At 31.1% G+C, this 57671-nt stretch carries 55 protein-coding genes, 2 tRNA genes, 2 riboswitches and 1 other annotated feature (1 of these 60 cut by a window edge); of the genes, 9 read left to right on the top strand and 48 right to left on the bottom strand.

Annotation, left to right across the window (positions count from 1 at the left end; all coding sequences use genetic code 11):
* From minD to BR66_RS0121915, 18 genes are all read right to left on the bottom strand, one after another.
* Window positions 1–275: the 5' portion of a septum site-determining protein MinD gene (gene minD, locus BR66_RS0122000; RefSeq protein WP_026884845.1), read on the bottom strand. Its footprint begins 526 nt before the window's first position; only the first 275 of its 801 coding nucleotides appear in the window; it begins with the start codon at window positions 273–275; the stop codon falls past the left edge of the window.
* A gap of 137 nt (window positions 276–412) precedes the next feature.
* Complete coding sequence (minC, locus tag BR66_RS0121995) at window positions 413–1045, bottom strand: septum site-determining protein MinC (RefSeq protein ID WP_026884844.1); 633 nt, start codon at window positions 1043–1045, stop codon at window positions 413–415.
* 99 nt (window positions 1046–1144) lie between these two features.
* A complete protein-coding gene (locus tag BR66_RS0121990; RefSeq protein WP_026884843.1) occupies window positions 1145–1711 on the bottom strand; it encodes a GNAT family N-acetyltransferase in 567 nt (188 codons plus the stop codon).
* A 140-nt stretch (window positions 1712–1851) separates the two neighbouring features.
* The gene (locus BR66_RS0121985; protein ID WP_026884842.1) at window positions 1852–4785 is read right to left on the bottom strand and encodes a penicillin-binding transpeptidase domain-containing protein; all 2934 of its coding nucleotides are present in this window, start codon (window positions 4783–4785) and stop codon (window positions 1852–1854) included.
* A 189-nt stretch (window positions 4786–4974) separates the two neighbouring features.
* Entirely contained in the window at window positions 4975–7701 is a 2727-nt protein-coding gene (locus BR66_RS24535; protein ID WP_035796862.1) for a penicillin-binding transpeptidase domain-containing protein, read from the bottom strand.
* A 12-nt stretch (window positions 7702–7713) separates the two neighbouring features.
* On the bottom strand, window positions 7714–8205 hold the full coding sequence (gene mreD / locus BR66_RS0121975) for a rod shape-determining protein MreD (protein WP_026884841.1): 492 nt from the start codon (window positions 8203–8205) through the stop codon (window positions 7714–7716).
* A 10-nt stretch (window positions 8206–8215) separates the two neighbouring features.
* Window positions 8216–9061 (bottom strand): rod shape-determining protein MreC, encoded by an 846-nt coding sequence (gene mreC, locus BR66_RS0121970; RefSeq protein WP_026884840.1) that lies wholly within the window; start codon window positions 9059–9061, stop codon window positions 8216–8218.
* Between the two features lie 2 nt (window positions 9062–9063).
* Window positions 9064–10080: a rod shape-determining protein gene (locus BR66_RS0121965; RefSeq protein WP_026884839.1), complete on the bottom strand. Its 1017-nt coding sequence runs from the start codon at window positions 10078–10080 to the stop codon at window positions 9064–9066.
* Between the two features lie 20 nt (window positions 10081–10100).
* Window positions 10101–10790 carry a RadC family protein gene (radC, locus tag BR66_RS0121960; protein ID WP_207641278.1) on the bottom strand — a complete coding sequence of 230 codons (690 nt, stop codon included), beginning with the start codon at window positions 10788–10790 and terminating at the stop codon, window positions 10101–10103.
* Window positions 10791–10800: 10 nt separating this feature from the next.
* On the bottom strand, window positions 10801–11388 hold the full coding sequence (locus tag BR66_RS0121955; RefSeq protein ID WP_026884837.1) for a Maf-like protein: 588 nt from the start codon (window positions 11386–11388) through the stop codon (window positions 10801–10803).
* Window positions 11389–11399: 11 nt separating this feature from the next.
* On the bottom strand, window positions 11400–11654 hold the full coding sequence (locus tag BR66_RS0121950; RefSeq protein ID WP_026884836.1) for a DUF4321 domain-containing protein: 255 nt from the start codon (window positions 11652–11654) through the stop codon (window positions 11400–11402).
* Window positions 11655–11760: 106 nt separating this feature from the next.
* Window positions 11761–12453 carry an SPOR domain-containing protein gene (locus BR66_RS0121945; RefSeq protein ID WP_026884835.1) on the bottom strand — a complete coding sequence of 231 codons (693 nt, stop codon included), beginning with the start codon at window positions 12451–12453 and terminating at the stop codon, window positions 11761–11763.
* Between the two features lie 93 nt (window positions 12454–12546).
* Window positions 12547–13062: a GNAT family N-acetyltransferase gene (locus BR66_RS0121940; RefSeq protein WP_026884834.1), complete on the bottom strand. Its 516-nt coding sequence runs from the start codon at window positions 13060–13062 to the stop codon at window positions 12547–12549.
* 211 nt (window positions 13063–13273) lie between these two features.
* Window positions 13274–13783, bottom strand: coding sequence for a tryptophan transporter (locus BR66_RS0121935; protein ID WP_026884833.1), 510 nt, complete (start codon window positions 13781–13783; stop codon window positions 13274–13276).
* Window positions 13784–13898: 115 nt separating this feature from the next.
* Window positions 13899–14142 (bottom strand) — a binding site (T-box leader).
* A gap of 68 nt (window positions 14143–14210) precedes the next feature.
* Complete coding sequence (locus BR66_RS0121930; protein ID WP_026884832.1) at window positions 14211–14549, bottom strand: arsenate reductase family protein; 339 nt, start codon at window positions 14547–14549, stop codon at window positions 14211–14213.
* 118 nt (window positions 14550–14667) lie between these two features.
* Window positions 14668–15687 carry a glycosyltransferase family 2 protein gene (locus BR66_RS0121925; protein WP_026884831.1) on the bottom strand — a complete coding sequence of 340 codons (1020 nt, stop codon included), beginning with the start codon at window positions 15685–15687 and terminating at the stop codon, window positions 14668–14670.
* Window positions 15687–16862, bottom strand: a complete 1176-nt coding sequence (gene glf, locus BR66_RS0121920) for a UDP-galactopyranose mutase (protein ID WP_026884830.1) — start codon at window positions 16860–16862, stop codon at window positions 15687–15689. The genes BR66_RS0121925 and glf overlap by 1 nt, the downstream gene beginning before the upstream one ends.
* Before the next feature lie 161 nt (window positions 16863–17023).
* Entirely contained in the window at window positions 17024–18007 is a 984-nt protein-coding gene (locus BR66_RS0121915) for a D-isomer specific 2-hydroxyacid dehydrogenase family protein (RefSeq protein ID WP_026884829.1), read from the bottom strand.
* Between the two features lie 230 nt (window positions 18008–18237).
* Here BR66_RS0121915 and BR66_RS0121910 point away from each other — a divergent pair, with 230 nt between their 5' ends.
* On the top strand, window positions 18238–19041 hold the full coding sequence (locus tag BR66_RS0121910; protein ID WP_035796858.1) for a pirin family protein: 804 nt from the start codon (window positions 18238–18240) through the stop codon (window positions 19039–19041).
* A 164-nt stretch (window positions 19042–19205) separates the two neighbouring features.
* Here the strand turns inward: BR66_RS0121910 and truA are convergent, their stop codons facing one another.
* From truA to BR66_RS0121835, 14 genes are all read right to left on the bottom strand, one after another.
* Window positions 19206–19943: a tRNA pseudouridine(38-40) synthase TruA gene (truA, locus tag BR66_RS0121905; RefSeq protein WP_026884827.1), complete on the bottom strand. Its 738-nt coding sequence runs from the start codon at window positions 19941–19943 to the stop codon at window positions 19206–19208.
* A gap of 129 nt (window positions 19944–20072) precedes the next feature.
* Window positions 20073–20825, bottom strand: a complete 753-nt coding sequence (locus tag BR66_RS0121900; protein WP_026884826.1) for an aminotransferase class IV — start codon at window positions 20823–20825, stop codon at window positions 20073–20075.
* On the bottom strand, window positions 20826–22196 hold the full coding sequence (gene pabB / locus BR66_RS0121895; RefSeq protein WP_026884825.1) for an aminodeoxychorismate synthase component I: 1371 nt from the start codon (window positions 22194–22196) through the stop codon (window positions 20826–20828). It abuts the gene before it with no gap.
* 53 nt (window positions 22197–22249) lie between these two features.
* A complete protein-coding gene (locus BR66_RS0121890) occupies window positions 22250–22864 on the bottom strand; it encodes an anthranilate synthase component II (protein ID WP_026884824.1) in 615 nt (204 codons plus the stop codon).
* Window positions 22865–22909: 45 nt separating this feature from the next.
* Window positions 22910–23332, bottom strand: a complete 423-nt coding sequence (locus tag BR66_RS0121885) for a flavodoxin family protein (RefSeq protein ID WP_026884823.1) — start codon at window positions 23330–23332, stop codon at window positions 22910–22912.
* Window positions 23333–23638: 306 nt separating this feature from the next.
* Window positions 23639–23791, bottom strand: a complete 153-nt coding sequence (locus BR66_RS0121880; protein WP_242841204.1) for a hypothetical protein — start codon at window positions 23789–23791, stop codon at window positions 23639–23641.
* 35 nt (window positions 23792–23826) lie between these two features.
* The gene (locus BR66_RS0121875) at window positions 23827–24666 is read right to left on the bottom strand and encodes a HAMP domain-containing protein (protein ID WP_026884821.1); all 840 of its coding nucleotides are present in this window, start codon (window positions 24664–24666) and stop codon (window positions 23827–23829) included.
* Between the two features lie 345 nt (window positions 24667–25011).
* A complete protein-coding gene (locus tag BR66_RS0121865; protein WP_026884820.1) occupies window positions 25012–25653 on the bottom strand; it encodes an NAD(P)-dependent oxidoreductase in 642 nt (213 codons plus the stop codon).
* A gap of 191 nt (window positions 25654–25844) precedes the next feature.
* Complete coding sequence (locus BR66_RS0121860) at window positions 25845–27563, bottom strand: methyl-accepting chemotaxis protein (protein ID WP_026884819.1); 1719 nt, start codon at window positions 27561–27563, stop codon at window positions 25845–25847.
* 264 nt (window positions 27564–27827) lie between these two features.
* Window positions 27828–28556 (bottom strand): hypothetical protein, encoded by a 729-nt coding sequence (locus tag BR66_RS0121855; protein ID WP_026884818.1) that lies wholly within the window; start codon window positions 28554–28556, stop codon window positions 27828–27830.
* Window positions 28557–28861: 305 nt separating this feature from the next.
* Window positions 28862–29008, bottom strand: coding sequence for a hypothetical protein (locus BR66_RS25930; protein ID WP_156946352.1), 147 nt, complete (start codon window positions 29006–29008; stop codon window positions 28862–28864).
* 15 nt (window positions 29009–29023) lie between these two features.
* The gene (locus BR66_RS0121845) at window positions 29024–30301 is read right to left on the bottom strand and encodes a helix-turn-helix transcriptional regulator (protein WP_026884817.1); all 1278 of its coding nucleotides are present in this window, start codon (window positions 30299–30301) and stop codon (window positions 29024–29026) included.
* A gap of 187 nt (window positions 30302–30488) precedes the next feature.
* Window positions 30489–30641, bottom strand: coding sequence for a hypothetical protein (locus BR66_RS25925; RefSeq protein WP_156946351.1), 153 nt, complete (start codon window positions 30639–30641; stop codon window positions 30489–30491).
* Window positions 30642–30969: 328 nt separating this feature from the next.
* A tRNA-Leu gene (locus BR66_RS0121835) sits at window positions 30970–31053 on the bottom strand.
* 192 nt (window positions 31054–31245) lie between these two features.
* Between BR66_RS0121835 and BR66_RS25005 the strand changes: the two genes are divergently transcribed.
* Complete coding sequence (locus BR66_RS25005; RefSeq protein ID WP_051624348.1) at window positions 31246–33141, top strand: sensor histidine kinase; 1896 nt, start codon at window positions 31246–31248, stop codon at window positions 33139–33141.
* 54 nt (window positions 33142–33195) lie between these two features.
* Here the strand turns inward: BR66_RS25005 and BR66_RS0121825 are convergent, their stop codons facing one another.
* Genes BR66_RS0121825 through polA form a run of 3 tightly spaced genes read right to left on the bottom strand, consistent with a single transcriptional unit; the run spans window position 33196 to window position 36993 of the window.
* A complete protein-coding gene (locus BR66_RS0121825; protein WP_026884816.1) occupies window positions 33196–33747 on the bottom strand; it encodes a lytic transglycosylase domain-containing protein in 552 nt (183 codons plus the stop codon).
* Between the two features lie 9 nt (window positions 33748–33756).
* A complete protein-coding gene (coaE, locus tag BR66_RS0121820; protein ID WP_026884815.1) occupies window positions 33757–34353 on the bottom strand; it encodes a dephospho-CoA kinase in 597 nt (198 codons plus the stop codon).
* 24 nt (window positions 34354–34377) lie between these two features.
* Window positions 34378–36993, bottom strand: coding sequence for a DNA polymerase I (gene polA / locus BR66_RS0121815; protein WP_026884814.1), 2616 nt, complete (start codon window positions 36991–36993; stop codon window positions 34378–34380).
* Window positions 36994–37183: 190 nt separating this feature from the next.
* Between polA and BR66_RS0121810 the strand changes: the two genes are divergently transcribed.
* Window positions 37184–37822, top strand: a complete 639-nt coding sequence (locus BR66_RS0121810) for a DUF6483 family protein (RefSeq protein ID WP_026884813.1) — start codon at window positions 37184–37186, stop codon at window positions 37820–37822.
* A 54-nt stretch (window positions 37823–37876) separates the two neighbouring features.
* On the opposite strand, the gene BR66_RS0121805 is transcribed toward BR66_RS0121810, so the two are convergent.
* From BR66_RS0121805 to trhA, 4 genes are all read right to left on the bottom strand, one after another.
* Window positions 37877–38581: a M48 family metallopeptidase gene (locus BR66_RS0121805; RefSeq protein WP_026884812.1), complete on the bottom strand. Its 705-nt coding sequence runs from the start codon at window positions 38579–38581 to the stop codon at window positions 37877–37879.
* Window positions 38582–38584: 3 nt separating this feature from the next.
* The gene (gene crcB, locus BR66_RS0121800; protein ID WP_026884811.1) at window positions 38585–38941 is read right to left on the bottom strand and encodes a fluoride efflux transporter CrcB; all 357 of its coding nucleotides are present in this window, start codon (window positions 38939–38941) and stop codon (window positions 38585–38587) included.
* 9 nt (window positions 38942–38950) lie between these two features.
* Window positions 38951–39364 (bottom strand): fluoride efflux transporter FluC, encoded by a 414-nt coding sequence (locus tag BR66_RS0121795; protein ID WP_026884810.1) that lies wholly within the window; start codon window positions 39362–39364, stop codon window positions 38951–38953.
* A gap of 50 nt (window positions 39365–39414) precedes the next feature.
* Window positions 39415–39525: riboswitch (Fluoride riboswitch) on the bottom strand.
* A 70-nt stretch (window positions 39526–39595) separates the two neighbouring features.
* A complete protein-coding gene (trhA, locus tag BR66_RS0121790) occupies window positions 39596–40246 on the bottom strand; it encodes a PAQR family membrane homeostasis protein TrhA (RefSeq protein WP_026884809.1) in 651 nt (216 codons plus the stop codon).
* A gap of 247 nt (window positions 40247–40493) precedes the next feature.
* On the opposite strand from trhA, the gene BR66_RS0121785 reads away from it, so the two are divergent.
* On the top strand, window positions 40494–41096 hold the full coding sequence (locus BR66_RS0121785; protein ID WP_026884808.1) for a DUF1836 domain-containing protein: 603 nt from the start codon (window positions 40494–40496) through the stop codon (window positions 41094–41096).
* Window positions 41097–41185: 89 nt separating this feature from the next.
* Complete coding sequence (locus BR66_RS0121780; RefSeq protein ID WP_026884807.1) at window positions 41186–42517, top strand: methyl-accepting chemotaxis protein; 1332 nt, start codon at window positions 41186–41188, stop codon at window positions 42515–42517.
* A gap of 83 nt (window positions 42518–42600) precedes the next feature.
* Here the strand turns inward: BR66_RS0121780 and purD are convergent, their stop codons facing one another.
* From purD to purE, 7 genes are all read right to left on the bottom strand, one after another.
* On the bottom strand, window positions 42601–43851 hold the full coding sequence (gene purD, locus BR66_RS0121775; RefSeq protein ID WP_026884806.1) for a phosphoribosylamine--glycine ligase: 1251 nt from the start codon (window positions 43849–43851) through the stop codon (window positions 42601–42603).
* A gap of 109 nt (window positions 43852–43960) precedes the next feature.
* The gene (gene purH / locus BR66_RS0121770) at window positions 43961–45463 is read right to left on the bottom strand and encodes a bifunctional phosphoribosylaminoimidazolecarboxamide formyltransferase/IMP cyclohydrolase (protein WP_026884805.1); all 1503 of its coding nucleotides are present in this window, start codon (window positions 45461–45463) and stop codon (window positions 43961–43963) included.
* Window positions 45464–45524: 61 nt separating this feature from the next.
* Window positions 45525–46139 (bottom strand): phosphoribosylglycinamide formyltransferase, encoded by a 615-nt coding sequence (purN, locus tag BR66_RS0121765; protein WP_026884804.1) that lies wholly within the window; start codon window positions 46137–46139, stop codon window positions 45525–45527.
* Complete coding sequence (gene purM / locus BR66_RS0121760; RefSeq protein ID WP_026884803.1) at window positions 46127–47122, bottom strand: phosphoribosylformylglycinamidine cyclo-ligase; 996 nt, start codon at window positions 47120–47122, stop codon at window positions 46127–46129. The genes purN and purM overlap by 13 nt, the downstream gene beginning before the upstream one ends.
* A 20-nt stretch (window positions 47123–47142) precedes the next feature.
* Window positions 47143–48549, bottom strand: a complete 1407-nt coding sequence (purF, locus tag BR66_RS0121755) for an amidophosphoribosyltransferase (protein WP_026884802.1) — start codon at window positions 48547–48549, stop codon at window positions 47143–47145.
* Between the two features lie 22 nt (window positions 48550–48571).
* Window positions 48572–49279, bottom strand: a complete 708-nt coding sequence (purC, locus tag BR66_RS0121750; protein ID WP_026884801.1) for a phosphoribosylaminoimidazolesuccinocarboxamide synthase — start codon at window positions 49277–49279, stop codon at window positions 48572–48574.
* The gene (gene purE / locus BR66_RS0121745) at window positions 49279–49758 is read right to left on the bottom strand and encodes a 5-(carboxyamino)imidazole ribonucleotide mutase (RefSeq protein ID WP_026884800.1); all 480 of its coding nucleotides are present in this window, start codon (window positions 49756–49758) and stop codon (window positions 49279–49281) included. Before purE ends, purC begins: the two co-directional genes overlap by 1 nt.
* Before the next feature lie 98 nt (window positions 49759–49856).
* Window positions 49857–49955: riboswitch (purine riboswitch) on the bottom strand.
* Window positions 49956–50237: 282 nt separating this feature from the next.
* Here purE and BR66_RS24525 point away from each other — a divergent pair.
* On the top strand, window positions 50238–51401 hold the full coding sequence (locus BR66_RS24525; protein ID WP_051624347.1) for a S53 family peptidase: 1164 nt from the start codon (window positions 50238–50240) through the stop codon (window positions 51399–51401).
* A gap of 188 nt (window positions 51402–51589) precedes the next feature.
* Here the strand turns inward: BR66_RS24525 and BR66_RS0121735 are convergent, their stop codons facing one another.
* Window positions 51590–55354 (bottom strand): phosphoribosylformylglycinamidine synthase, encoded by a 3765-nt coding sequence (locus BR66_RS0121735; protein WP_026884799.1) that lies wholly within the window; start codon window positions 55352–55354, stop codon window positions 51590–51592.
* A 245-nt stretch (window positions 55355–55599) separates the two neighbouring features.
* Here BR66_RS0121735 and BR66_RS0121730 point away from each other — a divergent pair, with 245 nt between their 5' ends.
* Window positions 55600–56256, top strand: a complete 657-nt coding sequence (locus tag BR66_RS0121730; protein WP_026884798.1) for a DUF4397 domain-containing protein — start codon at window positions 55600–55602, stop codon at window positions 56254–56256.
* A 91-nt stretch (window positions 56257–56347) separates the two neighbouring features.
* Window positions 56348–56821 (top strand): hypothetical protein, encoded by a 474-nt coding sequence (locus BR66_RS0121725; RefSeq protein ID WP_026884797.1) that lies wholly within the window; start codon window positions 56348–56350, stop codon window positions 56819–56821.
* Between the two features lie 143 nt (window positions 56822–56964).
* Here the strand turns inward: BR66_RS0121725 and rpiB are convergent, their stop codons facing one another.
* Complete coding sequence (rpiB, locus tag BR66_RS0121720; RefSeq protein ID WP_026884796.1) at window positions 56965–57432, bottom strand: ribose 5-phosphate isomerase B; 468 nt, start codon at window positions 57430–57432, stop codon at window positions 56965–56967.
* A 151-nt stretch (window positions 57433–57583) separates the two neighbouring features.
* Here rpiB and BR66_RS0121715 point away from each other — a divergent pair.
* Window positions 57584–57659, top strand: a tRNA-Met gene (locus BR66_RS0121715).
* The last annotated feature ends 12 nt before the right edge of the window (window positions 57660–57671 follow it).

The raw sequence follows: 57671 nt of genomic DNA, 5'->3' as shown, positions 1-57671 counted from the left end.
CTTGTCTGTGCTGTTGGAAGTAAAAATAAAGTTTCATACCTCTTATCCTTTATAAGAGCTTGCTTAAGTCTACAATTCTCTTCAATCACATCCAAAAGTGTAAAAACTATTCTGTTTTCAAGACCCATAAGTACATCTAAATTTCTAAGCCCTGTATCTCCGTCAACCACAACAACCTTTTTTCCCATAGCTGCAAGTGCAGTACCAATGTTTGCCGTAGTTGTAGTCTTTCCAACTCCACCTTTTCCAGATGTTATTACAATAGCTTCTCCCATGAAATATACCTCCATTAATAAAATTTGTCCGAATCAGTACTATATACGAAGATATATAAAATATCTTTAACAATCAAGTAAAATCAACGTCTACCTACCATTATACTAAATATACCACTAAGAAGCTAGTACAAAAATCAATAAAACTTATTAGGTGAATATGGTTCTACAATTATAGTATTATCTTTTATCTTAGCTACCTCTGGATAATTAGGTTTTTCATCGGTTTCTGGTGCTTTTGTAATTGTACTCGCTATTTGCAAAACATTAGGTTCGAGTCTAAATGCGGCAATTATAGCCCTATCATTACCATTGGTTCCTGCATGGGCATCACCTTTAAGAATACCAAGAACAATTATATTTCCCGTTGCAAAAACTTCAGATCCAGGATTAACATCACCAATTATAACTACATTTCCCGGGTAATTAACAATCTGTCCACTTCTTACAGTTTTTTTTATAAATTTGGTTTTCCCCTCATATATTCCTGAAAATACTTTGCTTGGTTTCTCCTCAGTATCTTCAAATATACAATCTTTTACAAGAAAATCTTCAAATAAAACATCACTTAAACTTTTAAGCTCTCTATCTCTTACAAGTTTAAGTTGTGTGCTAATCTTCAATGTACAGCCTTTGTAGAACCTTTTACCTCTAGAAAGTTTTTCTCTCAATATCTCTAGCATTTCATTGAAATCTTTGAACCTATTCATATCAATTACTACATTTAATCCATCTTTATTACCTTTTAATAGAATCTTGTCCTCACTCATATTAACCTCCAAAGGCTCTAACGTTCATTATGTATAATTCAACATATATAATAAAAGTCCTTCTTTTTCATATGTATTTTATATTGTATAATAGTTCCACTACTTTATATATCGTGGTATTATTCTACTTCTAAACTCTTCTGCTAAAATATCCATTACAATTGAGTCATATTTTATTTGTCCTATGATTTTAGCTTGCCTTAATCGTCCAACTTCTTTAAAACCAACACTTTTATAACACTTTACTGCATTCTCATTAAAAGAAAATACACTAAGCCTTACGCTGTTTAAATTAATCAGATTAAAAGCATAATCAATAAGTAGTGTAATTGCCTCTTTTCCAAATCCTTTATTCCAAAGATTTTTATCTCCAATGAGAATGCTAAGCATTGAAGTTCTATTTATAAAATCAATATTAAACAATGCGCATCTGCCAATGCATTTATTACTTTCATTATGGAAAATAGAAAATACATGTTGATTGCTATTAATAATTCCGCTGACTTCATTTCTAATCCTTTCAGCTGAAGTAGGTGTATACGCCTCATAGCCTAAAGGCAAAGACACATTAAAATCATTTAACCAGTTAGCTAAATTATCTGCATCCCCCATGCTTATATACGCAAGGGAAACTTTTTCTCCTATTATTTTTTTATTTACTAGCATATTCTGCTTCCTTTCAAATCAGATATCTAATTTAATTTTATCAATTTACGTTAAAGTTTCGCTTTGTTTTTTTTATATATCTTCATTATACACTATAAAAGTTCATCTTATAAAATTCTCACTACTTGATGCATCGTGATTTAATTTATTGGCTTAAGGCTCATGTCAAAGTCGTCTGCATAATTTGCCATTCGTGGATCGTTTTTAAAATAGCTCTCATACATACCCTTAGCAACGTAGGCAGCATCCTTACCATAACCTCCATCAAATATAACTACAGCTATTGCAATTTTAGGATCGTCAGCTGGTGCATAACCAACAAACCAGGCATAATCTGATCTACCCTGCTTAGCCTGTATAGATGGATCGGCTTTCTCTGAAGTACCAGTCTTACCTCCTGTTTTTATAGGAAAATCCCCAAGAGCTGCCTGTGCAGTACCATCCATCTTACCCCCTATGCCCGAAGTAACTGCATTCATTCCATTCATGACTGCACTCCTAGTTGCCGAACTCATATCTGCTTTATCTAATACCTCAGTTTTAGTAGCAGACACGACTTTACCATCAGCATCTTTTATATTGTCAATTAAATGAAGTTTATTTCTTGTGCCACCATTGGCAATAGTTGCAATATAATCTGCCATCTGTAGAGGTGTGAAGTTATCCATACCCTGACCAATAGACGCTTCATATATATTGTATGGAAGACTTATAGAATCATATCCTGACTGTATTGCCTGATAGTTTATGTCATTAACAATTGATTGCAAATCTCCATCAGTGAAATTTTTTTCTTTATACTTAGGATCTGTTGCTATAAGCTGTTTAAATAAATCTTCATAATTGCTCTTAGAAAAAGTTCCATTTCTCACAGAGTTTTGTACATCATTTTTAATTTCCGTTTTTACTTCCAAAAGACTTTTTCCATTGTGCTTAATATTAGCATCGCCATCTCTATTTTCCAAATCTATGCTTGGAAACCTTCCTCCAGTTGCACCAACCCCGCTAGTTAAATCTTGCTCAATATTTATAATATCTTCCTTTGCTAATATATTTTTCTGAGATTTAATATTATAAACCTGACCAAAATTTTCACTTATTTCAATTCCTGTCCCAGGGCTAGCTGAATTTGGATCAGCTCCTAATCCAAAACCCCATGCATATTTTGCTAAAATATCATCTCCAGCTTTGGCCTTTAATTGTTTGCCCACATTCATAAAATATGGATTACTGGATAATTCTAATGCACTTAACAGATTTACGTTACCAAGTGGCCCATCTGAGTAAAAATGGTTAATGTTTCCTCCTCCCATATCAAAAAAACCCTGATCTGGGTAAATTGTGTTAACGTTTATTGCTCCCGTTTCAAGTCCTGCTATTGCTGTCATTGGTTTAAAAGTAGAACCCGGAGGTACAAGTGACATAGTTGCATAATTATACAATGGTTTAGGAAAATAATCAAAACTATCTTTTCTAATTGTAGTATTTCCACTTATACTTGTGTCTATTGGGAATCTATAGTCAATATCACTTTGTGACATCCCCTTAGCTTTTGCCATTTTTTCATAATCCGGAGTAAAATATTTTTCAATTTGAGATTCCGTTAATCCTTGGGAGGTTGAAAAATCATTGGGATTAAACCCTGGATCACTTGCAAGTGCTAGTATTCCACCAGTATTAATATCAATGGCCACAGCGGCTCCCCTTGTGGCATTTGATACATCTACATCACCACCTGATAGCTTTGTTTGTGCTTGTAATTGCTTCATTTTATTGTTAAGCGCTTCTTCTGTTGCATACTGAAGATTTGCATCAAGTGTAAGCTGAACATTATTTCCAGGAGAAGCCTCTCGACTTGCAAGTTCATTTTTCACTCTGCCTTGCTTATCAACCTGCACCACATCTGTACCGTTCTCTCCCCTAAGCTCACTTTCCATTACAGATTCAATTCCTGAAGATCCAACATAATCAGAACTTGTATCATAACCCTTTTCAGAATACTTTTCTTCATCATCGGGGTTAATTTTGTTTATATATCCTAAAACCGATGAAGCAAGTTCATCATATGGATATTTTCTCATGGTCTGATTTTCTACATTTATTCCCGGTAGTTCCGAAAGGCTTTGGTCGAATATAAGTGATGTATTTTTCTTTATGTTACTTGCTATATTAACGGATTTATATCCAGAAAAGCTATTCATTTTTATAGCATCATTTACAATCAAATAACGTCTTATTTCTTCTGGCGTTGCCTTTATATTGGAATTTATAGCTCCCATTTTAGTAAGATATTCATCAAGGTATTCATTATAAACATCTTCTGGCGTTATTTTTAATAGTTCATCATTCAACTCTGTAGTTTCTTCTGAAGTTAATTCTTTTTCCCTCTTATTGCCAAATTTATTCCTCAATATCTTATTTTGAAAACCGGCTTTTTTTAAAAATTTCAGCTTACCAGTTTTTATCTCATTATTGTCAATTGAACTAAGTTGAAAAATATACTGCTGAAGAAGTTCTTTATAAACCTCTTCAGGTTTTAGCTTTAACAGTTGATTATTTAGCTTATTTTTTTGATCAGGCGTTAATTCTGCTTCCTTTTTATTATCAAATTGTTTTATTAATATGTCATCTTGAAAGCCTCTATCTTTTAAAAATCGTAACTGCATAGTATGTACTTCATTAGGATTACTTGTATTAAATTCAAATCTATATGGTTCTATCTTTAAAGGGAAACTATCGGTTTGCACCTCTTTATTATCATCTAAAATTTTGAATACCTTTTGTAGTGTTGTAAATAAATTTTTACTAGCATCAACAGTATCAGTATATGTAAGATTATAACTTTGCACGTCAGTAGCAAGATTAATTCCATTTTTGTCTGTTATTAAACCTCTTGGTGCCGTTATTGTTATAAACTTATGCGATTTTGTATTTGACTGATCACTATAATACTGTCCATTTGTTACTTGTAAATTATACAGTCTTACCACTAGCACTAAAAATAAAACTAACATTATTATAGCTAAGGCAGTATACCTATTGAGTATTTTTTTTAACATCTTCTTTCTTTCCATTTTATCACCACTTTCAACTTTCCATTAGAATGCAATACAGGATTTTTAGTGTTACATATACATAATTCAACATATATTCTAAAAATCCTTTTTTTTGCATATATTTCATGAATTTGGCGGTAATAAAAAAGAAGCTGCGTTAAAATAAAATCTAAATTCTATTTTAGCGCAACTTCTTGATGGAATTCTTTAATTTACAGGTTTCAATTGTGTATCAATATCATAGCTGTAATTTGCCATTCGAGGGTCATTTTTAAAATAGCCCTCGTACATACCTCTAGCAACATTGGCAACATCACTACCATAACCACCATCAAATATTACTACAGCTATGGCAATTTGAGGATTATCAGCCGGTGCATATCCTACATAATACCCATAATCTCCTCTACCAACTTTGCCTTGGATTTCAGGTGTACTAAACTCCGCCGTACCTGTTTTACCGCCTGAAGGAATGGGGAATTTCCCAAGTGCTGGATAAGCTGTACCCGCTTGACCGCCTGCACCTTGAGCCGTAACACCATTCATGCCTTGCATAACTAATGCCCTAGTGGTAGCACTCATATCTGCTTTGTCTATAACCTCTGGTTTTGTAGTAGAAACTATCTTTCCGCTAGAATCTTTTACATTATCAACCAAATGAAGTTTATATCTTGTGCCACCATTTGCAATAGTTGCTACATAATTTGCAAGTTGAAGCGGTGTGAAATTGTTCATTCCTTGCCCAATAGAAGCCTCATAAATATTATATGGAAGACTTAAAGAACCGTGGCCTGTTTGTACTGCCTCGTAGTATACATCATTCACCACTGCTTGCACGTCACTATCAGTGATATTTTTACCTTTATACTTAGGATCCGTATCAACTAATTGCTTAAACAAATCCGTGTAGTTGGTCTTTGAAAAAGTTCCATTTTTTACAGAGTCCGTTATATCCTTTTTAATTTCAGTTTTTATTTCTGAAAGTTTTTTACCATTAGCACTAATATTAATATCATTATCTCTGTCATATAAATCTAGTTGGGGAAGTTTTCCTCCCGTTCCTGCAACAACTCCATTAGTTAAATCCTCTTCAATATTTAAAAGAAATTGGATTGCTGAGTTGTTTTTCTGAGAAACAGTATTATATACCTGCCCAAAATTTTCATTTATCTCTATTCCTGTGCCCGGATTTTTAAAACTCGGATCAGCTCCTAGTCCAAACTGCCATGCATACTTAGCTAAAGTATCATCTCCAGATTTTGTTGCTCTTAATAATCCTCCCACACTCATAAAAAATGGGTTACTTGATAACTGTATTGCGCTTACTACATTTACCCGCCCATGTGGCCCATCTGATTTAAATGGAAGCAAATGCCCTCCACCTATATCAAACACAGCTTCATCATCATAAGTGTACCCGGCATTTATAGCACCTGTTTCAAGTCCTGCTATAGCCGTCATTGGCTTGAAAGTAGACCCTGAAGGTATCAAAGACATAGTTGCATAATTATACAAGTATTTTGGGTAATAATCAAATTTATCTTTTCTAATTGTGGTATTTCCCTTTATACTAGTGTCTATTGGAAACATATAATCAATTAAACTTTGTGGTTTATTTTGAGCCTTTGCCATTTTTTCATAGTCTGGTGTAAAGTATTTTTCTATTTGAGCTTCTGTCAATCCTTGGGAAGTAGCAAAATCGTTTGGATTAAATCCTGGTAGACTTGCAAGTGCCAATATTCCCCCGGTATGAATGTCTATTGCTACAGCTGCTCCTCTTGTAGCATTTGATACATCTAGATCGCCGCCTGATGTTTTTGCAGCTTGTAATGTTTTCATTTCAGTGCTCAAAGCATTTTCTGTGGCATATTGCACATTTGCATCTATTGTAAGCTGAACATTATTTCCTGGAGATGCCTGACGACTTGCAAGTTCATTCTTAACTCTTCCTTGCTTATCAACCTGAACTACATCCCCTCCATTATCGCCTTTAAGCTGACTTTCCATTGCTGATTCAATTCCCGCTGCCCCAACATAATCAGAACTTGTATCATACCCTTTTTCCGAATACTTTTCCTGTTCATCTGGGTTTATTTTGCTTATATATCCTAGAACTGATGAACCCAACTGATCATAAGGATATTGCCTCATAGGTTGATTTTCTACATTAATTCCAGGTAGTTCTGAAAGGCTTTGCTTAAATATAAGTGAAGTATCTTTCTTTATATTACTTGCTATATTAACTGATTTGTATCCGGAAAAGCTATTCATTTTTATACTATCTTTTACAATTAGGTACTTTCTTATTACATCTGGAGTTGCTTGAATTTTTAAACTTGAAATTCCTTTTATCACACCATATTGCTTAAGAAGACTATTGTAAATTGTCTCAGGTGTTAATTTTAAAAGTTCATCATTAAGTTCAGTAGTTTCAGAAGATGTTAAATCAGCTTCTTTTTTATTGCTGAATTTGTGTTTTAATATACTATCTTGAAAACCTCGATCTTTTAAAAATCTTAACTGCATAGTTTCTATTTCTGCAGATGTGGTTGCCGTAAATTCAAATCTGTAAGGTCCGACCTTTAACGGAAAACTATCAGTCTGTGATTCCCCATTATCATCTAAGATTTTAAATGCTTTTTGTAGTGTTGCAAATAGCTTTGTTCCAGCTTCATCTGTATCTGTATATGTAAGGTTGTAACTTTGTACTTCAGTTGCAAGTGCTATTCCATTTTTATCTGTTATTAACCCTCTTGGAGCTGCTATTGTTATAAGCTTATGAGCTTTAGTATTTGCTGTATCACTATAATATTGTCCATTTGCAACTTGCAAATTATATAACTGTGCACCTATTATTGCAAATAAAACAACCATTATTACGATTAGAGCAGTATACCTGTTAAATATTTTTTTGAATTTCTTTTTTCTTTCCATTTTATCACCACTTTAAAATTTCCATTTTTTTATCATGTAAGGTTTCTGACATAATCTATAAATAGGCTTATACACAAATATAGCTAATACAAAACTATATATGGCAACAAAAACACTTGAATATAGCATTACCTTTATACCAATAAAATATAAAATTATATAAACAAGAATGCCCTTAAAAAAAGTCAGTCCTAAAATTGTCAAAATTGGTATTAACCTTTTTTCCTTAAATAAATTTCGTCCAATTTCACCTGCCAAAACACAAAGTAACATATTTACAAGCATATTTACGCCAAACCCATTTATAAAAAATAAGTCTTGCAATGCACCTGAAATTAAACCAACTTTAAGTGCTGACCACCTATCATTAATTATTGAATAAGAAATCACAAATAAGAATAACAAGCTAGGGTAGTATCCATACACTGAAAAGAATGGAACCATGGAATTATCCAACACTTCCAAAGCAAAAATTAAAATCGTTAAAATTACAACTTTTTTCATATAAATCACCCTAGTACTTTATTTCGTTTAAATCAATGTTTTTAGGTATAACAACAGAAACCTCTTCTAATTTTGTAAAGTCAACATATGGCTTTATTATGGCAGTTGTACTAACTGTAGTTGGATCCTTTCCCACGCTAATAACTTCACCTATTGGAATACCCTTTGGATACAGAGAACCAAACGTTATTATCCGATCACCTTTTTTTATATCAGCATTTTGTGGTAGATTACTCAGTATTCCTAGCTTATTATTATTATCATCCTCATAACCAGCTACTATACCACTATTGTCTCTAGATTTTTCATCCATTGCGCCAACTCCAATATTTGCATTGTTTAGTGTACCAACAACACTTGAAGTCTTACCAACAGAGATTACTTTTCCAACAAGTCCCTGTTCTGTTATTACTGCAAAATCAATCTTTATACCGTCATTTGAACCTTTATCAATCAGGAAACTGTCCTCTGCATCGCTGCTTCCTTTACCAGTTACATTACAATTTTCATAATCATATGCAGCTCCCGGAGCTAATAATTTTGCCATTGCCGAAACTCTTGTTAATTTATTATTTAAAGCATCATATTCTGCTACCTTATTCTTCATACTTATATTCTCTGCTTTTAAACTTTCGTTTTCCTGTTTTATCTGTGAAAAATGAGTTACAAAACTGAACCAATCTGCTAACCCATTTGTACTTTTATAAACTACTCCTTGAACTGAAGTAAAAACACCACCAACACCACTTTCTAAAAATGTCGCATTTTGTCTCTTAACGCTGAACCCAATTAGAAACAAAAAGCTAACTGACAGAACAATTATTGTTACCGCCAGCTTATTCTTTATGAATTTCATTTTTATCCTCTATTACTCTTACTTATTTTATCAAAATGTTCAAGAGCTTTTCCTGCTCCAAGGGCTACGCAGTCAAGTGGTGCTTCTGCAATATGTACTGGCATATGAGTTTCACTATTAATCAAACTATCAAGTCCTCTTAAAAGTGCTCCTCCTCCTGTAAGCATAATTCCCTTATCCATAATATCTGAAGCAAGTTCTGGTGGTGTTTTTTCAAGCGTAAGTTTAATTGCATCAATTATTAAAGCAACTGGTTCTCTTAATGCTTCTCTAACTTCAGCTTCACTAATTTCAATATTTTTTGGTAATCCTGATATTAAATCTCTTCCTTTTATTTCCATAGTTTCTTCAACATCATTTGTCTTAAATGCTGAACCAAGTTGCAGTTTAACATTTTCTGCGGTTCTTTCACCAATCATCAAATTGTACTCTTTTTTTATGTATGTTATTATTGCTTGGTCTAGTTCATCTCCAGCAACTCTAAGTGACTTGCTAGTAACAATACCACCAAGTGAAATAACTGCAACTTCTGTAGTACCACCACCTATATCAACAACCAAACTTCCTGTTGGTTCCTCTACAGGTAAACCAGCTCCAATAGCTGCTGCCATTGGTTCTTCCATAAGTTGAACTTCTCTAGCTCCAGCCCTCTTTGTTGCCTCATCTATGGCTCTTCTTTCTACTTCTGTCACTCCTGAAGGAAAGCAAACTATTATTCTAGGACTTGCAAAAGAACTTTTTGAAGTTACTTTAGATATAAATCTTTTAAGCATACTTTCAGTAACGTCAAAATCTGCAATAACTCCATCTCTTAGTGGTCTTATTGCCACTATATTTCCTGGTGTCCTACCTATCATCTGTTTTGCTTCTTCTCCCACAGCAAGAACTGTCTTAGTATTTGTATTAATTGCTACCACCGACGGTTCCCTTAGAACAATACCTTTACCTTTTACATATACTAATGTATTTGCCGTGCCCAAATCTATACCCATATCTCTAGATATACCAAAAAACGCCATTAAAATTTCTCCTTTCAAAATCAACAAATTCCTTTTTCTTTTAAACTGACATAAACACCATTGCCAATGATAATATGGTCTAAAACATCTATACCAATTATCTTACCACATTCTTTAAGCCTATTAGTAACACTAATGTCTTCTGAACTCGGTGTTGGATCTCCTGATGGATGATTATGACATATAATAACTGAAGCACTATGACCTAAAATAGCTTCACTAAATACCTCTCTTGGATGAACAATGGAAGAATTCAAACTTCCCACAGAAATATCACATACACGAATGACTATATTCTTAGTATTAAGCAAAATAATTTTCAAAATTTCCTTATTGTAACTTTTCATTTCTTCCATTACTAAATTTGCCGCATCCCTAGAACTAGTGATTTTGTATGTATCACCTGAACCATATGTTTTTGATCTTTTGGTTATTTCACTCAAAGCAATTATTTGCATGGCTTTGGCAATTCCAATTCCATGGATTTCAACTAGTTCATTATAACTTAATTTTAATAAACCATTAAGTCCATTTCCATGTTTTAATAAATCATTACATAAATTCAAAACATTATTTTTTGACGTTCCTGTCCTCAAAATAACTGCCAAAAGCTCACAATTTGACAAAGCCTTAGCACCATACCTTTTTAGCCGCTCTCTTGGTCGTTCATTTTCCGGGAAATCAAAAAGTTTAAGCGAATTGTCCAACAATACACCTTCTCTATAGATTTATTCCCATCTCCCCAAACATTTTATTTAGCTTATTAAGTGGCAATCCTACAACATTATAAAAACACCCTTCTATAGCTTCAACAAATACCCCAGCATAACCTTGTATTCCATAGGCCCCCGCTTTATCTTCGTATTCTTCCAAACATAAGTATTTTTCTATGTCCTGATTTGATAAGTTTGAAAACTTAACTTTCGTGCAGGCATAGTCACATTTAATTATATCAAAATTTACATTAATAATCGTAATACCCGTATATACACTATGCACTTTTCCACTTAACATCTTGATCATCCTAAAAGCATCTTGTTTATCTTTTGGTTTTCCTAATATAAGGTTATCTATTGATACAATCGTATCGCAACCAATAACAGTAACATCAGATTCACTAAATGCGTAGGTGGCGCTTGAAACTGCCTCTGCTTTTGCCTTAGAAAGTTTCATAACATATTCTGGTACACTACCATTAAATTTAATTGTTTGTTCATCAAAATCGCTTGGAATCACCTTGAAATCTTTGATAACTCTACTAAGGAGCTCTATCCTTCTTTCAGAAGCTGATGCTAGAATAAATTTCATTCTTCCACTTCCTAATGTTTTCTATATAATAGTATTGCCAATACTATACCAATTATAGTCATTATATTGATATTAAAACTTACTCCAAGGGTTAAACTCATAATTTTTAAATCTAAAATAAGAGGTTTACTTGTACCTATGGTATATGCACTCTTTAAAAAAACAAAGTTTGAAAAACGTGTGCCAATTAAGTCACCTAAAATAGTTCCACATATTCCTCCTAATAAAATAACAAATATGAAATACTTTGAGTTTTTCGCTAACATATCCCCATATCCCCCAAATTGTTTATACATCTAATACAGTTTATCATTTAATGTATCGTTAAACAAGTATTTCACAAGTTATTAACAATTTTTTTTGTGTTTATTCTCATTTAGCCATTTTTTTAAATTCAGTATACATAAATTGAATACTATCATTTGTATTGTTTTTACTATAGCTTTCTGGAAGCTTATCAATATACTTTTCTAATTCCAGTAGCACCTTCTTATTTTTATAATCACCTTCAACTTTTTTTAAATTGTTTTTCCACTTTTTTAACGCTTGCAATTGTACGGATTTGACATCCTTATCATTTAATTTACTAATTATTTGTAAATTAGCATCTATAATTTCTACTATTTCCGAGTTACATATATCACCAATATTTATGTCATAACTTATTTCACTACTATCAAACTTATTATCAGTTAATAATTTCACTGCACTTGTATATGATTCTCCCCTCTTGTACATTCCGAAAATAACCCTTATTTTTCCACCATCATTAATTTCAATTGGATTTCCAATGGCCCCTAACGACTTCGTAAGCTCGTCGGCATATTCTTTTTTGGAAAAAATCCCACCTTGCAAAAAAACATATTCAGAGTTCTTTGATGTATTACTAGACACACTGGTTGTTTTGCTACTAACTGTTCCATTTAGATATTTACTATTTTTTAGCAATAGCTTGGACACTACAGTACCAATAGACAATGCCACTAATAATATAATTATTAATATTATTATAAAATATTTATTGCCACCTTGTTTCTTTTTTAAATCGTATCGTGTATATCTCATTCTCTCATCTCCCAATACATTACTACTATTAATCATATTTTTCATGAGAGAAATTATTCTAAAAAAAAATCGACATTAATTTGAGTTTTAACATCATATATTTCTTTTCATTATCATAGCATTTGAACTAGACTGGCTATTTATGAAAAAATCATTACTTATCCTAACTAATTTAAATCCATTACTCATTAATAGGTTTAATGTTTTTTTTTCTTTCACAGAAATACCTATGAGAAACTCCTTTATACCATAATTATGTAAAAAAAATTTCAATATTTTATCCAATATGATATTGCCTTCATTGTTATCTAAATAAAAGCAATCTAAAACAAAACATGAAATCCATATAATATTTTCATCCTTGAATTCAATTCTTCCTTTAAATATGCCAATCAAAGCGTTGTCTTTAAGAATTTTAAGAAAAATTTCAGATTCACTTATATAATATTCTAAAAATATTTCATTAATTTCATTAATTTCTAAATAGTCATCATTTCCATAGTATACAAGATTATTTTTTTTATTAAACCATTTTTGTATACAATTTAAATCATCCATTACAACATTAGATATATTTATGTCTTTATAATTTATAGAAACCTCAAACATATACACACCTCTTCTCTAATATTTTAATTCTACATAGGATTAAAATTTCCTCCGTTGATTTTAATATATTTTGCAGCGTAAATATAAAAATGCTCCAAGTAAGTTTGATGGAAATCAAACTTACTTGGAGCATCACCAAATTTGGTGTATTAACTATGAAGATTTATAGTTAATTTTGTGTTTGTATTATCATAGCTAAACACAAGGTTTACTATATGCCTATTTTTCTTTTGGAAGCTATGTTTATTGCATTAAATAAAATACCTGATACAACTGTATTTATTACACAAGCAGGAATCACAATGGATAAAAATAATAGTCTAAAGCTTGTTGGAAGCCCAACTATAAAAAACGCTGAAGTTAAAAATATAGTTCCACTAACAATTGTCCCCACCGCAGTAACTATAAGTATTTTTATTTGATTATTCAGTACATTTCTTATTGGCATTAAAAATAAGAACATAATATTGGTAGTTATTATTTTGTCAATTATGTTAGGTAATTGACCTCCTGGAAAAGTTGTTGTAAGTGCAGCTAATAACCCTGCAACAATTCCTGTACATAAGCAAGTCTTGTAATCATTATTCAAAAGTATTATTATAAATAATAATGCTAAAGAGAAGTCTGGTTTCATACCCAAAACAAGTGGTGGCGTCATCTGGCTTAATATTGCACCTATTGCTAAAAGTAAAGAATTTATAACCAATTTTTTTATATTCATAATGTTTTTCTCCCCGTCTCTTTATTTGATTTATTTTTGATAAATATATAAATTACTCTTGTTTAAATAAAATATTATTATAAATTTGCATAAAAAAACTCCGTCCTAAATTATACATTAGGACGGAGATACTTCCGCGGTACCACCTAAATTGTGTTAAACACCTCTTATTCGAATACTAAAATATTCTATCCGTTATAACGTACGGCAAACGATAACCACTACTCTTCTCTAAGTTAAGAGAATTTCGGTTTACTCCTCGAAGGTCCATTCATCAATCGTTGTCGTACTGAGATTCCACCACCCTCAGCTCTCTTTGACTAAACAGAATGACTACTCTTCCTTGTCAATGGATTTATTACATTGATTTCTTGTATACATAATAACATATTAAAAACCATTGTCAATACCTTTAAAGTCATTTTTATTATTCCCATTTATCCCAAACTAGAGGTTCATATCCAACAGTAGCTAGTTTCCCATTTCTAACAATGGGGGTTATATAAAGTTTTGGATTGTTTAAAAGTATTTCTTCTTTTATGTCACTACTTCTAATTGACTCAATATTTAATTTCTTATATTCTTTAGATTTGCTATTTATCAAATTATTGATACCTATTTCAGATTTAATACTTTGTAATTCGCCTTTGCTTATTTCCTTAAGTTTTAAATCTATGAATTGATACTTGATTTTTCTTTCCTTAAAATATCGTTCAGCTTTCTGTGTATCAAAAGATTTTTTAATGCCAAAAATTTGAATATTCATCCCTTTGCTCCCCTTAGGCATTTTTGACCCAACTATATTATGCTTTTAATAAGGCATCTTCAAAAAAATAGCTACCAGTGTGGGCTAGCTATTTCCTTTCAGATGCCATATCAATGATTTAATTAAATTTGTACCTCTTACTCGTTAAACGATAAGCATGTTTAGTTAGTTTTCTTCCTGCAGTGCCAGGAAGATTTGATACTGTACCAAGCAAGCGGTATCTCATCCGGCGATATAATTTTTCATCGCTGTTCTTTAAATATAACCACAAATCTGTTTTCTTTTTAAGATTTTCTTTAGTTCCAGAAACCAGAAGCAGTACAGATGAAATTGTCATCATCACCGATAGATATTTTTTCATATAGCTGTCTAAACGTTTATTAGGTCTTTCCTTCATATTACAGTAAAAATCAATCATAAGTTTGTTTACGCGAAGCTGCTGGTCGATACGTTTTATCATAACATTCTCATTTACAGACTGATCTGATCTGCCGATAAAATATCTATAAAGGTCAATATCCATATAATAAAGTGTTTTAACATATGGCAATGGCTGATAAACAAAAAGATTGTCCACATAAAAAGTATGTTTAGGTAGCACAAGTCCGCATTCATGCAAAAGTGCTGTCCTATAAATCACAGAATGCATAAGAATGTACTGTGACACCCTAAACCTGCCCACATCATTCCATCCAAACAAGCAGTTCTGTGGCAACACGTTTTTATAATTAACCGTATGGCTAGTATTATCCTCTGAATGCTCATATACATAATTACAAATCATCATGTCTAATTGTTTTTCATGCCCTTGAAGCTCCTTTAGAACGGATATAGTTTTTAACATTCCAGGAACATCTAGCCAATCATCAGAATCTACAACTTTGAAGTATAAACCTTTTGCATTTTTAATGCCAGTATTTACAGCCTCCCCATGTCCTCCATTTTCTTGATGTATAACCTTTATTATGCTAGGGTAATTGCTAGCGTAATAATCAGCAATTTTAGCTGTATCGTCAGAAGAACCATCATCCACAAGTATTATCTCTACATCTTCTCCACCTTGAATTAGTGTCTTTATACAATGATCCATGTACGCTGCTGAATTATAGCAGGGTACTGTAAATGTTATTATCTTCATCAATCTTTTCCTTTCTCTACGCCAATCATATGGTCCGCTAGTTTTAACGCACATTCAATGATTGCATCCATGTTATAGTATTTATATTCTGCTAGCCTACCAAGTAAATGAAAATCAGAGCATCCCTCTGTAAGCTTTTTATATTTTCTGTAAAGCTCAAAATTTTCGTCGTTAAGTATAGCATAATATGGTATTTCACCTTCATTGCCTGTGTATTCCCTTGGATATTCCTTCATAGTAGTAGTTTTTCCCTGAATATTCTGGCCCGTTAAATGCTTGAATTCAGTAATTCTAGTAAATGGCTTATCCACTGTGTAATTAATAGTGCCTTTTGACTGATACCAAGTCATATCATGTGTTTCAAATAAAAAATCTAACGTTCTATAAGGTAACCTACCAAAACGACAGTCAAAAAACTCATCCAAGGCACCTGTGTATACCACTGTTCCTTTAAATGGTTTTTCATTAAAAAGTATATCATTACCAATCATCTTTAAAACCATATTTGCATCTGTATCAAGTTGTAAATCTATATTAGGATGCTTCAGTAACTTCTCAAAAAGTGAAGTATACCCATTAGACGGAATTCCTTGATATTTATCCTGAAAATATCTATTGTCACGTGAAATTAGTATAGGAACTCTTGCTATAACTGATGGATCTATATGGTCAGGAGTAACACCCCACTGTTTTTCAGTATAGTGGAGGAATACATTGTTGTAAACAAAGTCAGCAAGTTCAACTAGTTCACTGTCTGTCTGATCCCGCAATTGTGAAATTGTCAGTCGCTTATCCGTGCCATAAGTAGCAACTAGCTTTTTCTCAAGTCTACTTGCCTTTTCAGAATCAAATGCCATATAAAGAGAATTTAGATTAAATGGAACTGGCATAAGTGTCCCATGAATATCCGCAAGAACCTCATGAGAGTAATCTCTCCACTGAGTGAAGCGGGAAATATAATCAAATACTCGCTTGCTCCCGCTGTGGAATATATGAGGTCCATATTTATGAACTAGTATACCATCTTCATTTAAAAAATCGTATGTATTGCCTCCAATATGACTTCTTTTTTCAATTATCAATACCTTTTTTCCTTGTGTCTCTGCAAGTTCTCTAGATATCACCGCACCTGCAAGTCCACAGCCTATTACTAGACAATCATATGTGTTATTCATCTGCTAGTGTTTCCTCCATTCATTGCTTATTATGTATTATGTTGAAAATTATATACTTGATTTAATTATGCATTATCACTGTACATCAAATAAAAAAATAAACACTTACTTATTTTTTATCATAATCTTTGTTTATGTTATTGTCAATAAAATCCCTAATTTTAAATAGTAACTTTCCAAGGATTTTCTTTTCCTTCCATAAATAAAATACAGCTTAAAATAGAATGCTCTACCATATCGCTTACAGCTTGGTCAGTGTAAAATGCTGTGTGGGGCGTCAATATTACATTGGGAAAAGATCTTAAAATTGCTAGCTCTCTATTTGCTAATATTTGACCTTTCAAATCTTTATAATAAATATCTCCTTCATGTTCAATGACATCTAATGCCGCTCCACCAATTTTTTTCTCTTCGATACCTTCAATTAAATCATCAGTATTAATAAGAGATCCACGAGCTGTATTAATAATAAATACGCCATCTTTCATAAGCTTTATAGCTTTTTTATTAATTAAATGGTAATTATCATTTGTTGCAGGTACATGCATGGTAATAATATCACTGCTTGTAAAAAGTTTTTCTAATGATACATACTCTGCATATTTCTTAGTCTCTTCATTTTCATATAAATCGTAAGCCAACATCTTTGTATCAAAACCACTTAAATGCTTAATTACCATTTTCCCAATTTTTCCGGTACCAATAATACCTACTGTTAAGTTATGCAATTCCTTACCTTGAACACCTTTTAACGAATAATCTTGAACATTGCTACTTTCAATAATAGCTTTCATTTTTCGTGTTGCCATAAGAATCATCATAATTGTATAATCAGCCACACTATTTGTGGAATAGGTCACATTCCCCACCCCAATGCCTATTTCTTTAGCTTTTTTTATGTCTATATGATCATATCCTATTGTTCTAGTAGATATAAATTTCACTCCAATTTCATGAAATTTATCTATCAATTCAGAATTAATTTCAGTAGTTATAATACTTATACACTGAAATCCTTTTGCCAAATTTACATTGTCCATTGTTGGTTCATCATCACATAACACAACTTCGATTTTGTATTTTTTCATGAACTCTTCAAAGTATATAGTTTCATCTTTTCTATGACTATACGCTAATATTCTCATTTTTTTCTGCTTCCTTTCTTACTATTGATTACATATAAAAAATTATATATATACTTGTATTATAACATAAAACAACATTCTTACCTTTTAAAAAATATGGACTTTTGAAAATTTTTCCTTCTAGTTTTATATCGCTACTTTATTGAATTTCCTTGACATTTATAAACACTTATTGTAATATACTAATATAAAGTAACTTAATAATATTAAATAATAAGGAAGTGTTCAAAATGGTAAAAGTAGTTTATGGTGAAAATGTTACCGATGGTGCAGGTGTACATCTAAATCGTGTAATTGGAACTAAGAAGTTAGAAGATATTGACCCCTTCCTATTACTAGATGAGTTCAGAAGTGAGGACAAAAATGATTATATTGCTGGATTTCCTATGCATCCCCATAGAGGTTTTGATACTATAACCTATATGGTAGAAGGAAGCTTTACACATAAGGATTCCAAAGGACACCATGGAAGTTTAAATGCTGGTGAAGTTCAATGGATGACAGCTGGCAAAGGTATTATTCATGAAGAGATGCCTGCCATGGAAAATGGCCAGCTTTGGGGATATCAGCTTTGGATAAACCTGCCTGCAAAAGATAAAATGATGGCTCCCAAATACAGGCATTTAACCAATGCAACTATGCCTTTAGTTAAAGAAGATGGTGTTACTGTAAAAATTATTTCTGGTGATTATAATGGTACCGTCGGCCCTATTGAATTAATTTTTCCAGTAAATTATTTTGATGTGAGATTAACCCATGGCACTTTTGAAAAAGAGCTTCGCATAACTAATTTAATTTATGTGCATACTGGAAAAGTTAAAATTATTGCAGATAAAGAAATAGAAGTTACTGCTGGAAATATGGCTATTATTTCTGATTTTGACAAAGTACGCGTTCAAGGAAAAGACGCAGGTTTCTTATTTATGAGTGCTGATCCAATAAATGAGCCAATCGTTCGTTATGGTCCCTTTGTTATGAATACTATGGATGAAATAATTCAAGCCGTGGATGATGCAAATGATGGAACCCTATGAGTTACAATACAAGAAGTAAATTCATGCATTATCACAAATTTCAATAAAATAGGGATGTAAGTAGATTTGTGTGAACAAATCTACTTACATCCCTAACCATTTACAATAATTACAAATAGTTTTACATTACAAATGCCAAATTGTGTACCTTATCACTGATTTTTTTAGTATTCAACACTCTTAAGGCATAGTCCTTTAGCCTTAGCAATTGGCCCAAATTCTTCTCTTTTCTTTTCATTTAATACCTTTTCAACATCAGAGATTTTAATCTTGCCACTACCTATTGCTATTAGCGTACCAGCAATAATTCTTTCCATATTAAGTAAAAATCCATCTCCATTAAATTCTATCTCTATTATGCCATCTGTTTGTGTTATATTTATGTAATTTATAGTTCTAATAGTAGTTTTAGTGTCGGTTTTTAAGTTTGTGAACCCCTTAAAATCATGTTCCCCAATTAATACTTCTGCTGCTTTTTTCATTTCATTTGAATTTAATTTTTCTTCAATTTGATAAACATACCTTCTAGTAAACACATCTCTAAATTTATTATTATTTATTGTGTAAACATAAGTTTTTGATTTCACATTATATCCTGCATGAAATCTTTCCCCAACATCTTCTAGAGATTTCACTACTATATCTTCAGGTAAAAACTCATATAAATAGTCAAGCATAGTATCAATAGTAAACTTACAATTAGTATGAAAATTCGCTACATAATTTTCAGCATGAACTCCTACATCAGTTCTTCCACATCCTACTACCATAACCTTTTCTTCTGCCATTTTAGTTAATACGGCTTCTATTTTAAATTGAATGGTTGATTCTCCTTGCTTTTGTTTTTGCCACCCATTGTATCTACTTCCATCATACTGAACTGTCATTTTAATATTTCTCATTTTGTACCACCCTTAATCTATTTTCTTTTCCCTTACTTTTGATCTTTTAAAATCAAGTATAAATTATTATTCACAAAGCTTATTATAACACTTTCTTTGAAAAACAACAGTATAACCTAAGACAAATTACTATTTTTCAAAGTCTTCATAAAAATTCCTTATTTCTTCATAAATCTTGGTCTTCATAAGGTTTATTTCATTAAAAGAATTTATCCACATTATTCCCATCAAACTATTAGTAATAAACATACCCTTACATTTTTTTATTTTTTCTAACGAAAACTTACCTTCTATGATATTATACTTTATCCCTAATTTTCTAATAATAAAATTTCTCACTGTTCCGTTCAAAATTCCGCACTCAATTGATGGCGTTAATATAGAATCCTCCATGATTACAAAAACATTAGAAATGCTACCTTCACCTAATAGATTTTCAGTATTCATAAATAAGACCTCATCATAGCCTTCTTTTATTGCTAGCTCTCTTTCAATGATATTATCCATATAGTTAAAACTTTTTAAGTAAACCATATGACTCTGTGGATCCCTTTTTAACTTACTTAGTTTAACTTTAAACCCCATATCATATTGATTTTTTGTATATGATAAATCTCTTCTTGTAAAAACTATATTTTTATCTGATACCATTATCTTCACAGCACAATTTTCCACTCCATGAAGTTCTTCCAGCACCATTTCTTTAGAAACTATATTTTTAATTCCTAATTTTATTAATCCTTGATTTAGTCTATTTAAATGTTCATCTAAAAAAGCCGGATTCTTCAAAACTAAAATCGTCTCAAATAATCCTTTTCCAAAATAAAATCCACTATCAAATTCTACTTTCTTCTTATCACAATTTATTAAGTTAATTACCATTTAATCCTCTCCATTACTAAGTACTCTCATCAATGCAATTCCCTTTTGTAATGTCTCTTCATACTCAAATTCACGTTCTGATTCATAAGTAATACCTCCACCTACTCCAAAATAAGCTTTACCTTGCTTTAAATGAATAGTTCTTATTACTATGTTTAAATCTGTGCTCTCATCAAAACCAAGATACCCAATGCATCCTGTATAAAGATTTCTTCGAACATCCTCCAATTCTTCAATAATCTCCATGGATCGTATTTTAGGTGCTCCAGTAATTGATCCTCCTGGAAAACAAGCCTTAATACAATCAATAACATTATACTGATCTTTTAGTCTACCCGTTATATTTGCCACTAAATGATGTACTGTGGAATATGTTTCAATTTTATAAAGCTCAGTTACTTTAACTGAATTAGGCTGGCATACCTTGCTTAAGTCATTTCTTTCTAAATCCACTATCATAAGAAGTTCCGACTTTTCTTTTTCACTATTTTTAAGTTCTTGAATCAATAAATCATCCTGCTCTGGGTCTGTTCCTCTTGGCCTTGTACCTTTAATTGGTCTAGTATTAGCTATTTTGTTAGCCACATTTAAAAATCTTTCTGGTGAAGAACACGCTATCTCAAAACCTTCTAATTTCATATACGCAGAAAAAGGAGCTGGGCTTATATTCCTTAAGTCTTTGTAAAGTTCATAAGAATCACCTATATAATCGCAATGAAATCTTTGAGTTAAATTCATCACGTATATATCTCCATTTTTTATATAGTTTATAACCTTATCAACTGCTTCTAAATACTTTTCTTTAGTAAAATTAGATTTAAAATTTTCCTTTTTTATAATTTTTGTTACCGATTTATATTCAACTTCTTTACCGTTTCGAATTTTTATTCTTATATCTTCAATACTTTCCATAGCTCCATTTAAAATACCAAGTGCCGATACGAACGTTTGTTTTTTTAAATTATCTATAATAATCAAATTGTCATAAAAATTATAATACACCTGTGGAATTATAACATCATCTAATGCATTGCTAGGTAAAACTTCAATTTCTCTCCCCAAATCATATGCTAAATATCCAATTCCCCCAGCTATAAAAGGGATTTCGGTGTAATTCTCGATCTTATATTTTTGTAGTATTTTTTGCAAATTATAAAATATGTCCCCTTTAACCTCTACTCCATCTATCCATACAATACCAGCTTTTTCTTTGATTGTAATAAAAGGATTAACCCCAATAAAAGAATATCTACCTATAATCTCATAATCTCTTCCACTATCCAAAAACACTGTATTGATTTCTTCTTTAAATACAGAATATAGTTCAAATGGTTCTAATTTCGTAACTATTTTCTCTAAAATTACTTTCAAATTGCTTGTCTCCAATCTATTTCTTAGAATTAGACATGTAAAAACAAAATAAACTAGTCATTATATACTAGTTTATTTTGTTCAAGTACATTGTTATATATTCTTGCCTCATTCACAAAGTTCTCAAGGATTTCATGCCCGAATTCAGTTAACTCTGCCTCTGGATGAAACTGAACACCTTCTAAACAATATTTATTATGTTTTATTCCCATAATAACCCCATCCTTAGTTTCAGCCGTGACATATAATGTACTCGGCAAAGTACAAGTCTTAACAATCAACGAATGATATCTTGTTGCTTTAAAAGGGTTTTTAATACCTTTAAAAACACCCTGTCCATTGTGGAACACTTCACTTATCTTTCCATGGGCAGGTTTTATTCCTTTAATTATCTCACAACCAAAACACTGAGCAATTGCTTGATGACCAAGGCATATTCCTAGTATGGGTATTTTTTCTTTAAATTGCTCAATAATTTCAAGACAACTTCCTGCCTCTTTTGGACTTTTGGGTCCTGGTGAAATTATTATTCCTTCAGGATTTATATCTTTAATTTTCTCAACTGAAATTTTATCATTTCTATAAATAAGTACTTTCTCATTTATTTCCTCAAAATACCTTGCCAAGTTATATACAAAAGAATCATAATTATCAATTATTAAAAACATATATTACTCCATTCCAACTATATATACTACTTGCAAAAAATTAATTTATACTAAACTTTTTATAAGATTATCAATGACAGCATCTTCATCATTGTTCTTCTTAACAACATCGCTAACTGATTTAAAACCTTCCCGTTCTTTTACTTTACTTCCTGTAGAAGTTACAACTAAATGCACCTTATCTAGTTTGGTAGTTTCTAAGAAGCTTTTAATTGCAGGTGCTACGCCGCTAGCCCATAATGGAGAAACTACAATAATTTCATCGGCATCAGTTGATTTCTTATTGATTTTTATTTCAACATTCTTTTTTGTCATAGCATAATATCCGCCTTTTAAAAATCCTAAAACACCCTTCCAATCTTGGTTATCTGTAATTTCTGTAACCTCACAAGAAAGCTTATCACCTATCTTTTCTGCAACCCTTTTGCTGTTCCCAGTTTTTGAAAAATACACAACTTTATAATTCATAATGCCATCTCCTAAAATTTTATTTTACAACTCGTTTTAAATGCCCAATTACAAAGATACCTATACAATTTTTTTCTCATGGCATAAGAGAATGGTTCATTACGCCTTCACAATTTTTTTCACCTTTGATAATTATATCATTGTTGCATTATTATTTAAATGAATTTACTTTAAATTTAATCATAACAAAAGCACCTAACTAAATAGATGCTTTTGTTCTATCTGAATCTTTAAATAGTAATTTTCCCTATTTAAAACTAATGATATTCACCTGCTGTTCATCATAAAATGTGTAGCTATTTTTTTCTATAGCTTTTCTACCTGTAAGAAATAATATTTTTTTTCCACCATCTCTAAAATATCTACAATTACGTGATTAAGTTTATTAGATTGCCTTTTTATCTTAGACGCAGCACTAATAATAAGTTTTTCATCGGCGTTACATTCATCTAAAATCATCTGGGCATATCCATCTATTATTGTTAATGGAGTTTTCATTTCGCGAGTGGCATTATCAAAAACACCTTTCTATGTCCCCCTAGTTTAATTAAACCATCCCTGTCTTTTTTTATAGTTTCTATTTGTTCTTTTATTTTCCCCTTCATTATTTTAAAACTTTGCCCTAATTCTCCAATTTCATCATTGGATTCTATAAATACATCAATATTAAAATTACCATTACTGATCTCTTTTGCACTTTTGTTTAATTTAATGATTGGAATAATGATTTTGGTAGAAAGAAGTATGGAAAATATAAAAAACATGAATAGCATAAAAACCTTTAGTTTAATCACAAGATTATTACCATTCTGAAACAATTCTGTATAATCTACTGTATACCTTAAAACTCCCAATGTAGTTTTATCTATATACAAAGGCTCTGAAAAAATAACTTTATAGGTCTTATCTAACTTTACAATCTTATATGCAGATTGTCCCTTTACTGCGGACTTTAAATCCATAAAACTATCTGTTATTAACTTTCCAGAATCTGAAAACATATTTCCATTACTATTATCCGTGTCTAAAAGTAAACTTCCATCTTTTTTATATAATACAATTCTAGTGTTTAGCTTGGAAGATAACGCAGCCCCTATATCGCTAGATTTTTTTTCAAATTCACCTGAATTAGATTTTATACTATTTATCATAAGAAACTGTTTAAGATATGTATTTATGTCTGTTTGTGAACTTAGTAGCTCATTACTTATTACTTTCTCATTATTTACTATAACTATATTATTTATGAATATGGTGATGAATGTAAAACACAGACAAAAAATAAGAAGAAATCCTATGGTGAATTTATATCTAATTGAAAATTTCATCCTCATATTCGCACCTTCTATCATAATCAATAATTTCATATCATTTTATATCCAACACCAAAAACCGTCTTTATTATTGACTCTCCATTTTAATATAATGGATTATTATATCACTTATATCTTCTTCATCTTCAATAACAAGTATAGTTTTATCCATAACGCAAACCACCCTAAATTTAGAAATCATATATTCCATAATATTATAATAGAAATATTGCCAAACTGTAAACAAAGGTAAAAAAATAATTAGTTTATCCAGTATTATTTATGATACCTTACCATACAAAAAAAAATGACACAAACCACTGAAATTCCTCAATAGTTTATGTCATATTGTTAGAGTGTTTATTACTACTCTGCTTCTGAAACAACTGTAAATCTCTCATTTATATGGTCTTGACTATCTATTTCATCTACAACAGCAATAGCATAATCTGCATAACTTACATAACTTTTTCCTTTTGAATTCAGAATCATATTGTCCTTACCTGTTTTATAAGTACCTGTCCTTTTTCCTATTGGGTCAAAAAATGCAGCTGGACTAATAAATGTCCATTTAATGAACCTAGTAGCTTGTAAATCCTCAAGATTTTTTCCTTGGTTAAATGCTGTGGCAAAAAATTCTTTAGGAAATTCTGGTGTTTCTAGTAACCGAGTTGTTTGTTCTTCATCCACAAACAAACTTCCTGCACCACCTACAACTATTAATGTTGTATTAGGCGCTCCTTTCATTGCATCTATTAAAGTTCTTCCTGCTAATACATGAAGTCCTTCTTCTCCAACAGGTGCACCAAATGCATTTACTACAATGTCAAATAGTTTTAAATCATCTGATTTTAATTCAAATACGTCTTTTTCTAATATAGTAAGATTTTTATCAATAAGTTTTGATGCATTTCTTACTATGGCTGTTACATTATGTCCTCTGTCTTTTGCTTCTTTTAATATAAGGCTACCTACTTTTCCACTTGCTCCTATAATTCCAATTTTCATAATTAATTCCCTCCTTGTATTTTTTATTTATGTAGTGTACTTATAGTCTTTAAATAGAGCCTATGCAAAATGCATAGGCTCTGAAAATGCATATGCTTCCCTTCCTTGTACTAAAGGGAGTTATGTGTTCCATCACAATAAGTGCCGTTAAATATAGTATAGTCCTAATTTAGCAAAAGTAATATAAAAAATTATAATTTAAACTTCTGTACCAATTCATTAAGTTTTTGCGAAAGCTCTTCTTGCGTTTTTGAAGTTTCTCCCACTCTCACAATAGCATTTGATGTTTCATCAATACTATTTTGAATGTCTCCAGTACTTTCTGCAGAAAGCTGTGCATTTTCTGCCAAAGTTTGAATGGCCATACTAACTTGACTCACTGTTGCCTCTATCTCCTCTGACATAGATGAGATTTCCTCTGACATTGAGCTTACAAATTCACCATCAGCGCCATATTGCTTACCTGATTTTGCATATTCTTGTAGCACAGGATTAATATTTTCACTAATGAATTTAAGTATATCATTGCTATCTACTGATAAATTTTTAAATGCGTCTTGAACTTTTATTATAGTGCCCTGAATAGTATTTACAGTTTGTGAGGATTGCTCTGCAAGCTTCCTTACTTCATCTGCAACTACTGCAAACCCCTTGCCCTGTTCGCCTGCTCTAGCTGCCTCGATTGCAGCATTTAAAGCAAGTAAATTGGTCTGTTCCGCAATGGATGCAATTCCATCTGCCATGATTTTTATTTCACTAACAATTTTTCCATCTTCTATAGCTGTCAATATATTTTTTTCTTTTTCTTGATAAATACCTCCACTTTTTTCCAAAACATCTTTAGCATATATCTGAACTTGTTTTGCTTTTTCTTTGATTTTAGATGCATTATTACTGCCTTCCATAGCCTTAGAAGCTAATTCTTCCATGCTTGAACTGACCTCTTCAACTGATGCGTTTATCTCTTCTGATGTAGAACTAGTTTCTTGAACAGAATTATTTATTTCCACTGTTGAAACGTATATAATTTCTATTTTAGATGTTATTTCCTGAACTATTGCTGAAAGTTCTTCAGAAGATTCATTTATATTACTAGAATTATGTATTATTTCCATTACTAATTCTTTAATATTTTGCTGTGCTGTATTTAAATTTTCCCCTGTTTGCCCAAACTCATCTTTTCTTGTAATAGTAATTGGGGTGGAAAAATCATAAGAAGACAATCTGGTTGCAAAACTTTTTATCTTGATTAATGGATTTATTATATTTTTACTTAATATATAGGCCATAAAAATTACAATTAGAAACGACACTAATGTGCATACTAAAATCGTTTTCTTAGCAGAGTTAAATGCATTTATATTATTTGAATTTGCATTCTCAGCTAATTTCTGATTTATGCTAATACATTGTTTTAAATTTTCTACCATGGATGTTCTTATTACTTCAAGCTGTGAATTATAAACATTAACTGCCTCATCATAATTATTAGCTTGAACTAGTTCAATAATTTTTGTTCTTGCATCTCTATATTTTATTAAATCATTCTTAAAATTATTATAGGCCTTATCCTCTTCTGTTGATGTGGATGGTATACTTTCATATTCATTTTGAGATTTTACATCCAAACTTGTTAAATTATTTACATTATTTATTTGGTCATTTAATTTTGTTTTATCTCTTTCAAAAACAGTTCTAAGCATATCAGCTCTAATCTCATTTAGATTTCCTTTAATTTCCTCTAAATCCTTAATTGATATCAAACTATCACTGTAAATAGATTTTGATCCTTTATTAATTTTCGATGAACTTAATATTCCCTCTACTCCTATTAAGCCAATAAAAATACAAATCACTAAAAATACTAATATAAGCTTTTTCTTTACGCCTAAATTCACAAAAAATTTCATTTTAACGCTCCTTATCTTCTAAATGAATTGTAATAATTTTATTTAGCTAAGTTATCCCAGGCTCCTCCTATGATGACAATTTTTACTTTTATAACTTAATTCGATTATACCATATTTCAATATTTTATATGTTTTTCCCATAATTTTTTTGTTGAAATTTTTATTATTTATATAATTCCTATTAAAATGGAAATACTGTACTACAATTAGCACAGTATTTTTATTCGTATTTATAATTTTTTTATTTTAGTAACATAGTTTACCTCATATTTCATCAATACTACAAAAAGGATTAAAGCTTTCTGATAAAGCATATAAATGTGGATATTCTGATTTTAAATGTTTACTATAATTCAGCCATTCTTTACTTATTAAAACATATGCTCTTTCCGTATCCACCGCAAGATGTTCATAATCTTTTGTAGACAAATTTGCTGCGTCACGATATTTAAATTCTTCACACATATGAAATATTGCCAGTAGAAGATCCGTAAATGTATCATGTTCAACTAAGTTATTATTCTCTAACAAACCGATTAAACAACTACGTCTATTTAGCAAAAATTCACTGAGGATACTAACATCATCCTTGTACATATCAATACAAAATTGAAAATTATTAATAAACTTATACGCCTTTGAATACTGATAGTTTTCCCACTGAGCATTTATTCTGAAATTTGTTGAATAATCATTAAATTTAGTATCATATTTGGAGCATATTTTTATAAAATCATTTCCGAATTCACTAAAGAATACGCCTATTGTCATATTTATACTTTTCTTTAACTTTGTTTTGTCCCTGCTAACCATAATATTATCAATTATTATGGTTGAAAAAATATAATAAATTGGCAAAAATGCCAATTGTGACAAAAATTCTTTTAGTAGATACATTGAGTCTCTAAAAATATAATAGTGCATTACGTATATCATTAGTGAAGGGATTATAAGTAATGACAAAAGCAATATGCTTAAATTTATTTTTTTCATAAATGCAGCCCCCCTTAAATACAAGATTTTATATACTACCTATAATATAAAAAAATAGTAATATGTTTTAATTATTGTTACAAATTAAAACATATTACTATTTACACGTATTAATATTTTAAATGTATATAATCTTAGCACGTTCAAAATTCAACCTTTGTTTTGGTGCAGGTGATGGGACTTAAACCCACACGTCCTTAAACTTCATAGTCGTATAAAAACCTTGAATTCATTATATCCCAGAGGTTATATAAAATCAATTAAATTTTACCTATGCTATATTTTCTACAATAGATATATCATATTCAACCATTTGGTGCATCCTGATCAACATGTACAACATGAGTATTTGTATTTGTTGTATTATTATTTAATACCCCCGTTGATATTGTTAGTGTCAGCATTAAACATCCTAGTGCCATAGCCAAAGTTTTAATTAGTTTGTTTTTCATAGTAAAAACCTCCAATTAATTTAATTTTTTTGATAATGACAAATATTTTTTACACATGTCTATCTTATTTTGATTTAAATACATAATGGCTAACTCATTGTAAATTGTTTTGAGCTTGTCATTATTTTCAGTATTCTTTACTAACTCAATAATCTCAAGATAAACCTTTTCTAAATTTTCATTATCTTTTATTTTATCGTAGATTTTCCCTAATAAATAATCGCCTTTTAGTAAATATTCTAAATATTTATATTCTTTTGCATATTTAATACCCAATTCAATAGACTTAATTGCTTCGTCTATTAAGTTTTGCTTTAATAAAACTTCTGATTTTTCTATAAGTGTCGCCGCTAAGTTTGCTTTATCAATGTCATTCCTAAATTTTTCTGCCATTTCAAAATATTTTATACTTTCCTTAAAATCGTTTTTACCAGCATATGCTCTCGCTAAATTATTGTAAGCGTAACCTAAAAAAATATTTTTATCATCTGAAACTTTTAAAAGTGCTTCTTTATATATATCTATTACCTTGTCATAATCTTTTTTCACCTCATAGCAGGTTGCTTTAATAACATATGCAAAGATATATAATCTAAAATCTTCTTCTTCATTACAAACTGATAAAAACTCATCAACAGTTTCTAGAGCTAGATTTATTTGATTTGATTTCTTATAACTGTTTGCTAAAGAATATAAACATAATTTTTTTGTTTTAGAATCCTTATATTCCAAGCAGTAATATAGACTTATTTGATAATATTCAATGGCTGCATCGTATTTTAGCGCTTCTGCCTTGCAAAATCCCAACTTCCAATAAACATAACCTAGCTGTTCATTTTTATTAATGCCTATGTATATTTCCCTGGCTTTTTTATAAATATCGCAAGCTATTTCAAATTCCTTTTCTTTGAAATAAATCTCACCAAGACTACAATATGCCTTAGCCCTCACTTCTATCAATTCATATTCATTGGCTATCTGAAAAATTTCATCTATTCTACTCCTTTCTATTTCAGTATTCATTAACTTATTTAAACAATAAACCTCTGCATCTTCTTTTGGTGAACGCATTAAGTAAGCCTCATCAATATTTGAAATAATATCAAGTTCCTCTGCCTTTTCATTAAACTTTTCAACCAATTTAACAGCAGTCTTATACGTTACATCACGCCTCCCTGTCTCAATCATACTTATAAGCCCTCTCGTAACATTTTCTGTTTGTAAATCTTCTTGATTTAATTTTAATTGAGTTCTCAATCTTCTAACCTTTTCACCTGTAGTTAAAAATTTCATAATACCACCTTATTTCTTATTAATATACTTTAAATACATTATATTACATCGTCTTGATGACCGCAACATTTTTTATTGTTTGAAGTTATTGTTTACATTCAGAAAAACAAGATTATACTCATCCTTATGCCTTATAATCAATATTCATCATCAAATAAGCAATTATATACAGTAGAATTGGACTCTTTCATTCTGAATAATTAAAATCCGTAGAATTTTCAATAAAATCATTAGGAAAATTTTTTTCTACTCTGTCTATCCAAGAGTGCTTATCAACATAGTTTGCCAAAACATATCCATAATCACCTTTTAGTCGCAATTCCTTAATTATATTAATCAAATTTTTTCCATATTTAGCCCACCTTTATATTCATTATTCTACTGGATATCCATGTATATTAACACCACCATCCATATGTGCTCTAACTTTAGTTTCTCCATTTCCACAAATTACTTGACCGAAATATCATTGTCCTACAGTCCCGTCTGGCTTAATTAGTTTTCCTTTCATCAATGCTTCTTGTGTCAATTCTACACCATATTTATTAGGAATAATGGTACATGAAATAAAAAAAATAGCAACACGACTAATTGTTTTTCACAAATTAACCGTATTGCAATTTTGAACGTGTATAATCTTAGTACTCTCAATAGTTTAAATCAAAATTTGGTGCAGGTGATGGGACTTGAACCCACACGTCCTAAAACACACGCACCTCAAGCGTGCCTGTCTGCCGTTCCAGCACACCTGCTTATCATTTCAATAAATTTCTATAGGTTATTTTATCACATATGAATTTCTTTGTCAATATTTGGACTTGTTGATGAAATTTTAATTTTTTTTTTGAAAAGTTAATACAAGTTATGGTAAAATATAGTTGATAAGTAGTTTTAATTTTGAATTTTTACTGCATATATCATCATATTATATAGGAGGAGATTTTATGAATCAAAAAATAAATACAGATTACGACCCCTACTTTGAAACAGATATGACTGGTAATATTACTGAATGTAATTCTAAATTTACTAATTTAATAAATTATTCAAAAAGCGATATTATTGGTAAAAGCTTGCAGGCTCTTTGCTCCTTACTTAAAATTAATTCTCCATCCTTTCTTAACAACACTGATTCTAATAAATTTTATTATATATTTACAAAACATAATAACCCAATAGAAGTAAAAATCTCAATTAAAGATTTTTATGATAAAAAGGTATTTATATTTTATGATAATCATTCCTCTTGGCTAGATGATAAATTTCATTTTATTGAACAAATCCACACCAATGATAAATCTGGAATTGCCATATATAATTTTTCTGATTTTATCCTTTTAGCTAGTAATCAACGCTATTTGAATTTTTTTCCTTCTCCATATAACAAAAAAGCTTATGGTATTGGAAGACATCCAAAAGATATTATCACCAATTTTCATGGTAGTGCTTTAGAAAATATAATCTTAAATGTCACTAAAACAGAAAAACCATTTCATTCAAGACAATATAAATATATTGATGATTCATCAAAGGAGAGCTATTGGTCTATATCAATTAATCCAATACAAAATGGAAATAAACCAAAGTATATTTTACTAATTATATCAAATGTAACTAGACAGGTAGAGCGTATTAAGCTTATTAAGCAACAGTCTAAAACTATCCATCAGCAAAGACGACAACTAAATGTAATTCTTGAAAATACCTCTGCTGGTATATCAATTGTTGATAAGCTAGGAAACCATACTAAGTTTAATAATAATATTGCCCATTGGTATGATTTATTTGAAGTTCCAACTGATTATCCATACATCAATAGAAATTACTACGATGAAAATGAGGTTTTTATTTCTAAAAGTATCCTTCCAATATCATATTTACTTGACAAAAACAGAAGTTGTACAAAACAAATACATATAAAAGAAGAAAACAATGAATTATACTATTTAATCAATTGGTCTCCTGTATTTACAAGAAATGATAATTTCTCTATGGGTATAATTACAACTAACGATATAACCTGTGAAATCGAGAAGCAAAAACAATTAGAGAAATTAATGCAAATGCATGAGGATTTTTTTTCTTTTATAGCCCATGAATTCAAAACCCCAATTACAACAATAAGTTCTACAATACAGCTCCTTGAACTTGTTTATAAGGAGCAAATGACTGAAAAAATAAGACATGGAATAAGTACTATTAAACGAAATACATATCAACAAATGCGTTTAGTAAATAATCTTTTAGATATAACAAGAGCTGAAGCTGGGTATCTGAAAACTTATCGAAAAAATTATGATATTGTTAATACCACTAACGTTATAATAGAATCTATAAATTCTTTTGCTGCTTCGAAAAATATAGCTGTTATATTTAAATCTGATTTAGATAAAAAAACAATTGCTATAGATGATGAAAAATATGAACGAGTGCTTCTAAACTTGCTATCAAATGCTATTAAATTTACACCTTGTAACAAACATATTTATATAAGCCTTTACTCTGACAATACTAATATTTATGTTGATGTTAAAGATGAAGGTCCTGGAATTCCTCAAGAAAAGATAAATATAATTTTTGATCGTTTTGGCCAGGTGGGAAGTTCCTATACCCGTGAATCTGAAGGAACTGGAATAGGTTTATGCTTAGTAAAACTACTTTTGAAAGCTATGAACGGAGATATTAAGCTAAAAAGTCAAGAAGGTATCGGCTCTATTTTCACCATAGTTTTACCAATCAACACAATAGATACTGAAGAAGTTGTTCCTACTCATGATTTTACTGATGACCACTTAGTTAAATCTCTTAATATAGAATTTTCAAATATATATTCATGCTAAAAAATAGTACCATTTGAAATGACATGAAAATCATTTTAAATGGTACTATTTTTATTATTTGCCATAAATCCATTTATATATATTGTAACTAAATCTTATTTTTTTTACATACTTGTCTGTTTCCGGGAAAGGTATGTAGTGAAGCTTTTTCCCATCTATAGAGTGCTTGGCACTACTAAGCCATTTCCTAACGTTTCCACTGCCACCATTATATGCTGCAGCTACAAGATCTAAGTCTTTAAATTCATCCCTTAAATTTCCTAAATACCAACATCCCATACTTATATTATATTCAGCATCGTACAAATTATTTGCATTAAAACCGTTATTGCCCATTTTTGCAGAAGCCCACTGCCCTGTTGATGAGGTGATTTGCATGAGCCCATAGGCATCTTTGTTAGATTTAGCCTTAGGGTTAAAGTTGCTTTCTGTTCTAATTACAGCTGCCACAAAATACGGATCCAAATTATATTTTGCCGAATATTTATAAACATAACTAGAATATTTTATTGGATAAAAATATTTACCAATACTTTTTATATTTAATGCTACTGAAGCTACAATAATCACTAGTAAAAGTATGATTCTTAGGTTTTTATAATTCATTAATTCCTCCTATTGTGCAGTCAGCAATTCAAGAATATTCTCAAGTTGTTTTTCCGTGTTTTCTAGTTGAAAACTATTGTCAATTATAAAATCCACATAATCTTTTTTCTTGTCTAAAGGCATTTGAGAGTTTATCCTATCCATTACTTGTTCTATATTAAATTTATCTCTATCCATTACCCTTTTTATCTGAATTTCCTCGCTAGTCCAAATGAGTATATTAAAATCCATATCATTATATATTCCTGTTTCAATTAATATGGGGGCATCTACAATACACATAGTTTCATTTAAACTCCTATAAAAATCAATATGTTTTTTAATCTCTTTTTTTATATATGGAATCATAATGGTTTCAAGCTTTCCTCTTTCCTCTGGAAATCTAAATACAAAGTCTCCCAGCTTTCTTCTATTTAGTTTTCCATCCTCACTAAAAAACTCATGACCAAATTTTTTTTTTATTATATCTGCAATTTCCGGGTACACTCCTAATATATTTCTTGATATTATATCCGCGTCGATAACTGGAATTGACCTTTCTTTAAGCATTATAGAAACTGCACTTTTACCAGTTCCAATTCCTCCCGTAAGTCCAATACATAACATTGTCATCAACCTCTATCCCAATTTTTATTTTGCATCATACCAGGTTTTACCTAAATTTATATCCACTTCAAGAGGAACTTTTAATTCTATGGCATTTTCCATTTCATTCTTTACAATATTTGCAACCGTTTCTTGTTCCTCCTCATATACATTGAGTATTAGTTCGTCATGAACCTGTAGTACTATAGTAGTTTTTAACTTTTCTTTTTTTAGTCTATTGTATACTTTAACCATAGCAATTTTTATAATATCTGCTGCACTACCTTGAATGGGTGTATTCATCGCAAGTCTTTCTCCAAAAGACGCCACCATTTTATTTTTAGCGTTTATCTCTGGTATTGCACGTCGCCTATTAAGTATTGTTGTTACTGCTGAATCTTCTTTAGCTTTAGTAACAATGCCTTGTAAATACTGTTTTACCTTTGGATATCTTTCTAAATAAGTATCAATATATAATTTGGCTTCTTTTCTGGATATCTTAAGATCTTCTGCTAGACTAAACTCACCTATGCCATATACAATTCCAAAATTAACCGCCTTAGCATTACTTCTAAGATCATGTGTCACCTCATCAATTGGTACATTAAACACTTCCGATGCAGTTTTGGTATGTATATCAATATGTTCCTTAAAGGCATTTATCAAATTTTCGTCTCCAGCTATATGCGCTAGTACTCTTAATTCAATCTGTGAATAATCCGCTGACATAAGTAAATTTGTATCCTCATCTGGAATAAATACCTTTCGTATTTCTCTTCCCATTTCATATTTTATTGGTATGTTTTGGAGATTTGGTTCCGTGCTTGAAAGCCTTCCCGTAGTTGTAACTGTTTGATTAAAACTTGAATGAATCCTACCATCCACATCAACTACATTTTTAAGACCTTCCACATAAGTTGAATCAAGTTTAGTAAGTTGCCTAAAATAAGTTATTTTATCTATAATAGGATGCTTATCTCTTAATTTTAATAAAACTTCTGCTTTAGTTGAAAATCCTGTCTTTGTCTTTTTAATAACAGGTAAATCTAGCTTTTCAAATAATATTTTTCCTAGCTGCTTTGGTGAGCTTATATTAAATTCTTCCCCTGCCATAGCGTATATTTCATCTTGTGTCTTTTGTATTTCGCTGCTGAACTTTACACCAAGTTCATCTAACTTTTTTTTGTCAACGTTAAAACCCCTAGTCTCCATGGATGCTAACACTTCAATTAATGGTTGTTCAACATTATATAAAAGTTCTTCCATTTCTAAAAGCTTAATCTTGACTTTTAAGCTTTTAGAAATTTTCTCAAGGGAGTTCACTTCCTTCACCTTTATTAATTCTTCACAACTAGTAACATCTATATTCAAAGTTTCATATATTATGCTTTTAAGCTCATATTCGCCTCTTGACGCATCCGTAAGATACGCTGCAACCTTAGTATCAAAAGCGAGTCCTTTTAGCGTTATTTTAAGTTTACTAAGTGCTGTATACACAGCTTTTGCATCATGAATTACTTTTTTTATACTCTCATTTTCAAATAGATCCCTTAAAAGTTTTGTAACCTCATTAGGTGTAACTTTAAATATATCACTGAAATTGATTATATAATTTTTGCTTTCATAATTAATATTAATTTTGTTTATTTCAATTTTAGAGTATACATTTTCATTTGATATTTCAAAAACAAAATAAACTAGGCTATCTTTAACGGATTCAACAAGATTTTTTAGACCCTTAATATTATCAATAGTAACACATTCCACCTCTACCTCATTTATTGCTTTTTCTTCTTCGGTAATAGGTATTTTTTCTATCAGTCTCTTAAATTGTAATCTTGTGAATAGCTCTCTAACCGCTTTAGCATCATAATTTTCTTTTGATTTTATTTCGTTCAAATCAATTTCTATTGGAACATTAGTAAGTATTGTGGCAAGTTTTTTACTAAAAATCGCCTGCTCACTATACTGCATAAGATTTTCCTTGAGTTTTTTTCCACTGATTTTATCTATATTCATCAGTACGTTTTCAATACATCCATATTCCTGTATAAGCTTATATGCAGTTTTTTCTCCAATGCCTGGTACTCCAGGTATGTTATCGGATTTATCACCCATAAGACCTTTTACATCAATAAATTGTGTTGGCGTTACACCATAGTCATTAATCATTCTATCTTTATCATAGATTTCTTTTTCCGACATACCTTTTTTGTTAATAACTACTTTTACATTATCTTTTGCAAGCTGAAGAGCATCTCTATCCCCTGTAACAATATAGGTTTCGATATCATGATCATTTGCGTATACTGATAGTGTTCCTATTAAATCGTCTGCTTCAAAACCTTCAATTTCAAATATACAAATAGCAAGTTTTTCTAAAAGTTCCTTGACTATAGGAAATTGCTCCGCAAGTTCAGGTGGCATTTTTTTTCTTCCTGCTTTATATTCAGTGTACTCTTTATGTCTAAAAGTTGGAGCCTTCATATCAAAAGTAGTAACTATGTAATCTGGCTTTATCTCTTCTTTCATTTTAAAAAGCATATTCACAAATCCATAAATAGCATTTGTATTTATCCCTTCATCATTAGTAAGGGTTGGTAAGGCAAAAAATGCTCTGTACATAAGACTGTGCCCATCTAAAATAAGCAATCTTTCCATTTAATCACTTCTCCATTCTGGATTTCCTTTGTAACAGGGGTATAATTATAATATCTGTAATCAGTATACAATTATAACATCTAATAATGTAAAACGCTAAATGTATTTCAAAAATACTGATTTAATACTATAATATTTATTATAAACCATTTGTTCCATTTTATAAAACATAATAAATGAGGTGTTTCCCTTGATAAAAGACGATTATAGTGCAAAAGTATCAGATCAATTCAATTCCCTTATTAAAGAGATACGAAATATTAATAATTTACATACAGAGAAATTATCTCTGATTAATACTTCCTTAAAAAAATTTATTGGTATTAGTTCTATCATGATAAATTCCATGTCAGAATCTGATGTGCTAAATCTTATGAAACGAAATGGTTCTTTTGATGCCAATTACTGCATAATAGCTGCCGCTCTTTTATATGAAGAGGCTATTATCTTTGATAAAAAGGATGAGTACCTTAAGGCCTATTCAAAATACTCAAAAGCTTTTTATTTGATACTGAAAATAAAATCTTTAAACCTAGAATGTGAAATTGTAGGATACCAGGATATTATGAAAAATGTATCCTCTGCTTTAGAGAACTTCCATCTTCCGTTTAATATCCGAAAAGATTTGATTACCTACCATGAACTCTCAGGTGAGTATTCAAAAGCAGAAGATAATATTTATGATCTGTTAGAAAATCCCGATACACATTCATTTGCAAAAGAAAAACTAAAAGAGTTTTATAATAATTTATTACTAAAGGATGATTTGACTTTGGAAAAAGGCAACCTTCCTAGAGGTGAAATCCTTGAAGCCCTTGAAAAAATATAGTTTCAGGTTACAATCCTAAAAAATCAGTGGCAAGTGGTAACTTGTCACTCTAACCTATAGTTCCATGTCTATTCCATTAATCTTAAGCCATTCTTCCTGAAGATGATAGTTTGGTAAGATGCTAGCAACTAAGCTCCAAAAATTTTTAGAATGGTCCTTATGTACCATATGACACATCTCATGCACTACAATATAATCAATAACCTCACCCTTAGCCATGGAACATCTCCAATTAAATAGAAGGTCATTGTAATAGGTACAACTTGCCCATCTACGTTTTTGTTGCTTAACCCTTATATTTCTTGGAATTTCATGAAAATATCTTTGATAATATTTAACCCTCTCTACCACTGTTTCTAAGGTTTTTTCTCTATACCAAAGTTCTAGTGCATTTCTAATTAAGTCCTTATTTTCCTCTAAAACTTTTACTTCAAGTGTATCACCTTCTAATCTTACCTTTTCTTCACCTTTACCTATTTTAAGTTGTAATTTAACTTTTTCCCCTAAATATAAAAATATCTCTTCACTTTTAAATTCATGTTTGGCTTTTATCTCCATATTTTTGAACATGTATATTTTTTTTAGAATCCAAGGTGCTTTTTCTTTTACACAGTTTATAATTAAAATTTGTGATACTCCAATTGGTGCGGAAACAATTATATTATCAGGAGCTTCAATAGCTATTTTTATGGTCTTTCTCCTTGAATATATTACATTAAATTCTATTGTTTTACCTGCATAAACAAAATACAATTTCATAATCTATATTAGCCCTCCAATATTTGCACCAATGCCATAAAAAGCCACCCCAAGTATAATGGATAAAACTATATAGTTGAAAGCATTTAGTTGTTTTTTCCCTTTAAATAAATTAAAACCCTCATACATAAAGGTGGAAAAAGTAGTGTATCCTCCCAAGATTCCATCACCTAAAAATGAATGCAACATATTATTCTTAACTGCTGATGAAACAATTCCAAGTAACATCGCCCCTGTTATATTTATAATAAAAGTCCCTACTGGAAAACTACAATTCCATTTTTTACTTGTAACCTTACCAATAGAATATCTAGTTACGCTTCCAAATATTCCACCTATACCAACTAATATATATTCCATATTTCTCCTCTATGCCTCATCACTTATATCATCTTCATCTTTTATTTTAACCTTAATCATTTTAACAGTATTCTCACCTAAGATTACTGCCATAATTCCCATTCCTATAGATAATGCCACATATAATAAAACATAATTATAACTATTTTTTTGTATTAATCCATAAATATCCTTACAAAAGGTGGCAAATGTTGTGTAAGTTCCAATAAAACCTGTAGTTATTCCAAGTTTAAGTTGATCATCAAAGTTTTTTAATTTTAATGTCAGTGCAAATACAAAAGCTAATGCAAAACATCCTGATATATTAATTATTAATGTGTTTATTGGAAGTGGACCTGAATATTTCAAATTAATATTTTTAATACCAAATCTAAGTATTGTTCCAAAAAAACCAAATAGACCAACATATAAAATTTTTTTCATTCTAGTCCCCCATTTAGTATATTAAATAAAATAAACTCCTATAGGTAGCAAGACCTATAGGAGTCATCAGCTAATTAATCTAAAATACTCTAGCATAAAACTAGTTATTTTTTAAGACCTGTAATAAGCATTTAAAGGTGAACTCCTTCACCTTTTGTAATTATAACATGTAATTTTTCTTGCTTCAACTTACAATTATATTTATTAATTTATATATACGTCTCCCAATATTTACGCAAGAATAATATATTTCAATACAAACCAATAATGGCTTAGACTACCTAGCATCACGAAAATATGGAAAATCTCATGAAACCCGAAATACTTATTTTTAACTTTAGGAATTTTTAATGCATATATAATCCCCCCTACGGTATATAAAACTCCACCAATAACAAGCCACATTACCCCTGACACTGGCATAACTTTTGATAATGGATAAAATGCTAAAACTACAAGCCACCCCATTGCAATATAAAAGCTTGTTGAGAGCCACCTTGGTGCACTAAACCAAAAGTTTTTAATCAATATTCCAAGTATAGCCAATGTCCATATTACACCAAATATACTGTATCCAACTTTTCCTCTTAGACTAATAAGGCATATAGGTGTGTAGCTTCCTGCAATCAGTACATATATCATAGAATGATCTATTCTTCTTAATACATTTATGACTTTTTGTGAAGCATATGTCAAGTGGTATATAGAACTTGCACTATAAAGTAATATCAAACTAATTCCGAAAACAATTGAAACTCCTAAATCTCTCACATCCCTTAATTGCAGAGAAATATTAATAAGGATTACTAGTCCTACCATAGATACAAGCACTCCTAGCAGATGTGTTAACCCACTAACTGGGTCTCTAAATTTACTAAACATATTATCATCTCCTGATTTTTTAATATATATATTGTTTTATATAGTTTTTAAAACTATTTGTTATCATATGTATATATTATATTATCCACACTAATATTTCAAGAGTAATTTGGTTAATTTTCATATATATTTTTATATTGTTCCTTATTTATATTATTATGCATATTTGAAATTATTAAATACTTTGGTATTATGTATGTGTACATAATAAATAATACTAATTATTATTACTAGAAAGGATGATTATATGAAGGACAAAAGTATAAATTTAACTTCTTTAATAGCAGAAATTACTTGTTTTACAGATATAACCCTTGAAGATATTCCAAACCTAGATTTATATATGGACCAAGTAACAACTTTATTTGAAGATAAATTAAGCTCCACTAAACGAAGCCCTGAAGATAAAATAATGACTAAAACAATGATAAATAATTATGCCAAGGCAAAGATATTTTCACCTATTAAAAACAAAAAATATAATAAAGATCAAATTATATTATTATGCCTTATTTATAATTTAAAGCAAAGCCTTTCATTATCGGATATAAGCACTATATTTAAACCTATTGTTGATGATATAAACTCTGAGGATAAAACTATGCTTTCTCTTGAAGAATTATATGATGCTTTTTTATCAATGAAAAAGACTTCCTTGGAAACTTTTGATAATAAATTTCAGATTCTTATGGATGATATAAAAAATAAAACTAGCGCACTACCAAGTGGTGAAAACGAGAAAAAGCAACTTATTTTGCTTGTCTTTATGCTAATTCAAAATGCAAATACAAATATCAGAATGTCAGAAAAGATCATAGATAATTTTTTTAATGAGGAAAAGAAGAAATAATTTGAAGATAAACTCACATTTACTTGTAAGTTCACCATTTTTATATTAAAATATCAGTAATAATTCTTAACATAAATAGGGGGAAAATCATGACTTTCAAAGAAAAATTATTAAAAAACACAGTAAATTCTATAACCTTTAAATTAGTGGCTGCTGTGGTAATCGTTCAAATTTTCAGTTCGTACATTGGACAATTGGTTACTAGGGCTATCTATGCAGGAAGAGATAGCCTTAAAAATACAGGCGTGCCTACTGACTTTTTAAATGGTACAGTTGGTGTGGTAGTCTCATCTGCTGTTAGCATCGTGATAACGGTTTTTATTATTGTTTTCGTTTATGATAGGTTGGTTTTAACAAGACTTAGAAAGGTAATGTCCTATACTAAAAAACTCAGCGATGGCGATTTATCAGATAAACTTGTTTTTAGTGGAAATGACGAAATCAGCAATCTTGGAAACTCCTTAAATCTAGCTGTATCAAATATAAAATCTATGATATCAAATATAGTAGATTCATCTGAAACCATTGGCGATTCTAGTAGTACACTGCTCGCTTCTTCAAAAGCTTCTTCAACTAAGGTTAATGATATAAATTCATCTTCAAGTAAATTATCTAATGTAGCCATTGATTTAAATAATGGTTCACAAAACGCTAATTCCTCAACTCAGGAAATAGTAGAGATTACAACTTCCCTTTTAAATAAAGCGAAAACTGCAATCGATTCTTCTAGTAATATGAAAGCAAGAGCGGTTGACATGAAAGCTAAAATTAATCAATCACTGGAAAATACGAATAATACATATAATGAAAAACAGGAAAATATACTAAAAGCAATAGAAGCTGGTAAAATAGTAGATGACATTCAGTTAATGGCTGACACCATAAGTAGCATTGCAGCTCAAACAAATTTACTTGCACTTAATGCAGCAATAGAAGCTGCTAGAGCCGGGGAGCAAGGCAAAGGTTTTGCTGTTGTTGCGGAAGAGGTAAGAAAACTTGCAGAACAATCCTCAGATGCCATTTCAAATGTTGAAAATTTGGTTACGGAAGTTAAAAAAGTATTTGAAAATCTTTCAAAAAGCTCCCAAGAGGTTTTAAGTTTTATTGATAAAGATGTACAATCTGATTACAAACTTTTGATTCATTCCGCAGATCAATATGCAGATGATGCCAAGTTTATGAATGATATATCCACAGAAGTAAGTAATTCTGCTCAATTAGTAGATAGGTCCGTTGAAAATATTAGTAATGTTATAGAAAGTCTTGCCGAAATATCAGAAATAATAACAAACTCCTCAGAGGGAATTTCTGAAAGTCTTACTGAAATTTCTTCAACTTTTGAAACTACTACCGAATCTATGGAAAAACAAGCTGATATGTCAAATAATTTAATAAAGTCAGTAGACGTATTCAAAATATAAAAAAAGCTACCTAAAGGTGATTTCAATCACATCTAGGTAGCTCTTTTTTTATCCTTTATTCCATTACACTAACTATATATTTATTATTTATACAATGTTCCTATATCTCTTCTGTAATACATATCATCAAATTTAACATTGTCGATATCCCTGTAGGTAGCTCTAATTGCCTCTTCTAGACTCTTATCTGTATTTACTAATGCAATAACTCTACCACCTGTTGTCTTTAGTATTCCTGATGCTGCTGTAGCTCCAGCCACAAACACTTTACTTTTAGCATTTTTAATATCAATAGTTTTTCCTGTTTCATACTTTCCAGGATATCCTCCTGATGCTAACACTACACAAGATGAACTTTCTTTTTTCCATTGAATTTTAGTATATTTTAATTTCCCATCAATGGCGTTTAACATAATTTCTGTAAAGTCACTAATTAAAAGTGGAAGTACTGCTTGAGTTTCTGGATCTCCCATTCTAACATTATATTCCAAAAGATATGTTCCTTTTTTAGTTATCATTATTCCAAAGAAAATAATACCACAATAATCCATATTTTCTGTTTTAATGCCTTCAAGAGTTGGCAACAATATTTTGTCATGGAATTCTTTTAAAACCTCCGGGGTACAATATGGATTGGGAACTATAGCTCCCATTCCCCCTGTATTAGGTCCTTGATCTTTATCAAAAACCTGTTTATGATCTTTAGCTGATATAAATGGAATTATAACATTTCCATCAGTTACAGAAAGTATAGATGCCTCTACTCCATCTAAAAACTCTTCAAAAACTACAGTTTTTCCAGCGCCTTTAAATACATCATCTATCATAAATTCATTTAATGCTTTTATAGCATCATGGCAAGATTCACATATTATAACACCCTTACCAGCTGCAAGTCCATCTGCTTTTACAACTAAAGGATATTCAGCATTTTCGGCATATTTCTTAGCAATTTCAATATCTTGAAAAACTTCATAAGACGCAGTTTTAATGCCATACTTTTTCATAAAATCTTTAGAAAATGACTTGCTTCCTTCAAGCTGTGCTGCCACTTTTGATGGTCCAAATATCTTTAGCCCATTTTTCTTAAATACGTCCACAATTCCCTGAACAAGCTTTACTTCTGGTCCAACAACAGTTAGGTCTATATTTTCCTGTTTTGCAAAAAGTAATAATTCTTCAATGGTATCCAAATCTACATTTTCACATTTATTTTCCATTGATGTTCCACCATTTCCAGGAGCACAATAAATTTTCTCAACAGCTTTACTTAATGAAATTTTCCACGCCATGGCATGTTCCCTTCCACCATTTCCAATAACTAATACCTTCAATTCCTCACATCCTTTTTATAGGTTATCTGAAAAAGCACTATTATTGCCTTTTGCAGTATATCCTAATCACTACAAATTCATATATATATTTAAAATAGCCCCAACTTATCTAATGCTTAAAGTGTCTTATTCCTGTAAATACCATTGAGATCCCATTTTCATTACAAGCATTTATGGAATCTTTATCTCTTATTGAGCCCCCCGGCTGAACAATGGCCTGAATATTATGTTTTGCTGCCTCTTCAACTATGTCTCCAAATGGAAAGAATGCATCTGATGCAAGTACTACCCCATCTTTTGCTCTATCTAATGCATCTATTGTAGGCCAAATTCTATTTACCTGGCCTCCACCAATACCTTTTGCCATTCCATTTTTAACTACTACTATAGCATTTGATTTCACATATTTTACAACTTTCATACCGAAAATCAAATCCTTCATCTCTGCTTCTGATGGTTTTTTATCAGTTACATATTTAACTTGGTCAACAAGCTTATCGTCTGATCCCTGAACTAGTATTCCACCATCTACCTTTGCATATTCCATTGTATCTTGAGGTTTTATTGATGCTTTTATAACTCTTAAATTTTTCTTCTTCTGCAAAAATTCTAATGCATCATTATCAAAATCTGGCGCAATTACTATTTCTAAGAATATCTTTCCAATCTCTTCAGCAGTTTTTAAGTCTATTGTTCTATTAACTGCAACTATTCCTCCAAAAATAGAGACTTCATCGCAGGAAAAAGCACGAAGATATGCATCATATATATTGTCTGCTATTGCTGCTCCACAAGGTGTGTTATGTTTAACAGAGCAACACATTGGTTCCTCAAATTCGCATACTACTTTCCATGCTATATCCATATCTCTTATATTATTATAAGAGAGTTCTTTACCATTAAGTTGCTGAAAATCCTTCATAGCACCCTTAGTTGAAGTAGAAACATAAAATGCTGCAGCTTGATGTGGATTTTCACCATATCTTAAATCCATAGCTTTTTTATATGACATACTTAAATATTCAGGATAAACTTCTTCTCCAAGTAAAAACTTACTAACAGCTGCATCATAGGCTGACATTAAATTGAATACTTTCCCTGCAAGTACTCTTTTATCATCAAAATCCACATCACCTTTTTCAGCTATCTGATCCATAATTTTATCATAATCATTTACATCAGTTAATACTGTTACATCCCTGAAATTCTTAGCCGCTGCCCTTATCATTGTAGGCCCGCCTATATCTATAAATTCTATTTTTTCTTCAAAGGTCAAATCCTCTTGAACTTTATCAAAAAAAGGATAAAGATTAACCACTACCATATCAATAGTTTTTATTCCGTATTCCTCAATTTTCTTCATATGTTCTTTATTATCTCTTATAGCCAGTATTCCACCATGAATTTTAGGATGAAGTGTTTTAACTCTTCCATCAAGCATCTCAGGAAAATCTGTGATTTCTGAAACTTCAGTAACTGCAATTCCGTTGTCCTTAAGATATTTGAATGTTCCTCCAGTAGATATAATTTCCACGTCTTTTTCTCTAAGAAATGTAGCAAGCCTTAAAATATTATCTTTATTAAAAACACTTATTAATGCTCTTTTTATCATCGTATATCCTCCTTGTAATGCTCATACCGCCCTAAATAATAATTTAGATCATTTGACTTTCCTAATTTTTAACAATTACTCGTCTTAAATCAACAATAATCTTACCTTCTGAAATAAGTTTTATAGCCTCAGGAAGTGCAACATGTTCTTGTTCTAGTACTCTCTTTTGAAGCTCCTCTGCAACATCTGTAGAAAATACCTGCACAGCTTTTTGTATTATTATCGGTCCAGTATCAGTTCCTTCATCCACAAAATGAACTGTACAACCTGAAACTTTAACTCCATATTCTATAGCTGCTCTATGTACATTTAATCCATACATCCCTTTACCACAAAAAGCTGGTATCAAAGATGGATGAATATTAATTATCCTGTTTTTATATTTTTTTAACAAATCACCTTTTAATATAGAAAGAAACCCTGCCGTTACTATTAAATCAACGTCTCTAGCTTCAACTATTTTCAAAATTTCATCAGATAGTTTATCACCGTATTGTTTTTTTGAAAAAGCTAATGCATCTATTTTGTTTTGCCTAGCTCTCTCAATTCCATATGCCTTTTCACTGTCACTGATTACTATTTCAATTTTGCAGTTTAAATATCCAGACTGAACCTTATCAATTACAGATTGTAAATTAGTTCCTCCACCCGAAATAAGTACTGCTACTTTAAACATACACCATGGCCTCCTGCCTCAACATGACCAATTTCAAAGGCTTTTTCTCCCATTTGTTGTAAATTGTTAAGTATAGCGTCTTTATCTTCTGCTTTTACGCATAACACGAAACCAATACCCATATTGAATGTATTGTACATATCTTCTTCTGTAACTCCAAGAGTCATTAAATATTTAAATATTTCAGGAAGCTCATAACTGTCTTTATTTATTACGGCTACAAAATCTCCTTTAAACATTCTTGGAATATTTTCATAAAAGCCACCACCGGTTATATGTGCCATACCTTTTAACTCAAATTTCTCCATAAGCTCTAATACTGGCTTTACATATATTTTTGTTGGGGTTAAAAGAACCTCGCCTATTTTTCTGCCATAAAAGTCAATATCTATATCAGGTATTAATTTTCTAACTAATGAAAATCCATTACTATGAAGTCCAGAAGAAGCTATTCCAATAAGTACATCTTTATCTGCAATTTTACTTCCATCAATAATCTCATCTCTTTCAACTACGCCAACTGAAAATCCAGCTAAATCATAATCTCCATCCTTATAGAAACCTGGCATTTCTGCTGTTTCCCCACCAATAAGTGCACTTTCAGCTTGAATGCAACCTTCAGAAACACCTTTTACTATTTGTGATGCAGTCTCAGAAGAAAGCTTTCCGCAAGCCATATAATCAAGAAAGAATAAAGGTTTTGCTCCGTGGCATAATATATCATTAACGCACATGGCAACACAGTCAACTCCAACTGTATCATATTTTTCCATTTTAAATGCTATTGCCAGTTTTGTTCCAACTCCATCAGTACCCGAAACCAGTACAGGATTCTTATAGCTGCCCATTGCAAACATTCCTGCAAAGCTACCTAGATTATTTAGAACTCCATTTGTATATGTTTTTTCAGCATAGCTTTTAATTTTACTTACAGTTTTATAACCTTCCTCAATACTTACACCAGCATCCTTATAAGTTACCATTCGTACACAACCTTTCAAAATTATACTTCAAATCTTTCCTTATCAACTTCAATTGGTGCTGAAATAGGATATACTCCTTTAAAACAACCAAGACAATATTTTCTATCTTCACCTAAAGTTTTTAGAAGAGAATCTATACTTAGATATCCAAGACTATCTGCACCTATATAATCTCTTATCTCCTCTACTTCCTTATAAGAACCTATAAGCTCTTTTCTATATGAAATATTTATTCCGAAATAACATGGATATTTTACAACAGGTGATGATACTCTAAAGTGAATTTCCTTGGCCCCTGCTTGCCTAAGTAAATCTACAAGCTTCTTACTAGTTGTCCCTCTTACTATAGAATCATCTATTATAACAACTCTTTTCCCTTCAATATTAACCTTTAATGCGTTTAGTTTTACAGATACAGCCTTCTCCCGAAGCTCCTGAGTTGGGGCAATAAAAGTTCTTCCCACATATTTGTTTTTAATAAGACCAATACCATATGGAATTCCAGATGCTTTTGCATATCCAACTGCCGCTGAAAGGCCTGAGTCTGGAACACCAATTACAATATCTGCTTCTACAGGTGAGTCATGGTAAAGTTGCTCTCCAGCCAGTTCCCTAGAATTGTACACACTTATTCCATCAATAACACTATCAGGCCTTGCAAAATAAATATATTCAAAAGCACAAGTTTCACACTTAGTTTTTTCCGCAAAATTTATACTCTTTATTCCTTCTTTATCTATGATGACAATTTCTCCTGGATTAACATCCCTTACAAGTTCTGCCCCAACAGCATCAAGCGCACAGCTTTCTGAACACAAAATATAACTATTATCAAATTTACCTATGCAAAGAGGTCTTATACCATTTGGATCCCTGACCCCAATTAATTTATCCTCAGTTAAAATTACAATAGCATATGAGCCTTTTATTGCTTGCATAGTATCAACCACTGCATTTTCTATGCCTTTTTTTGCACTTCTTGAAATCAAATTTAGTATTACTTCAGTATCTATTGAGGTTTGAAAAAGTGTTCCACCATCCTCTAATAATTCCTTTATAACATCTGCATTTACAAGATTACCGTTATGAGCTATAGAAATGGATCCCAATTTGCAATTACTTAGTATTGGTTGAGCATTAACAACATTACTTCCACCTGTAGTTGAATATCTAACGTGGCCAATTGCTGCATTACCAGGCATTTTGTCTAAATTTTCTGTATTAAATACATCAGTTACAAGTCCCATACCTTTTTGGAGATTAATTTCACCGTTATTACATACCGCAATACCAGCACTTTCCTGCCCTCTGTGTTGAAGTGCATATAGACCGTAATATGTTAAATGTGATACGTCTATATTTTCATTGGAGAATATTCCAAAAACGCCACATTCCTCTTTAAATTTATCTTGCTCTAGATCTATCAAATTAAACCTCCTCTATAAGTAATTATTTACCTGTGATTCTTTTTAATATTTCAACATAAGCTTCTTTTACACTACCCATATCTCTTCTAAATCTATCTTTATCTAATTTTTCATTAGTATGCACATCCCATAACCTGCATGTATCTGGTGATATTTCATCTGCTAATAGTATTTCCCCATTATATCTTCCAAATTCCAATTTAAAATCAATAAGCTTAATATCTTGCTTTAAGAAAAATTCTTTAAGTATATCATTAATTTTGCTTGTCATTGAATATATAGTTTTTAATTCTTCAAATGTGCTAAGCCCTATTGCGACTGCATGAGTATCATTTATTAATGGGTCATCATAATCATCATTTTTATAGCATATTTCTAATACTGTAGTTTTTAAAGGTGAACCCTCTTCAAGTCCAAGTCGTTTAGCCATACTACCTGCTGCGACATTTCTAACTATTACTTCAAGTGGCACTATTTGAACTTTTTTACAAAGTTGATCTTTCTCATTTAATTTTTCAATAAAGTGTGTTTTTATTCCATGTTTTTCTACAAGTTCAAATAGCATAGTTGTTATACTGTTGTTAAGTAAACCTTTGTCTTCTATTTGTCCTTTTTTTATTCCGTTAAAAGCTGTTGCATCATCTTTATAATGAATTATTACCTCATCTGATTTTTCTGTAGCATATACCTGTTTTGCTTTTCCTTCATATAATAATTCTTTCTTCTCCATTATAATTCCACTCCCTCTTCGTTTTCACTAATAAATTTACTTTTCATATCTTTTCTAAATAAAACCAATTTTTCTTTTAAATCAGGATATTTTAATGCCAATATTTCAACTGCAAGCATTCCTGCGTTGTAACTGTTGTTTATTCCAACGGTAGCAACAGGAATTGACTTTGGCATCTGCACTATAGCTAAAAGTGAATCCATTCCATTTAACGCGGCGTTTATAGGAACTCCTATAACTGGCAGTGTTGTATGGGATGCAATTACGCCTGGAAGATGTGCTGCAAGTCCTGCTCCTGCTATAATACATTCATAATTTTCTTTTTCTAAATTATGAATTACCTCCACCAATTTTTCTGGAACTCTGTGAGCTGATAAAATATGCGCACTATATTCTATGCCAAATTCTTTCAGTACACTCGCAGCACCCTTCATCGTCTCTACATCTGACTTACTTCCAAAAATAATCGCTACCTTCATTAAAATACCTCCTTAAATTTAAAAACTCCACAAATAGAATGAGTAAATTCATTTGCAGAGTAGCCAATTAGTAGATTTAAAGAATAAGACTTTAACTCTACTATAATAAATTTACCCATAGTGAGAAAGTTACGGCTTTCTGTAGATACTCCCAAACCAATTATCAGGATTATATGGATATATATTTTTTTTTATCTTAATTAAATATTAACATTAGCGCTCTAAAAAGTCAATATGATTACGTGTAAATTCAACATAACATTCGTGCATTGACGTATGTTATGTTGAATTATCAACTTTACATTCGTTATTTTAGCAAAATAATATTTTTATTTTTGTTGCAATTTTGTAATTATATGGTATAATTATCATATAATTCATATTTGAGTTGTAAGACATAATTCATGATTACAAATAATATATCCCCAAGTTAATCTATACCATAATAAATTATGGTAATTTATAAAGGAGGTTTTATCATGAACAAATCTTTACAAAAACTACTTTTACTTGCCCTTATCATTTCCACAACTGCATTACCCTCAAACGCATTACTTAATGGGACAAACTCAACAAGTGTTACTAAATCCAAAACCACATTTAACGCAAAACCTTTTATCAAAATTAAAAGGTCATCAACCTCAGGACCAGTTGGATATAATCCAACACAAATTAAAACTGCTTATGGACTTAATAACGTGTCAGCTACTGGTGCAGGCGAAACGATTGCAATTGTTGACTCTTATGGAAGTCCAACAATTCAAAATGACTTAACTTCTTTCTCAAATCAATTTGGTCTTGCCAAAGCTAACCTAACAATTGCATATCCAAGTGGAAAGCCAAGTACAAATGATGCTGGCTGGGCTCTAGAAACATCTTTGGATGTTGAATGGGCACATGCCATCGCACCAAATGCTACCATTCTTTTGGTAGTTGCAAAATCCTCCTCAACTAGTGATTTACTTGCAGGTATTGATTACGCTACTTCTCATGGTGCACAAGTTGTTTCTAATAGCTGGGGAGGATCTGAATTTTCAGGTGAATCCTCTTATGATTCTCATTTTAATCATTCAGGTATCGTTTATGTAGCATCTTCTGGTGACGATGGTTCAGGTGTTTCTTGGCCTGCCGCATCTCCCAATGTTTTATCCGTTGGAGGTACCACATTAAACATTAATTCTGCAGGAGCATATCAAAGTGAAACTGCATGGTCTGGTTCAGGTGGTGGTACAAGCCCTTATGAAGCTATACCAAGCTATCAAAGTTCATTAAGTACTATTCTAGGTTCCCATCGTGGAAATCCTGATATAGCTTGGGATGCTGATCCAAATACTGGTGTTGCTGTTTATGATACCACTAAATACGATAGTCAATCAGGATGGTTCCAAATTGGTGGTACAAGCTTTGGATCACCAAGTTGGGCAGGTCTAATAGCTTTATTTGACCAAAGTAGTGGAAAAACCAGTAATAGCACTACTACTCTAGCCAATCTTTATAATTCAAGCTACAGTGCAGCCTATAATGATATTACCAGTGGTTCTAATGGTGCTTATAGTGCTAAATCCGGTTACGATTTAGTAACCGGCATTGGAAGCCCAAAAGTTGACAAACTTATCGTAGACATAGCTAATAGTGCTAAGTAGGTCATTTATAACAGAACTGAAAGTACATTCAAATACTTAAAATTTGTTGTTAAGAGTTAATTTAGTTACAAGTCACTGAGGAAATTTCTGCTAAAGTAGAAAATCAATTTTAAAATACAAACTAGGAAAATAAAAAGGCTACATCACAATAAGATTTTTTTATTGTGATGTAGCCTCATTATTTATAATTATTTAAAATATTTCACGCCAGATTCAAATATTTTTTGATCCTTATTTCCTTGAATGTTTATTCCTACATTTTCTCCAATTCTTTCACTATGCCCCATTTTACCAAAGACTCTTCCATCAGGACTTGTTATCCCCTCTACTGCAAACATGGAACCATTAGGATTAAATTCAATATCATAACTTGCCTTTCCTGAAAAATCTACATACTGAGTTGCAATTTGCCCATTATCAAATAAAGTTTTAACTACATCATCATTTCCAACAAATCTTCCCTCACCATGTGATACAGGAATTGCATAAATGTCACCAATGTTCACTCCAGATAACCAAGGTGATTTTATTGAAATAATCTTAGTGTTAACAACAGTGGATACATGTCTTCCTATACTGTTATAAGTTAATGTAGGACAAGACTCATCTATATCCCTTATTTCACCAAATGGCACAAGACCTAACTTTATAAGTGCCTGGAAGCCATTACATATTCCAAGTATTAAACCATCTCTTTCTTTTATAAGTTTCATAATACTCTCGGAAACTCTAGGATTTCTAAGCACTGCAGCTATAAATTTTCCTGATCCATCTGGTTCATCACCCGCACTAAAACCACCTGGGAGCATTATAATTTGTGATTTATCAATTTGCTTAACCATGTATTCTATGGATTCTTGAATTAATTTTGAATTAAGATTTTTAAGCACCATAACATTGCATTCAGCCCCTGCTTTTGTAAATGCTTTTTCTGAATCATATTCACAGTTAGTTCCTGGGAATACAGGAATAAATACTTTAGGTCTAGCAATCTTTATAGCAGGTGATTTTCTATTTCTTTCCGTAAACTCTGAAATCTTAATCTCTTTTTTTTCTTCTAGAGCCTTAGTTGGGAATATTGTTTCTAAAGGTTCCGTCCATGCCTTAAGCATTTCATCTATAGAAATTCTAACATCTTTATAAATAATATCTTCTTTGTCATTCGTAAAACCTAGTTCAAAGTATTTAGTGTCTCCCATAAGCTCTCTTATGTTTTCACTTTCAGGTATTTCTAAAATTATTGAACCAAAGTCTGGTGAAAATAAAGTAGTTTCAACTATGTTAGCATTAATTGTAACACCAATTTTGTTACCAAATGCCATTTTTCCAATAGCTTCTATAATTCCACCTTGCTTTACTGTATAAGAAGCAATTATTTTATTTGCTTCAACAAGTTTATGAATTGTATTATATCCCTTGATTAATAATTTGAAGTTTGGTAATTCATTTTCATCTCTTGTTAAAGGTACAACAACAACATGGCTACCAACCCTCTTGAATTCCTGAGACACAACAACTTTTGAATCAACTATGTTTACTGCAAAACTTACAAGAGTTGGCGGTACATTAATATCCTTAAATGTACCAGACATACTGTCTTTTCCACCTATTGCTGGTATTTCAAGCATCCTCTGTGCATAAAATGCTCCAAGAAGTGCTGAAAAAGGTTTACCCCATCTTTCTGGATCTTTTCCGAGTCTTTCAAAATATTCTTGAAAAGTAAGTCTTATGCTACTATAATCCCCTCCACACGCAACAATTTTAGACACAGACTCCACTACTGCATATAAAGCTCCATGAAACGGACTCCAAGATGAAATATTAGGATTGTATCCAAAAGTCATTAAAGTTGCTGTTTCAGTATCTCCATTTAAAACTGGAAGTTTTGCTGCCATACCTTCTGAAGGTGTCATTTGATATTTACCACCAAAAGGTAAAAGAATAGTATTGCCTCCAACTGTACTGTCAAATCTCTCAACTAATCCTTTTTCACTGCAAACATTTAAATCCTTCAATGTTTCTATGATTTTGCTTTTTACATCTTTTATTTTTCCATTAGACTTAAAGTAATTTTTTGATTCATCGGGCTCATTGACAAATACATCAACCTTTTGAGTTATACCATTTGTATCAAGAAAAGCTCTACTAATATCTACTATATATTTTTCTCTCCAACTTAATTTCAGTCTAGGTTCTTCAGTTACAATGGCAACTTTTTTTGCCTCAAGATTTTCTTCAAGAGCTAGTTGTATAAACTTATCAGCATTTTCTTTATCAACAACTACAGCTATTCTTTCTTGAGATTCAGAAATAGCAAGTTCCGTACCATCAAGACCTTCATATTTTTTTGTAACTAAATCTAAATTTATGTCTAATCCATCACTAAGTTCACCTATAGCAACTGAAACTCCACCTGCGCCAAAGTCATTACATTTTTTTATTAAAGTGCTAGCTGACGGATTCCTGAAAAGCCTTTGCAGCTTCCTCTCCGTTGGAGCATTCCCTTTTTGGACCTCTGCTCCACAAGTTGATAGCGATTTCTCATCATGTTCTTTAGATGAACCTGTGGCACCACCACAGCCATCTCTACCAGTTCTTCCGCCAAGCAGAATTATAATATCACCTGCTTCTGGTTTCTTTCTAACTATGTTTTTCTTTAGCATTGCTCCAACAACTGCTCCAATTTCCATTCTTTTTGCTGCATAACCTTCATGATAAACTTCTGTCACCTGACCTGTTGCAAGGCCTATTTGATTACCATAAGAACTATACCCATTGGCCGCTCCTGTGGTAATCTTTCGCTGTGGCAATCTTCCTGGTATTGTATCTGCAATGTCTCTCCTAGGATCAGCACTCCCTGTTACTCGCATTGCTTGATAAACATAAGCTCTTCCTGAAAGTGGATCTCTTATACATCCTCCAATGCAAGTTGCTGCACCACCAAAAGGCTCGATTTCAGTGGGATGATTATGAGTTTCATTTTTAAACATAACTAACCATTTTTCTTTTTTACCATTTACTTTAATTTCAGTTTCTATGCTACATGCATTGATTTCGTCAGAAGTATCAAGATCTTGAAGTTTTCCATTTTTCTTAATTTCCTTCATTGCCATGAGTGCTATATCCATAAGACAAATTTCTCTTTTTTCATCTTTATATACAGCTTTTCTCACATCCAAGTATTCATCATAAACCTTTGCTGCCACCTTATTATAGTTACCAGATTCAAATTTCACATTTTCGATTCTCGTCGCAAACGTTGTATGCCTGCAGTGATCGGACCAATAAGTATCAATAACTTTAATTTCAGTGTAACTAGGATTTCTTTTTTCAGTATCTCTAAAATATTCCTTGCAAAATTTAATATCCTCAAAGCTCATTGCAAGACCTTCCGATAAACGGAACTCTTCAAGCTTATCATCCTGCATGTCTGTAAACCCATCTAATATTTTAACTTCACTTGGAAGTTCAACTTTATTTTCAATGGAAGCGGTTTTTTCGAAAAGAGCTTCTCTTGAATCTACAGGATTTATGCAATACTTTTTAATCTTTTCTATTTCCTCTTCATTTATCTCTCCATTTAGTATGTAAACTTTAGCACTTGCCACATCAGATTTTTCATTTTGTGATAATATTTTAATGCATTGAACTGCGGAATCTGCTCTTTGGTCATATTGCCCTGGTAAAAATTCTACTGCAAAAGCATAACTATCTTCACCTATTTCTAATTCTTCATCATATATGTTATCTACTACTGGTTCTGAAAATATTATTTTTTTAGAATTTTCCCATTCATTATCTGATATTTCACAAACATCATATCTATTTACTACTCTTAGGTTTTTTAAACCTTTTATATTAAGGTTTTCTTTAATATCGTGGAATAATTCATAGGCTTCCACGTTAAAGCCTTTCTTTTTCTCTACAAATATTCTTCTAACCCTATTATTCATCTAATATTCTCCTCATTACTTTTTTTACGAACGTTTTATTGTTATTATTACATATTATTCGTTCAATCATATTATAAAGCATCTCAAATAAAATAACAAGCCAAAATTGCACGCTGAAATTTCATCGAATATTTGTAAATGTTTTTTTATATTAATCAGTTGCAAAAATATACTCCTTCTTATGCACAATTAACTATTTTTTTCATATGATAATAATAGTTAAAAATATAAAGGAGCAAATATTTATGCCATATTGTCCATGCGAACATACAAAAAACAATAATTATTATAGTAACAGATCTGAACTTCCAACTCCTAATTCCTATATAAGAGCATTTCATGCGTCTCCATCTACACCTGCTGTTGATGTTTATGCTAACGAAAATCTTATAATAAAGAACCTTGCTTATAAACAACTATCACCCTATGTTCCCGTAATTCCAGGAACCTATAATATAAAGATTTATCCTGCGGGGACAGCAACAAACCCAGTCATTGATACGACCGTGAATGTTCCTGAAAACACTATATTGAATTTGGCCATCATAGGTAAGCTCCCTAATCTAAGCATATTTCCTATTCCAGAGCCAATTGTTGCACAAGATTTTGGGCGAGCATGTATAAGATTTATCCATTTATCACCTACTGCACCTAAAGTTGATATATCGCTTACAAATGGAACTAAAGTGTTTAATAATGTTGGATTTAAAGATATCACAGACTACGCATGCATTCCTGCTGGAACCTATTCATTCAACGTTATCCCTTCTGGCACTACAAACACAATACTTACTATTCCAAATATCCAACTTGCATCTAACAATTACTATACTCTTTATGCTCTAGGTGATGTTAACGGTAATCCACCATTAGAAGCTCTTCTAGTTACTGAACCAAGATAAATTTTTTTTTACAACATATTCCTATGATAAAATAAGTTAACATGTGTTATTATTATTATTATACTCTACAGAAGAATTGAGGCAAAATACTATGGGATATAACATTATAGATCTGATTGATAAATCTATAGCTATTATAAACAAAAAAAAAGAAATTTATGAACACATATCACAAGAAACTTATACTGTACCTGGTATGAAAATAATGTCAAAGGTTTTTATTAAAGAAGCCGATGAAACAATACTATATTACCAAAAATTAAAAGATGAGATTGCTGGCAAAAGTCCAGAAGATATAAATTTTGGAGTATATGATAAGATGTCATTTTTAATAAATGAATTTAATAGAAAAATATATGTGACAAAAGCAACTAATGTTAGGGAATATTTAAAATTCTCTCTTGGTTTAGAAAAGGATACTTTTTCCCTGCTCCTAGATTTGCAAGGTAGATTTGTTATTAATGAAGATGACATTCGCACAAAAACATATAAGATATTATCCTATATAATAGAAAACAAAGAAAAACAAATCGAAATGCTTGAAACTGTATTGAAAAAATACTAGTTTTATCAATTTATTAGTTTCTCTTTCAGAAGCTATAAATTTTTTTATTTATTAAAAGGTTAGATAATGTATATTGGTTTATACAAATTACTGTACATTAACTAACCTCTTATTGAATTTCCTACCTCAGTAGAAATTTCTACTTACCTATCAAATTTTATAAGGTGTTTCTCTGATATTTCGTTAACCTTATCCACGCGTCTTGTATACTTTTCAATATCCTTAAGAAAATCCGTAGTTAACCATACCTTTACAATTTCCATAGCTATTGCGGAGCCTATTATTTTGGCCCCTATGCAAAGAACATTGGTATTTGAATGCATTCTAGCTAATTTAGCACAGAATGGATCCTGGCAAACAGCAGCATTTAATCCATATATCTTATTGGCAATTAAAGCGCTACCATAACCAACACCATCAATAAATATACCACGTTCTGCCTCACCCTTTGCAACAGATAATGCTGCCGGGTACACAAAATCTGATAAATCACTTGATTCTTCACTAAATGTTCCAAAATCCCGCACAATATGTCCCTGACTCTCTAAATATACCTTTACCTCTTCTTTCAAAGAGAACCCAGCATGATCACTAGCAATTGCGATTTTCATAATATTTTGCATCTCCATTCCAAGTTATTTTTATAGCTATAATTATAATCTCTATAGCATAAATCATCAAGCTTTCTCTATTACCCTTGACTTATATAGTTAAATAAACTATACTAACAGAGCGGCAAGGAAAGATGTAACAATTTAATATCGCGGGATGGAGCAGTTGGTAGCTCGTCGGGCTCATAACCCGAAGGTCATAGGTTCAAGTCCTATTCCCGCAACCATAGTTACTATGA

The organism is Clostridium akagii DSM 12554, assembly GCF_000686725.1.
GTDB classification, from domain to species: domain Bacteria; phylum Bacillota; class Clostridia; order Clostridiales; family Clostridiaceae; genus Clostridium_I; species Clostridium_I akagii.
Note: the sequence above shows the minus strand (reverse complement) of the source record. Positions and strands in the feature narration are given on the sequence as shown.

What these genes read in the sequence shown, in the direction of transcription:
- minC (WP_026884844.1), bottom strand. Translation starts at nt 1,045, where the DNA reads ATGAGTGAGGACAAGATTCTATTAAAAGGTAATAAAGATGGATTAAAT.
- BR66_RS0121990 (WP_026884843.1), bottom strand. Translation starts at nt 1,711, where the DNA reads ATGCTAGTAAATAAAAAAATAATAGGAGAAAAAGTTTCCCTTGCGTAT.
- BR66_RS0121985 (WP_026884842.1), bottom strand. Translation starts at nt 4,785, where the DNA reads ATGGAAAGAAAGAAGATGTTAAAAAAAATACTCAATAGGTATACTGCC.
- BR66_RS24535 (WP_035796862.1), bottom strand. Translation starts at nt 7,701, where the DNA reads ATGGAAAGAAAAAAGAAATTCAAAAAAATATTTAACAGGTATACTGCT.
- mreD (WP_026884841.1), bottom strand. Translation starts at nt 8,205, where the DNA reads ATGAAAAAAGTTGTAATTTTAACGATTTTAATTTTTGCTTTGGAAGTG.
- mreC (WP_026884840.1), bottom strand. Translation starts at nt 9,061, where the DNA reads ATGAAATTCATAAAGAATAAGCTGGCGGTAACAATAATTGTTCTGTCA.
- BR66_RS0121965 (WP_026884839.1), bottom strand. Translation starts at nt 10,080, where the DNA reads ATGGCGTTTTTTGGTATATCTAGAGATATGGGTATAGATTTGGGCACG.
- BR66_RS0121955 (WP_026884837.1), bottom strand. Translation starts at nt 11,388, where the DNA reads ATGAAATTTATTCTAGCATCAGCTTCTGAAAGAAGGATAGAGCTCCTT.
- BR66_RS0121950 (WP_026884836.1), bottom strand. Translation starts at nt 11,654, where the DNA reads ATGTTAGCGAAAAACTCAAAGTATTTCATATTTGTTATTTTATTAGGA.
- BR66_RS0121945 (WP_026884835.1), bottom strand. Translation starts at nt 12,453, where the DNA reads ATGAGATATACACGATACGATTTAAAAAAGAAACAAGGTGGCAATAAA.
- BR66_RS0121940 (WP_026884834.1), bottom strand. Translation starts at nt 13,062, where the DNA reads ATGTTTGAGGTTTCTATAAATTATAAAGACATAAATATATCTAATGTT.
- BR66_RS0121935 (WP_026884833.1), bottom strand. Translation starts at nt 13,783, where the DNA reads ATGAATATAAAAAAATTGGTTATAAATTCTTTACTTTTAGCAATAGGT.
- BR66_RS0121930 (WP_026884832.1), bottom strand. Translation starts at nt 14,549, where the DNA reads ATGAATATTCAAATTTTTGGCATTAAAAAATCTTTTGATACACAGAAA.
- BR66_RS0121925 (WP_026884831.1), bottom strand. Translation starts at nt 15,687, where the DNA reads ATGAAGATAATAACATTTACAGTACCCTGCTATAATTCAGCAGCGTAC.
- glf (WP_026884830.1), bottom strand. Translation starts at nt 16,862, where the DNA reads ATGAATAACACATATGATTGTCTAGTAATAGGCTGTGGACTTGCAGGT.
- BR66_RS0121915 (WP_026884829.1), bottom strand. Translation starts at nt 18,007, where the DNA reads ATGAGAATATTAGCGTATAGTCATAGAAAAGATGAAACTATATACTTT.
- BR66_RS0121910 (WP_035796858.1), top strand. Translation starts at nt 18,238, where the DNA reads ATGGTAAAAGTAGTTTATGGTGAAAATGTTACCGATGGTGCAGGTGTA.
- truA (WP_026884827.1), bottom strand. Translation starts at nt 19,943, where the DNA reads ATGAGAAATATTAAAATGACAGTTCAGTATGATGGAAGTAGATACAAT.
- BR66_RS0121900 (WP_026884826.1), bottom strand. Translation starts at nt 20,825, where the DNA reads ATGGTAATTAACTTAATAAATTGTGATAAGAAGAAAGTAGAATTTGAT.
- BR66_RS0121890 (WP_026884824.1), bottom strand. Translation starts at nt 22,864, where the DNA reads ATGTTTTTAATAATTGATAATTATGATTCTTTTGTATATAACTTGGCA.
- BR66_RS0121885 (WP_026884823.1), bottom strand. Translation starts at nt 23,332, where the DNA reads ATGAATTATAAAGTTGTGTATTTTTCAAAAACTGGGAACAGCAAAAGG.
- BR66_RS0121880 (WP_242841204.1), bottom strand. Translation starts at nt 23,791, where the DNA reads ATGATTTTAGATGAATGTAACGCCGATGAAAAACTTATTATTAGTGCT.
- BR66_RS0121875 (WP_026884821.1), bottom strand. Translation starts at nt 24,666, where the DNA reads ATGAGGATGAAATTTTCAATTAGATATAAATTCACCATAGGATTTCTT.
- BR66_RS0121865 (WP_026884820.1), bottom strand. Translation starts at nt 25,653, where the DNA reads ATGAAAATTGGAATTATAGGAGCAAGTGGAAAAGTAGGTAGCCTTATA.
- BR66_RS0121860 (WP_026884819.1), bottom strand. Translation starts at nt 27,563, where the DNA reads ATGAAATTTTTTGTGAATTTAGGCGTAAAGAAAAAGCTTATATTAGTA.
- BR66_RS0121855 (WP_026884818.1), bottom strand. Translation starts at nt 28,556, where the DNA reads ATGAAAAAAATAAATTTAAGCATATTGCTTTTGTCATTACTTATAATC.
- BR66_RS25930 (WP_156946352.1), bottom strand. Translation starts at nt 29,008, where the DNA reads ATGAAAAACAAACTAATTAAAACTTTGGCTATGGCACTAGGATGTTTA.
- BR66_RS0121845 (WP_026884817.1), bottom strand. Translation starts at nt 30,301, where the DNA reads ATGAAATTTTTAACTACAGGTGAAAAGGTTAGAAGATTGAGAACTCAA.
- BR66_RS25005 (WP_051624348.1), top strand. Translation starts at nt 31,246, where the DNA reads ATGAATCAAAAAATAAATACAGATTACGACCCCTACTTTGAAACAGAT.
- BR66_RS0121825 (WP_026884816.1), bottom strand. Translation starts at nt 33,747, where the DNA reads ATGAATTATAAAAACCTAAGAATCATACTTTTACTAGTGATTATTGTA.
- coaE (WP_026884815.1), bottom strand. Translation starts at nt 34,353, where the DNA reads ATGTTATGTATTGGACTTACGGGAGGAATTGGAACTGGTAAAAGTGCA.
- polA (WP_026884814.1), bottom strand. Translation starts at nt 36,993, where the DNA reads ATGGAAAGATTGCTTATTTTAGATGGGCACAGTCTTATGTACAGAGCA.
- BR66_RS0121805 (WP_026884812.1), bottom strand. Translation starts at nt 38,581, where the DNA reads ATGAAATTGTATTTTGTTTATGCAGGTAAAACAATAGAATTTAATGTA.
- crcB (WP_026884811.1), bottom strand. Translation starts at nt 38,941, where the DNA reads ATGGAATATATATTAGTTGGTATAGGTGGAATATTTGGAAGCGTAACT.
- BR66_RS0121795 (WP_026884810.1), bottom strand. Translation starts at nt 39,364, where the DNA reads ATGAAAAAAATTTTATATGTTGGTCTATTTGGTTTTTTTGGAACAATA.
- trhA (WP_026884809.1), bottom strand. Translation starts at nt 40,246, where the DNA reads ATGTTTAGTAAATTTAGAGACCCAGTTAGTGGGTTAACACATCTGCTA.
- BR66_RS0121785 (WP_026884808.1), top strand. Translation starts at nt 40,494, where the DNA reads ATGAAGGACAAAAGTATAAATTTAACTTCTTTAATAGCAGAAATTACT.
- BR66_RS0121780 (WP_026884807.1), top strand. Translation starts at nt 41,186, where the DNA reads ATGACTTTCAAAGAAAAATTATTAAAAAACACAGTAAATTCTATAACC.
- purH (WP_026884805.1), bottom strand. Translation starts at nt 45,463, where the DNA reads ATGATAAAAAGAGCATTAATAAGTGTTTTTAATAAAGATAATATTTTA.
- purN (WP_026884804.1), bottom strand. Translation starts at nt 46,139, where the DNA reads ATGTTTAAAGTAGCAGTACTTATTTCGGGTGGAGGAACTAATTTACAA.
- purM (WP_026884803.1), bottom strand. Translation starts at nt 47,122, where the DNA reads ATGGTAACTTATAAGGATGCTGGTGTAAGTATTGAGGAAGGTTATAAA.
- purC (WP_026884801.1), bottom strand. Translation starts at nt 49,279, where the DNA reads ATGGAGAAGAAAGAATTATTATATGAAGGAAAAGCAAAACAGGTATAT.
- purE (WP_026884800.1), bottom strand. Translation starts at nt 49,758, where the DNA reads ATGAAGGTAGCGATTATTTTTGGAAGTAAGTCAGATGTAGAGACGATG.
- BR66_RS24525 (WP_051624347.1), top strand. Translation starts at nt 50,238, where the DNA reads ATGAACAAATCTTTACAAAAACTACTTTTACTTGCCCTTATCATTTCC.
- BR66_RS0121735 (WP_026884799.1), bottom strand. Translation starts at nt 55,354, where the DNA reads ATGAATAATAGGGTTAGAAGAATATTTGTAGAGAAAAAGAAAGGCTTT.
- BR66_RS0121730 (WP_026884798.1), top strand. Translation starts at nt 55,600, where the DNA reads ATGCCATATTGTCCATGCGAACATACAAAAAACAATAATTATTATAGT.
- BR66_RS0121725 (WP_026884797.1), top strand. Translation starts at nt 56,348, where the DNA reads ATGGGATATAACATTATAGATCTGATTGATAAATCTATAGCTATTATA.
- rpiB (WP_026884796.1), bottom strand. Translation starts at nt 57,432, where the DNA reads ATGAAAATCGCAATTGCTAGTGATCATGCTGGGTTCTCTTTGAAAGAA.